The following is a 57,671-nucleotide window of genomic DNA, read 5'->3' as shown; positions in this document are numbered from 1 at the left end:
GATGGCTTGGGATTAGCTGAAAAACTCGACGATTTGAAACCGGGTTTCTTGATCAAGCTTTTGATAGGAACCGAGAGATAACGTCAGAAACCCGGCTTCTTAATCTAACTAGGAATTTGAACCCCCAAACATTGCACCAAGAATAGCCGCACCGATAGCTACAATTCCCATTGTTCTTGTTGTTCCCATCGTCGTATCTCCTAACACATTGCCTTGGGTATCAATTGCCATATATTGTTCCCCATTAGCGCCTCGATAGCAGATAATAAATCCATCTTCAGCCTCTTGATAACCGACATACTCAGCAAAGGGGTGATACTGGGCAACGATTTCGACAAACATCCGGTGCATAACGATTTCAGAAGCAGCCATCTTAAAACTCCTCATATTTTGGCTTGATGACTACTAATCGTTATGAGAATTCAAAGTTATGCGGAGCAGGTGTCAGGTGTCAGGTGTCGGGTGTCAGCTAGAATACTTGACTTGTAAAGAGCATAGTCGTTATTAAAGTCAAACACTGTTCAGGGGACTGCTAGCAATCGAAAGTCATATTAGGACATTTCTGATACCTGTGAGCCTTAATGATCAAGCCTTCTACACCCGAAACCCGAAACCCGAAACCCGTTATCAAATCATAAAATTATCCGNAAAAAAAATCTCATCTTGGGAGATGAGAAATATAGACTACTTTGAAAGTATTAAGCTACTTTTTAGTTCAATATTTACTTTGAAGTAATTTGCATTACTAAAAGTTAACTGAGTAAATATTGCTAGTTAAACACGGTTAACCTTGGTTACGGCTGCTGATTTCCCTGTACGTTCATTAATGATTGTAATCCAGTTGTCATCTTCATCGATAATCACCGTAACCGTATCTCCAACTTCAGAGCCAATACGACCTGTATAGTAAACATCATATACGTTGCCAGTAGCAGAACTCTTGATGTAGATTGAGTCACTCCAAATTTTCGTAACAGTAAAGGCTTGCCGAGATTGAGCAATAACATAGGCAGGTGTATTCTGGAACGAAAGTTCTGTTGTCTGAGAAGGAGAGATCCCAACAGAATTAGCTAGTGCTGATAACGGAACCAATGAAGTAGAAAGGGTAGCTGCTAAAAAAGTAGAAACTGTTGCCAATTTGAGATAAAACATGGAAGTCTATACTCCTTGTTGGAGTGTTATGATTGTTTCTACTTCTTTATCGGGAAAGGTTGTGCCGATTATGCAAAAGAGGATAGTGGGTAAAAAAGTCCCACAAGTTTCATTGTTTGATCTCAACCCTCTGTTATTTGAATAAATTGTTTTATAGATATCAATGCAGAAAGGCGATCGCTTATAACTTAGAATTAGTATTAACATCACAAACTTTTAATTTCTGTTTTTCTTCAGGATGAGTTATGAAATATTCTTTTAACCAATCACATCCTGCTGCTAATAAACCATTTAAGTCTTTTTCTAGGCTCCAAATAAAAACTTTTCTGCCTCCTGTAGCTATATATTTACCATCAGGGGAAAACACGAGCTGACCTTGACCTTCTTCTGGAATTGTATATTTAGCAATCTGTTTTCCCTCTATACTCCAGATACTTAATTCATTAGGACTACCTAGAACAGCTATTTGCTGACTATTTGGGCTAAATTTACCTGTGTTTCCCGTGATAAATTGATCAAAATCAAGAGTAAATTTTTCACAATTAATAGTTTTTTCCTCTGTTATATAAACCAGATGTTCTCTCTCTGTCAGGACTTTTAGTTTTACAGGATTACCTGATCCCTTTTGAACGAGAAACTTATAAGCTTGATTTAGGGTAATATCAAAGACTTTATGACCATCTATTTCTAAAATAATATCACCAGGTTTTAATCCTGCTTTAATCGCTGTAGAGTTTTGGAAAACATCAAGAATTTCTAACCCCGTATTCTTATGATTTTTGTCAAGTAAAACGCCTTTTTTTGAAGGACTCAATAAAATGCCTAACGAAAAACAATCACCGTCTCCAAATTTTAGGATAACTAATTTATCCATGACCGCACCTTAGATGCTTGTTGTGATTTCAGATTACAAAATCTGCTGCAAGTGAGGCATCCCCTGAAGCAACTTTAACACTAAAGCGATCGCCTAATCTATGATTTTATATAGCCGTCGGAGCCGAGGTTAAGGCATTAATTTTCTTAAACCAAATCAGCCAACAAATCCGTCACTTCCCCCTGCTGATTTTTCCGATTATCGTCATAAATCATCAACGTATTCAAATCTGAATGACGGCTCAATTTCTGCACCTTCCGCACATCTCCATTCGTTGCTTCCAATGCTGCTGTTATCCCCGAATGACGAATCCGGTGAGGCGATAACGGTTTATTAATCCCCGCTTCTCTGGCAATTTGACTAACAATTTTATAAACCCCCGTTCCCGTCAGCCGATGTCCATAACTCGCTCTATCTAACGCAATAAACAACGGTTTAGAGCGTTTTAATTCTCGTCTCGCCACCAACCAATCTTGAAGTGCTTCCACCGTTGGCTTTGATAACGTTACCGTTTCCTTTTGCGTTCCCTTACCTTTCCCCAAAATCTTGAGTGTCTTCCCCTCCAAATCCAAATCCTCAAGATTAGCTTGACATACCTCTTCCCGCCGCAAGACATTATCCCACAGCAACCGTAACAAAGCATAATCCCGCTTTCCCTTAACTGTACGACGATTGGGAATTTGCAACATCCTCTTAAACGCCACCGGGGGAATTCCCGTCGTATCCCGATAAGTCTTGACCTTCTCTCCCTTTAATTCGGCTAGCGTCCAACTACATTGTCCAATCCGATAAGCGAATGCTACTAACGCTTTAATCGCGGCTAAACGTCGATTTATTGTGGCTTCTGATAATTTTTTGGATAACAATTGCTGCTTATAACCTAATACCAAACTTAAGGCTTGTTCCTTTGATAGCTGTAAAAACTCAATCACTAACTGGGCGGTTGGTTCTTGATGAGCAATAGTCCAAAAGAAATCCTTCAAATCCCGATTATAAGCTTTCCGAGTATTCTCCGAACGCTTCGTAGCTAACAAATCCTCCATCACATTGCGTTCAGCTAATGTCCCAACAACAGCAACTGGAACAATTTCAACAGCAGAATGAGACGGGAGGGTGTTCATAGGGATTATAGAGTGCGGAGTGCGGAGTGCGATTTAGATAGAGTTGAGGAACATTAGAATAGAATCTAGGTTTGATTTTATCTCAAATAACCCTAAACAAAGATTATGATTCAAGCTATACCTAAAACTGTAACGTTTGATGAATTTATTGCTTGGTATCCAGAAGGGTCGGGATGTCACTATGAATTACATAACGGAGAAATTGTCGAAATGCCTAAACCCACAGGCACACATTCGCGGGTAGCTGGTTTTCTGATTGCTGAATTGAACTTGGAAATTAGACGATTAAAACTTCCTTATTTTATCCCTAAAGAAAGCGTGATTAAATCGGCGCGTGATGAGTCTGGATATGAACCTGATGTGATTGTCATCGATGGACGACGAGTTGCAGAGAATCCCCGATGGGAAAAAGAATCAATTATTACTCAAGGAAGTTCTGTTCCTTTGATTATTGAAGTAGTTTCAAATAATTGGAGTGATGATTATGCTTTGAAATTAGAAGAATATGAAATTTTAGGTATTGCTGAATATTGGATTGTCGATTATTTAGGATTAGGAAGAAGAAGATTTATCGGGAATCCTAAACAACCGACGGTTTCTATTTACCAGCTTGTTGAAGGCGAGTATCAAGTCAGTCAATTTCGAGAAAATCAACGCATTGAATCATTCACTTTTCCAGAGTTAAGTTTAACCGCTTCTGAGATTTTCCAAGCTGGTCTTTATTGAAGTGCGATCGCTACGCTAGAAACGTTTTTTCCACTGATAAGCCTCATCTAAATCTAATTCAGCTTCCTCTAAAATTTTAATTTTCTATGTCATCTTTAATGATTCTTCGCTTAACTACTTCCCAAGATTCACCTTCATTTTCAATATTTTGATAAGAGGCTAAACGCCGATCTAATTCCTGTTTCTGAGATGGAGTTAAAGGAATTTGATCAGCATCCATAACAACACTTTCCCAAATATCCTCTATTAATTGAAGCTTTTCGGGAATAGTTAGGGGTAAAATTTGTTCAGATAATAGACTCTTCATAAATCAAACAATGTAACTTGACAATCTTTACTTTACTTAGCTTAACTTATTTTTACCATTTTGTGTCATTTTAATGATTGGAGATCGCTCTATTCCATATAGGTAAAACTATGAGTGAGTTGAAACGCTATTGGATTATTGTCCACTATGAAACCGAGTTGATGGCAGAAACGGAGTGGGATGCTTGTCATAATATTAGTCTGGGCAATAGGATTGTTGAAGAGGCGAGTATTGCTGCCCAAGAGATTTCCTCCAATGCCGATCTCAAAGCGTTGATTACTCAAACGAGGCTTACTGTTCGTAAAGAAGCGGCTCTGGCTATTATTCTGNTGTTCAACGAGGATTAAAACTAGCGATTTTTAATTCCTGTGATGGCTTGGGATTAGCTGAAAAACTCGACGATTTGAATATTCCCCAAATGATTGTTATGCGGGAATTAGTTCCCGATTTAGTTGCCCAAGCTTTTTTAAAATATTTCCTCCTGGCAATGACCAAAGGAGAATCCTTATATTGTGCAGTTCGAGAAGCACGGCAACGGTTACAGGATGAGTTTGAAGACAAGTTTCCCTGTGCAAGTTGGTTGCCTGTCATTTATCAGCATCCCGCCTATTTTCCTGAACTTTTCCAATATCCCCTTCAAAAGCAATTTTCTTTTTCAAAACAGGCAAAAGTCGCTTTACTTTTATTAACTTTAGGAGGGTTTAGTTGGTTTATGGTTAGACCGCCACTTGCTAAAACCTTACATAATCAATGGTGGGATTTTTATCAATCTGGTCAATTATCTCTAGTACAAATGACGCTCAAATTCGCTTTAATTTTAGAGCCTAATAATCGCGCTACCCGTTATACTTTAGGAAAGCTTTGTGAGTCGGTTCAAGACCTAGACTGTGCTCGAAAACACTTTCAATTTGCTGCCCAGGAAGGTTTGCCTGCTGCCTATAGTGATTTAGCTCGATTGATGATAGTTAAAGACTATGATTATAATCAAAGTGCTCATTTAAGTCAGTTAGGACTCAAATGGGTTGACGATGAGGATCAACAGGTGCGTTATTCCTTGTTGAAAAATCTAGGTTGGGCGCGGTGGAAACAGGGGCGCGATAGTGAAGCTTTAAACATTTTAGAAACGGCTAAGGAACTGAACCCTCAGCGCGCCGCCGCCTATTGTTTGATAGCCCAGGTTAAAGATGAACGGGGAGACAGGTTAGGAGCTTTGCCGTTTTGGAAAAGCTGTTTAAACTTAGCTCAACCGGAGTCTCCCGATGATGACTCTTGGATTGGATTAGCTCAAAAACGCTTAAGCACTACCCAAATTTCCCCTTAGTGAGGACATGGAATAATTCGACCGTCTGTATCTTTACATTGGGAGGTTTGAGAAGTATTATTCTTTTGAGAAGAGGTTTGAGCGATCGCTAAGGAATGTTGCATGAACAAGATGGATGTCAGCAACAAGACGGTTACGGGTTTCCATTGCATAAACTCGGCTCTCCTTTAGTTGAGGAAAAGCGAGTAGGCCCTACTGCTTTTGGATATCTATAAATCGTTATGCTGCTGGGTTTTTATGCGATTATCTGTTCTCAATGTATGAAAATTTGGTTCGATTTAGACTAATTTTTCGTTTTTTAAATTAACTAATATTCNATAGCTGTCCTCAATTTTAACTCTTTGGAAGATCTAAGTGCCTATTTGCAGACTCAAAACGATTAATCATGAATGAGATCATGTTGAGATAAGTGTACCCACTTCAGATATTATGATTGGTTTTCATCCCCCATTCAAACGTCAATTTCAAGTCAAATAATTTAAGTTATAATAGTTTTATTCGTAATTCATGAATAAAGAATATTGCTGACTAGCTCCCGAATGAAATCGGCTCAAAAACCTCAAGATATTGTCATCTTGCTCAAAGTTCACTGTTTAGATTCGATGTGGACTTATGATGACTTGGCAAAAAGTTTTATGAGTATCAAGCAAGATTTTCAGGGAGCATATTCCTCAAAACCTGCCAATGGCTCATCAAAATCATCGGACATAATCACCTTACCCGGAGAGCGAAAAATTTTGGGTTCTCACGCAATTTTGGTGATGGGTGTTAAGGCAGAAGGCAGGAGGCAGAGGGCAGAAGTAAAAAGGATAAAGAAGCTAAGAAAGAAAATTGTAATCAAGGGATGTGCGATGTTAAGCAAGGAACCAGGGTGCGGATGCAACTAATCACCCGTAAGTTCTTTTGTCTAGAATCAAATTGCCCACAAAGAATATTCTGTGAACGTATTGGCAGAGTAGTGGCTGCTTATGCTAGACAAACAATTCGACTTAACGATACGCTGCGTCTAAGACGATTACGTAAACAAAGGAAGAATTTGACACTTCAACAGCAACGAAAATTTCTCCAAGCCAAAACAACTTTTAAACTCCCCAATGCTCGACTTGTAGCACAGTGGTTATTAAAACCATTAGAACAATTAAATCTAGAACAGCAAACGTTTATCAAGTATGTGTGTGATGAGTGTCCAGAATGCCGCACACTACAAAACCTAGCCAAATCATTCCAAGAATTGATTAAACAACGCCAACCAGCAAATGTTTTAGATGAGTGGCTAGCACAAGCTCTTGGGAGTCAGATTATGGAAATGAAAAACTTTGCAGTTGGTATTCAGCAAGATTACTCGGCAGTCTCTGCTGCTCTCAAGTACGAATGGAGTAATGGTCAAGTTGAGGGACAAATTAATAAGTTGAAGCTAATTAAACGCCAAATGTATGGTCGAGCCAACTTAGATTTACTAAAAGCTCGTATGCTCTATGCAGTTTAAAACTCAGGTTGTCTATTTCTCTGCTGTTTTAATTCCTTCGGTTCCCTAGTTTTTCTTGAGGGGAATCTGGAACTTTAAGTTTATTTAAGGAAGCAACTAATATACTTTGCATTTCCTCAACTTCATTTAATAGGGGAGTAAAAAGGTTTTTGTCAGCTAAATCTACCTCTTTAGCAATAATTAATTGCGTATCGAGTTCTCGTAAAGAACCTAATGCAATGTGTAAAAACTGTATGTATTCTTGCTTTGAGCGTCTTCCATAGCCTTCAGCTATATTGGATGCAACAGATACGGAAGAACGTCTGATTTGGCTAGTTAAGCCATACAATTCTGATTGAGGAAATAAGTCAGTAAATTTGTAGCAGTGAATTGCTAGCTGAACTGCTCTTTTCCAAATAAATTGCTCTCTATAACTCATGATGAAGTTTGAAGGTCGAAGTTTGAAGTCTCTTGATTATACTCCTATACTCTTTCCAACTTCTGCCCTCTGCCTTCCGCCTTCTGCCTTCTGCACCATCACTCCACACTCCGCACCTCGCACTCTTGACGTACTCTTTGTAGATGAAAAACTCGGCTTAAGATAAAGTGTATTATCTTAACCTAACTTCATTAAAAGATTACGCCACAAGCAACACAGCTTTCCTCTGTTGCTTAAGGCTGTTTTCACACTCTTTGAGAAATTAAGAGCCAGAAAGCCGAGGTAACGTTAAAACTTTTTCCAAATATTCCAGATACAGCAGTTGTCGAGGCGTAAATTCTAAACGCTGTTGTAACACATCCAGCAACGCAATTTCCAGTTCATCTAAGTCCAAACTTCGGAGTTGTAATACCTTTGAAGCGACCTGTAATAATTCATCACTAGGCTGATCAATTTCTACTAAATCTCGGCTGTAAAATTGCAGCATTTCACTCCCCAAGTTCAGCACAATCAACCCAGAGGTTCCTGTGCCTTCCACTCTTCCCCAATATCCATTCCAGCGCTGGTCAGAGGGAGCAAAGGTTAAGTTCGGGTCAATGTTAACAACGGCGTAGTCCCCGGCAACAAATAAGCGGGGGTCGTCGAGACTGGCTTCTTCGGCGAGCAGTAAGGCAGCTTCTTTGGGAGTCCGAGCCGCACCTGTGGCAATTAAATCTAAGATTTGTTTTTGTTGTTTTCGAGGCAGTTTCAGTAAGGAATAAGCCGCTTGAATACTGACGGTGTTGAGAATTGAACGCCAAACTTCTGCCCATTCTTCGTTTCCGGCTTTTGTTTCTGTATCAATTTGAGCGACAACTTTAGCGGCTTTAGTGTAAGTGACACCGGAACCCAAACCAACCTTAGCGGCAACTAAATCACGGGTGGTTCCCTTGCGACCTTCTGAAAATATATCCATAAGGTCTCCGGGTTCTTCAATCTTGATTCCGGCTTCCTGGCGTTGTTTGGCGCGAGCCGATTCGATTTCTTTCCAGGAGTTGGCTTCTCGAACTTTTTGTTCTCGGGTTTTGGGTCGGGCGAGATTTTCACTCAGGAGGGCTTCGAGTTCTGACAGTCGGTTGGGAAAAGCCCGAATTTCAACGGGAATGGTGTTCCACTTTAATTGTAGGGCAGCTTGCCAGCGTCGATGACCACTGACAATTATGTGTTTGGGGGTGATGAGAATGGGGTTAATCCAATTGGACAATTGAATTTGTTCGACCAATTCCTCGATGTTCATCCGACCATAAATTTTCAGGTAGCGGGCATGGGGTTTGAGGGTTTTGGGGTCTACGGTTGTGACAGTGGAGTGGGTATCGGGTAGAGCGGGCAAGCGGGGTAGTTCGTTGACAGTTTAATGATTTTGATATTAAGTATACTCGCCATTTTAAGCGATCGCTTCACTGAACGAAATGAATCAAACCGAACCTGGTGTTTCATAAGGTGCAAGAATTTGAGACCTACTGGAATCAGCAGTTTTCCAATTCGATTAAAATAATCATCAAGTAACTGTATACAAATAGTGTCTATCCTTTTCAATAAACTTCTGACATGAAAGTTCAATCTGTCCAGTTAAAATATTTCAAAAAATTTCGGGAGCGGTCATTCGATTTCACCGATCCAGAAACTGGATTAGCACGAGATATTATAGTTATAATAGGGATGAATGGTGCTGGAAAAACAAGTCTTTTACAAGCAATTGCTGCTACTCTGGGAGTAGCCACTGGGCGATTACAGAAACTTCCCGATTTAGAATGGCCAGGATTTAACTATGAATTGCTTGGGCATAATTGGGGAAGGTTTGAACCAGAAGTAACTCTAAAAGTACAATTTCCTAGCCCAGAAATCGAAGCAGTGCGAGAGTTTCACCATGAATTACAAAAGATAGGGCGGAATTTACCAGTTTCTCCTGCTAACGAAAATCTTATATTTCTAAGATGGCAAGGTGAGCGAGTTCAAGCAAACACGGCGGCTGAATTGTTTCAATTCAAAGGGCGAGAATATGCAAAGCAATTACTTCGTTCAGAAGGCTTTCAGGTGTTTGAACGAGTTGGCACAGTTTTTTGGTACACAGAGCAAAGAACTTCAACTAGCCTAACTACTGAAAACCTGGATGGAAAAATTGAAATCACAGATGATATTTTACGCGATCGCCTATCAAAGTGGCGGATATTTCATCAAGATGTGAAAGATAAAAATCTGCAATTGCGTCCTGGGCAGAAAGACTTATATGCAGAAATTGAACGAGCTTATAAAGCCGTTTTTCCAGAACGTAGCTTTGAAGGTTCAATTCCACGAGAGGGTATCGATGATATTCTCAGCGAACCTTGGTTTTATCTCTACGATGGTAAAAATCAGTATGAAATTTCTGAGATGTCTGGGGGTGAGCGTGCTACCTTTCCCATCTTAATGGACTTTGCCAATTGGAATATTCATAATTCGGTTATTTTGATTGATGAAATTGAGTTACATTTACATCCACCAATGCAGCAAGCATTGTTAAGAGCTTTACCTAAATTAGGGAAAAATAATCAATTTATTATTACCACTCACTCTGATTATGTAGAGCAGTTAATACCTGAAGCATCCATTGTCCGCATTGAGGTGTAATTGTGAGTGTTGTTAGCGGCGGAAAAATAATTTTTTGTGAAGGGAAGGCGACCAGCTTAGACTATCAGTTACTTAACAAAGTCGTTGATGGTATCCCGGGTGAAAAATGCACGATTATTCCTGCGGGTAGTAAATTTTCTTTTTCAAGTTTTGCTGAAGGCTATTTCTCTAGAAATCAAGCAGTAAATCAGAAATACATTGTTTTTCGTGATCGCGATTTTGATGTTCAACCAACTCTTAACTGTCAATTACTCCAACTCGGTAATAGATCTATTAATTTAACTTATCGCGCTTGTGTAGAAAACTATCTTTTAGATCCTAATTTAATTCACACCTATTGGGTAGAAAAGTACAAGGAGAAGCAGGAAAATCCTAAACTTTCTAAGTGGGGACATCGAGATTCACCAGGAATTGATCTCATTTCCGAATGGATTGAAAGTAGCGCCAAGAACCTGCAAGCTTACCAAGCTGTACGCTGGGCATTGGGTGACTTGGTTAACATGAGTGCAGCACGACAACAACTCAAAACGACATGGACAGGCAATAGTGGTATACTACCCGCTTCATTGGATTTACAAGATTGTCAAAATGAAGCTTTAGGGTTAATTAACGAATTTAGACAAGCTGTTGAAACAGCGACAACAGAAAAATTTGAAGAGAGCCTTGCCATGTATCAAAATCAGTTTGAACAAGAGAATTTCTGGACACAGAAACAGTATTTAATATGGTTTCATGGAAAAGATATTCAAAAGCGAATGGAAATGCAGAAGCAATTGCAGCAACAAAAACATCACTATATTTCTCTAACCGATTTTTTTCATTGGTGAACTAATAATTTTGACATTACGCAATATCCCGATATTATGGAATTACGATCAAGAATCGAACAGTTATAGTTTGAATTTTATTGCACCAAGATTAATTACAGCTAACAATCAAAAGAACCAAGAATCATGTTAGGTTTACTAATTCAAAACGGATTAATTTTTGATGGTTTAAGTTCTGCATCAATGCGGGAAGATATTGGTATAAAAAAAGAGTAAGATTGTGGCGATCGCATCTTCTCTTACCCCAAGGCTAGCAGATATTTTTCAGAGAGTGGAAACGCTTTCCCATAAATTAATAGAAAAATGGTTAAAATAATCGGTTCTTCTAAGCTAGTTATGATAATTTAATAATAGAGAAAGAGCAAATAAGGAAAATCACCCAATCTGTTCATGGCTTCAAATCGTTATCCTGAAAATTGGAAGGAACTGGCATTGGCAGTTAAAGAAGCAGCGAATTGGCAATGTCAAAAATGTGGTTTATTCTGTATTAAGCCGGGAGAACCGTTATCAGATGCTATGAAATCTCGACGCCGAGCTTATACACTGCAAGTCCATCACTGGAATCATAACCCGGCTGATAATCGTTTAGAAAATTTGGTTCCGTTATGTACAAGTTGCCATTTGGCGTGCCATCGTCGCAGTCGAGGAAATATTTCTCCAGGGCAGTTATCCCTTAACTTAAAATTATCCTAATTCCGAATTGAACACTGAAGTTTTGGCTAAATTTCTTCAAGTCCGGCTTCAATTAAAGCTCGGTTTAAATCCTCAATTAACCCTAGAGATTCACCCTGATTATTGAGGTAAACTTTATCTAAAGAGTCTCCTTGTACTTTTAATATACCCAATACATCTCGCCATTGCTTTTCGGAAGAGTTAGACTTTCGCCACTGCAACTTATTAAGGATTAGATCTTCAGGTGAGGTGAGAAAAACTGTTGCTCCAGTAGGAATTTGATATTGTTGTCGTCGTTCCAACTTCAGACGCTCAAATTCTGAATCTGAGGCTATGATTAAATCAGCCCTAGAAATGGTTTCAATATGAGTAATTGACAAGGTTTGCATTTGACCAGAAACCACATCATCTACACCGGAAACATAAAAGCCCGCTTGTTCTAATTCTAAAATTAATGAACTTAAATATTGAGGAATAATTGAGATGACAATATCTAAATCTCGTGTTGTTCTGACTTCCCCGTAAGCAATGGCAGCAACTCCGCCTGTAATATAATAGGGAATATTAAGGGATTCAAAAATTGGGTGGAGAATTTCAGCCAGACTAATAGAATCTTGAACCCAAGTCATTTCATCTCCGGTGGGAATATAATGTTGTGGACAATCTTCACCTAACCAAGCTTGGGCGAGTTTTTGAGCAAATTCTGGTTCTTTTAAATCAAAAAAGCGTTGGCGGAAGCAGTTAATAGCAAAGCGACGAGCATTTTGGTTCATCAAGCTTCCCATCAACAGTCGCTGTTCGGGCGTTCGTTGTTTTAAAAGCCAGAATTCTAATAAATCGGCTTCGGGTGTTGTATCAGAAGATTGAGGTCGATAGCCCGGTTTGACTGTAAATTTAGGAAGAATTTGAGCCATAAGATTAAATTTTGTGGGTGGGAAACATAGTGGAAAATTTTCCACCATGTTCCGATCTGTACTATTCTTAACCCCAACTCAAGGCAGTTTTCACGTCCACTTCAATCGGAACTTGCTGCAAATATTGTTGTCCTGCCTCAATCATTACGGTTTTAAGAAGGCGAGTTGTTTTTTTAAGAGTTTGTTGAGGACATTCTAAGAGAATTTCATCATGGACTACACCAATTAACTTAGCTTCTGTATTCGGTAAAACTTCAAACAAACGAGCGATCGCCACTTTCAATAAATCGGCTGAAGTACCTTGAACCGGATGATTGAGCAACTCACACAGACGGGGTTTAGAAGCCCATCGTCTTCGACGTCCGCCAATGGTGCGAATCTCTCTTCGTCCTTGAGCATACACCGTTTTCCTCACTTGTTCATGCCAATGCTTAACCCCTTGATACGCTGTAAAAAACCTTTTCCTAAACAGTTTAGCTTCCTCCAACGTCAACAAAACATCATATTTTTCCTCAGCATAAGCTTGCAATTTAGCCGCCCCCATGCCATAAATTAAGCCAAAATTCACAGATTTAGCAATTTGCCGATCTTCAGGCGTAATCTGTTCTAACAATTTCCCTGTAATTAAAGAAGCCGTTAAAGCGTGTAAATCCTCCCCTTTAGAATAAGCATTTAACATCCGGCGATCGCTCGATATTTCAGCCACAATTCTGAGTTCAATTTGGCTATAATCTGCTTTAATAATTTGATAGCCTGGTTCTGAAATAAAGCAGGTTCGCATTCCTTGAGCAGTACAATTTCTGGGAATGTTTTGTAGATTCGGTTGTTGACAACTAAAGCGACCTGAACGCGCTCCGCACTGCCGATAACTGGGGTGAATTCTCCCGGTTTTGGGGTGAATATGTTTAGGCAAAGCTTCTACAAAGTTAGAACATAAAGATGCTAACTTTCGATAGTTGAGGAGAAATTGCAGAATTGGATATTCACGAGCTTTAGGAATTAATTCATTTTTACGAGTTGATTGAACCGGAATATTAAGCGCGCGAAGAGCTTGTAAAACTTGGGAAGTAGAACGAGGATTCAGCGTTTCTGTTAATTCGGGGAATAGAGACAATTGGGGGCTAGGGGGTGGCTTTAAACCCGCATTGATTAATTGAGTTAATACTCTCTGTTCTTGAGCTTTTAACTCAGAACCTACTTGCTGCCATGCTATTGCATCAAGCCGCATTCCATTCAGTTCCATTTGGGCAACGGCGGGCAACGCATCAAACTCGATTTGAGCCGTTTCTAATAATCCTGCTTTTTCAAGTTTAGAATGCAGTCGAGTTTTCAGTTTCAGTAAGACAGCCGCATCTAATGCTGCATATTCTAACTGAGCCGTTGAAAGTTTACCTGCAAAATTACTAAACTGTAAACTTTTATCAAGTTTAATCTTTAAAAATTCCCAAGCTAAAGATTGAAGATCATGGTCTTTCTTAAGTCCTGAACGTAACACTTGACTGGCTAACATTACATCAAAAAAAGGCCCTGACGGACGGAGATTTGCCATTTCTAGCATTTGCCAATCAAACTTAGCATTTTGGAAAATTTTCAGCGCACGGCTATTGAGGAGTTTTTTTAAAAGTTGACATCCCCTCGTTCCCATAGCAGTTAAATCAATAATTACAATAGGATATTGAGGGACAGCAATTTGAATCAAACAAATCCGATCTATGAAGGGATCTAGTCCGGTTGTTTCAGTATCAATAGCCAGAACAGAAGCGTTCATTAAAGGAAATAGAGTCTTTTTAAGCTGATCATGATTAGTAATAAAATTGTATTTCATAAGCAGGAGGTGGATAAGAAAAGGGTAAAAAAATTAGAATTCAGAAGCTTTATCAATTACAATGAGGTAAGTCTCAACTGTAACCGGACGAAGAGTACCCCAAAAAATTTCTAAAGGGAGTTTGATTACGTTGGCTTTCGTTTGTTTAAGAAATCCTCGGAAAGTTTGCGCTCGTTCATCGTTTTTGATATTCATTGAATTACTGACAACGCTAACCAACCGACCAGAAGATGCTAAAAACAGGTGATAAGCGCGTTGAATCATCGCTAAATCAATTCCCCGAACTTTATTAGTAGAAAAGGGAGGATTCATTAGAATCCGATTGTATTGGCGTTGAGGTTGAGATGTTAAGAAATCACACCCCACTAAATTAAATCCTTTTTGAAAAAGAATCTGACGCAATAGAAAGTCAATTTCAATCACATCTACAATTGCACCCGCTTGAACCATTGCTTCAGCTAAAACCCCATCTCCCGCCGTCGGTTCTAAACCATATAATCCTGGGGTAATCTGTGCTTCTTTCAGCATGATTTCAATCAGTTGAGGGGAAGATGGGAACCAAGAGTAAGGCGGAGTTTCTTTAACTTTCTGATACAGAATTGTCTCCACTAAAGATATATTTTCCATTGTTCAATGATTTAAACAAGCTATGCAAAATTTTATTGAAACTATTAAATTTCAATTTCAGCAATATCTGTTATTACCAATTTTGAAATTCAAGACTCGATAAATCCTGACTTTTATGCCAATTTCGTAATAACTTAAATTTTGTTGTTTCTTTGCGACACTGATGAATCTGGCGAAATATCCGTTGTCGCCAACGATTAACTTCTTTATCTACAGCTAAAACAAGATGGTAATAATTCACAAGTCAACTCCTAATATGGTTTTACGTTGTGAATCCGCCGATAGGCGGGATTTTAATTCCTCCTATTGGCTGAAAGATCTGATCAATATGGGTCGTTAAAGTAAGTTATAAATTTCATTCACCCTATCGATTCCTGTTATGAACAACTCCAACAATACCGATCCAAATGAATTGGGTTATAGCAATTCAGGCTACGGCGGCTATAACAATAATCAGCAATCAAAGCCTTATGGTGTACCTGATCAGTTTGCAGATGGCTATCAAGAAAACGTTTTTGAGGGAGATTTGAACTTAGCAGATACCCCTTGGACAGAAACAGCATCTAATCCTAACCCTCAATTTAATAGCGGGAGCAAAAATTCCTTGGGTTATTCATCAAATTTTGAGGGAAATGACCTGGAATTGTAAAGCAAAACAATATCAAGAGTGACTAATCACATCAAAATAATCCGATCTATCAATGAGCAGAAGATTATTATTAAAATCGGGGCTATTCTTGGCAACTTTCAGTTTAACGTTATTCCTTTCAACGGGTTTTAATCAATCCGAATTAACTGCAACCCAAATTAATATTGATGCAGCCGAACTACCGACTCGAATTTTAGAAATCCCTAGTGTTGATCAACAAGGAAACTCCACTTCCACTCATGCTCTTGTCCCTGATTGGACACAAATTTCTTTTTCCCAAATGCCCCCTATTAGTCAATCCGGTTCTAATCAAACCAAAGGGCAAGAAACTGAACTTAATCGAACCTGGACAACAGGACAAACACCCGATCAATTTCTAACATTAGGAGATATCAGCCTAGCATTAAAACCAGAGCTTTTGTCAGTGGGTTTTATTGCACAGCAAACAGGACTAAATTTAGAGCAGGTTGCTTTAAGCGCTTTCCCCCTAATCGGTCAACAAACTTTAAACCAACTCATTGAAGCAATTCCCCTTTTAGCTCAATTCAAAGTTGAAGAAATTGCACCAGTAGCAGACCTATTCACCACCCAAGCTGCTAATCTTAATTGGAGGAATCAAACGTTAACTCAGGTACTCAGTAGCAACCCCCAACTTGGAGAATTGAAACTCGGACAAATTGATTTGTCTTCCTATTCAATGTCTTCTCTTCCTAACTTAGAAAGTACCCAACTCGGTGCGTTGTCAGGATGGCAAACCACTCCCATTCAAGATGTACCAGGACTGAACACCTTACCCCTGTCTGATTTTCCCAATTCTGTGACTGAATTTGGTGATTTAGTCCTGCGAATTGATACTATTTATGGCCCCGCAGAAGGACGAAGAACCAACACCATTTCGGGTTCTGATGTTCAAGGGTTTTCTGTTAATTGTCAAGGGAGTCAATGCGCTTACATCGAACTGGATGATTTAGAAAATATCGGTCGCAGTGCGCGGGGTTCTTTGGAAGGGAAACAATGGATTAGTGGGAAATACCAAGAAGTTGAAGGCGGTTGGGGTTGTCTTCAGGGAATCAACGGAGGTAAGGAACCCACAGGTAGATTACCTTTTGGTAGTGCTTTTAAAGTTGTTGTGATGGAACCCGACGAACAAACCGACACCGTATCAACTGCTTTATTCTTTCGGTTCTGTTCTCCCTGTGGTTGTTCTCCCTATTTTATTGGCCCTGTTCCCTTCTTCACCTATCGAGTCAATTCTCCCATTTTTGTTGGAGTGTTAGAACCCTCACCGTCTGGATTTTCCTCAATCCCAACACAAGCAGATGTTTCAACAGAATCTTCTGTTATGTCCCAAAAGAATTCGCTTTCTCCACCTTCTCGTCAGACTCAATCAAAGTTAACTTATGGGCAGGTGCAAGGCGTTAATATTGAAGTTTTATCTGAAGCGATCACAAGTTTAGAAAGCAGCAATTTAGACTTAGCCATTGGCCCTTATGTTTGTGCAGATAACAATCGCAATTGCGGTATGGCTTTAGGCAAATATCAATTCATGAGTTACAACGAATACGCAAGCGGTGTGATTGCTTCAAAACCTGGAGGAGAAATATTTTTAGCCCAACTTGCTAAGGGATATCAACCGACAGAAACAGAACTATTTCAATATTTTCCTCCTGCGGATCAAGAGGCGGCATTTGTCCAAAGTCTCATTGATAAACTTAACACCACCGTTGCAGAAATTGACCCAACAACAGGGCAATTGTTTGAGGGTGAACGCTTAATTGAACGAGTTGCTCAAAAACACTTTGGTGGTGATTCTTCTCAGGTTGATGGTCAAGCCACAGATGCTTTTGGTCGGTTGACCTTAAAAAGTTATGGTCTTGATGTCTTAGGACGTTATCGAGTTAATGGTGGAACCGTTATTAGCACTAATACCCGCTTGAATAGCCAGTGATTAATTCGTTAAGGAGGCTAAAGAAATGTTACTGAAAAACAGACAAAAACCCAAAATTATTGTTTCTAATCATTCGATTAATTCTCGATATCGAGCATTAAAGCTTGTGTATCGACCTCAAAATATAGAACCTAAACCGCCTCGTTCTTTTTTATGGGTAGGAAGATGGTTTCGGTTTGGAGTGGCGTTATTTCTGTTTTTATCAATGCTATTAGGAACAAGCGGTTGTAGTTCAAACTCGACATCAGCATCTTGGTTAAAAGCCACTGAAATTGTTCCAGTTGATTTAGTCAAAAGAGTGATTACTGAAAATTCTCAACTCAATCCTGAAGAAGTTTTATCCAGTGTAAACGCTTTTACGGTAAAAGGAAAAGCAGGTCAGTTAATTGTTTTTAGCTTCAATCATCAAGGAGTATGTGGAAAAGCCAAGTGTTTATATGTTGGTTATTTAATTTCTAAAAATACTACCCCTGTTCCTGTATTAGCAACCTATCTTAACCCTAACTTACCTCCCCAAACTCCATTATTTAAGATCATGCGAGATCCTTCCCTCTCCTCGGATTTACCTTGCTTACAGATACAGCAATCGATGGGAAAGAGTATGCGACAGAGTAAATGGTGTTTTAATAATCATCAATACCAAATTGTACAAACTTCTGTGATTGAATCTACGGCTCAACAAAAGTAAAGAAAAAAATTCCCTCGTCCTAATGGAGAAAGGGAATTTTATATTAGATAATTGAAGTTAGCTTTATTCATCCTGATCTAGATCAAGATCTTCATCAAATTCATCCAAATCTAAATCTTCATCAAACTCATCATCTTCTTCAACAACAGATGCAATAATCTTACGAGGAGGTTTAGAGGAAGCGATTGCTTTTTTCCCAAGTTCTTCTTCAGCAAAAGAGGGAGGAAGAACTTGAATTTGAGGTTCAGATGTTCCAGGTAATGCAGGTGTTTCTGTAAACCCTAAAATGGTATCATGCAGCCCCCAAATTGACTTTTTCTGCTGAGTTTTTCCTAAATAGAGGGAAGGAAAATTGTTAACGGTTGGCTTAATATAGCTAACAGTTTTACAGCAGTAGCTTTTATTAGAACCTTCACCTTCCTTAACTCCCTTGAATTGTACATCAAGAATACCCAGACTGCGCCATTTATCGTTTTTGCTACTAAACGGAATATGCAAGTAGTCAGAAAAGGCTTTCTCCAGTAAGCGATAAAATTCTTCTCGAACCGCCTTAAAACTCCACAATGCAACATTCTTAAACCTAACAACAATCGGATTATTGTGTAAAGGACGGTTCATTTCATCTAAAAAGACGAGCGCGTGTTCACTCACAACATCCATTGTCTTTTTGTTCAGTTGACTTTTGTATTCTTCATACAAGCCAACAACACTACCTCCTAAATCAGGAATATCGTTTTTATAACGAATGTATTCAGGAATAAATGCTAATACACAAAAGCGACATTTAGACAGTAATAAACCCGTTACGTCTTCTGTTAAACTAATGGTTGTCATTTCCTCATCGGTTGGGAAAACTAACCAATTCGCTTTTTCTAATTGATCTTCGGGAATCAAAATACCCGCAACTTGTTCATTAACAACAATCCCATAGGGAAGAATGGGTCGTCTAACAAAATTGTAACGGGATTCTAAAAGTTCTGAGTCAATTTCAAAATTAAGGTTTTCGGGCTGTAAAGAAGTTTGATCTTCAGCCATTTTTAGATTCGTAGAGCTTTTAGCTCTAACTTTACCATTCGTCTTAACCATTTAAAAACAGAGATAAATTTTCCGCCCTTACAAGGCGGTAGCCTCCCCTTAACAGTTATCAGTTATCAGTTATCTGTTAACAGTTATCAGTTAACAGTTAACAGTTGGGAGTTATCAAGCGATTATTTTAATTCATTCTTGAGGTGTAATTCTAATTCCAATTTAATCTGTCCTGGGTTTGAATGGTGAATTGATCTTCATTCGGTAGATTAAAGATAATTTATTTAAGTTGCACTATGAATAATTTTAATCCGATTTTGGCTCAGACTTCTCAAAAAACAGAACAACCCCTTCCTTTATTTTCACTAGATTTTAAAGGATTGTTTCAAGAGTATAATAACCCAGAAGGATATTTAACCCTAGGGATGTTTATTGTTCTACTGGTAGCCTCTCGATTTATAGGCGGAAGTCGAGGAAAAATCACCACCGGAAAACAATGTGGAACCCTGGAAAAAGTAGGTGCAACTCGGTTAGCACTTCAACAAATTAAAGAGAATAAACATAATAAAGTAACGTTGTGGTGTGGGAGTCCTCGCTATTGGTGGCGGGGATTAAAATTAAGAGGTTTTGTAGCAACTTTTCAAACTGCTTTAGGAGCTAGTCCAACGGTTTGGTTACCCCATGCAGAACGCTCAATTTTAGTGATAGGAGCGCCGGGATCTGGTAAAACATTTTCAACGATTGATCGAGCAATTGAAAGTGCAATGGTGCAAGGATTTCCGATTCTTCTTTATGATAAAAAAGGAGATCAACTTAAACTTCATGCTCCTTTAGCCGCGCGTTACGGTTATAAAGTTTGGGTGTTTGCACCTGGGGAAGCTTATTCCGGTGTAATTAATCCCCTCGATTTTATGAAATCTCCTCAAGATTCTGTAATGGCGGGAGAAATTGGTCAAGTTATTAATCGTAATGCAAGTTCTAATCAAGGAAAAAGTGATGAATTTTTCTCAAAAGCGGGAGATTTATTAGCGAAAGCTTTACTACAATTAGTGAAAGGTTCAAAGTATCCTGATATGGCAATGCTGTATGCAATTTTGAGGTTGCCGAATTTAGTCAAAAGGCTTGATTATGCGATTCAATCTCGGCAAATTGATGAGTGGGTAGCCACGAGTTTTAATCAGTTTTTGAGTGCGAAAGATGCGGAAAAAACCATCTCAGGAATTCTAACAACCGCCGCCGGAACGTTTAGTAATTTTATTCAAGCTGATTTACTGCGAGCTTTTTTGGGGAAATCGGATATTCCGACTCGGCTTGAAGGTCGTCAAATGATCATTTTTAAACTTGATGATGAGCGACGCTCTGTTGTTGGGCCTTTGTTGGCGGCGGCTATTCACTTGTTAGTAGTTTCTAATTTAAGTCGTCCCCGAAAAGATCCGTTGATTATTTCATTGGATGAATTTCCATCGATTCGATTAGAACGGATGCCACAATGGATTAATGAATATCGTTCTAATGGAGCTTGTTTTCTGTTAGGAATTCAAAGTTTGGAACAACTTTATGAAGGATATGGGGAGAAAATGGGAGCAGCGATCGCCTCTGCTTGCAGTACCCACATTCTATTTAACCCTGGGAATACGGACACGGCAAAAAAATATTCAGAGCGTTATGGTGATCAAGAAGTTTTGATCAAAAGTAAGTCTACCAGTCGTTCTTTTGGCGGTCAATCTGCCAGTAATCGCTCAATTAGTTGGAACGAATCTCTACAAAAAATGCCTTTATTTTCCATTGACGAAATTTTGCGATTTCCCCAAGGACGATGTGTGATTACTAATCCCGGTTACAGTTCCGGTGGCGAAGGGTCGATTCCTTACGCACTGACTATTCCTATTCCTAAAGCGGATTTGAAGCGCAAAGATGAAAGTGAGGCGTTGTGGGATGAACAAGTTAGACCTCGTTTGGAAAGCCGGGTTAAATTGACTGATCTGGAGGGACTTACCGCCGCATTATACGAGCGCATTGAGGAGGCTGAACGGATGTTACCGTTACCTGATCCGGGGGGAAATGTTCCCCCGCAATCGCCAGACACATTGGAGGTAAACCGCAATTACGGCTCAGATCCTTTAGATGCGATCGCTCATCAGACAGGACGTTCTAAACGAGTGTTTTCCGCTGGGGGGATTGGGAAACGCGAAGAGTGATCCTTCACCAATGGAAAATTTTCCATTAAGGTTGGGGATTAGTTAAGAGCAAGTTGACTAAGTTGTTTGAGAATCTGAAGAACCTGGTGCAAATCATTACCCGGATTGCGGAGTTCAAAAACTTTAGAATTTGCGTATTTCCAGTTGTCCTCTTTAACTAATTTAATCAAGGTAAAACTTCCCCCAGTTGAAAATAAGCCATAGCAAGTTTTTTTTGCTATGTCTTATTTATTTTGTTGCCTATTTATTTTTAAACAGAAATTTATAAATTCTTGAAAACTAAGTAAGTGATCTGAATTGGTCTCAATTCTCGCTCTGAGTTGTTTAAGGTAATATTCTTCTTGTACTTCCTTGGGTCTATATTTCTTATAAGACAGATTAGGAACGCCCATATCACTTTCATAATAATAGTTATTCTGGATTACCGCATCAAAACTATTTACTTCTGTCAAATCGGGAAGAAGTACAGATAACCACTTCTTATAAACAATCGGTTCTGTCTTCCCTTCAAATACAAAATAGAGGTTCATATTACGACTGTTGTTCGAGAATTCTAGTTAATTGAATAAATGCGTCTTGTTTAGATTTACCCAGATGATAATCTGAAGCATTACAAATGCTAATGTGTCCGCCCTGCCGGGTCACTATTTTCCAATATTCATACGGAATATTATTGATAATGTAAGGGTGATGACTGGTGGCAATAAATTGTAAGGTTTTATTTTCGTGGATAAGGTCATCAGTCAATATGTCAATACAATTTATCCCTAAACTATTCTCAAATTCATCAATCAATATTACCGACCCTTCATTGGCAAGAAAAATTTCACTAATATGAATAATTGTGCGTAACATACCAGAAGACATCCTATCTTCTCTAATCCATTTGTGGACAGCTTTTTGTTTGATATAAATAACAGGAACATTGTCAGAGATTTTTTTTAGTACATCATCTGTTTCAAGTGGTTCAATCTTTATATTTTCCACTTGTGGAAAAATTTCAATAAATGTCAATTTAATCTTATCAAAAATATCTAATTTATTTTCATAAGTCAGATACAGTTTAGTCCTAATATCTTCATCACTATTTACTATACTCTCTAAAGTTTTATACTTGCTTTTAAGAGAATGCAAAGATTTTTCCTGAATTCTAAGGGGGAAACCACCGTGTCTTGTGTGGTCACGATATTCTATTTTATTTAAGGCATCAAAGGCTTTCTTAATAATAGGTTCTTCTTTAAAAATATATATTATTGATTGATGGGAAGAAAGTTTGGGCATGGGGCTATTTCTAAACTTTATTTCTTCTTGGTTTCGCTCACTTAAAATCTCATCTTTTGAACTTAGTTTCTCATAAATTAATGATGGCTTTTCTTTATCATCTTGGTTTTCTTTTTCAGCATCATCAAAATTGAGTTGATTTTTTTCAACAGTAGCAAAGCTACCTTCCCAAACAAATTCAGTCCCATCTACGGTAGAAAATATGATTTCCCATTCAAACCCATTTATAGCTTTTCCATTTGCAATATGTCTTAAATCGATAATGGCACGTAGAATTTGGGTTTTGCCTGCACCTGATATACCTACTAAAAGGATTAAATTTGATGAAAACTTGATTTCATTAAAATCCCAACCCAAAAAGTTATTCTTTACTTGCAATGAAATAATCTTCATAAATTTTAAAATTTTTGCCTAGATCTCTAAGTAACTTTAAACAAACCTATATTAAGCGAAAATTGCTGATGTTTGCCAACTTACCTAATCAGGTAATTTTTTACCTGGAAAACACAACTATATCTAAAACGCTTGTTCAATAGCTCGATGTGCTAATTCAATTTGTTCGACTGCATCAAGATAAGTTAAAGTGGCTGCATCCCAAGACAACCGTTTTTGCATTCGGTTTAAGATCATTTTTCCAAACTCATGCACAGTATCAAAGCGTTGCAATCTGAGAATTCGCTCTGCAACTTGGCAAAAATCTGGTTGAGGATTTTCAATCACTTCAACATCAGATAAAAGCAGCGATAAAATCTCGCTTCCCATATCAACCTTGACGGTCATTCCTACGGCTGTAATTCGACCCCAAAATCCATTCCATTTCCGTTGAGGAATTCTCTCTTTCGGTACTAAAGGAATTTTAATGATCACCCAAGTTCCAATGGCGGGAGTGCATTCTTGTTGAGTTGTTTTAATATCATCTGGTTTGTCGGTTAGGGATTGATTTTCTGCGGAAGTTGGGGATTGTGAATCGGGTTCTGCTTTCATATCAATGAAGTTAAAAATTGTCTGCGCTTTGAGCAAAATTTTAGCTTGTTTGGGGGTTTTTGCTGCACCGGTGGCGATCGCATCAAGAATCATTTTCCGTTTCTCCTCTGGTATCTTCGCCAACTGATACCCCGCATCAATACTTTGCTGATTCATCATCTCCAGCCAAACCTCTGCCAGTTTAGGTTCATCGATGTGGAGGAGATCCGCCGCTTGAATCGCTACACGCCCTTTTCTGTAAGTTCTGCCACAGCCTAACCCCACAATCGCTGCCACAATATTCTCAGTCAGTTGCATTTGTTTTCCATTCAAATTCAAATTAAACCTCGCCAATGGAAAATTTTCCATTGAAGAATGTTGAGGGTTTTGGGATGAAACTGTAATTTCTGAGTCGGAAGTGCGTGGCGTAGTTTGAAAAGCGTAACAATTTCTGAGTTTGCGGGCGAGGGGTTCTACAATCATACCTTCTCGAATTTTCTGCACCGTTGTCTGTTGGCGCTGACGGTTTTCTGCAATCAAGATAAATAATTCCTCGTCTTCGCTTTCAAAGTGACAGACTTGAACCGGAGCTTTTTCCCACCCCAACGCCAGCAAGGTTCGCCAACGCCGATGACCGCTAATAATCGTTCCATCGGTTTTGATCAGCAAAGGACGAACATAACCTTTAAGGGCGATCGCCTCCATCAAATCCGTCAGATTCTCGTTGCGACCGTAAATCGCCTCATTGCGGGGATGGGGTTTGAGGTGATTAAGCGGAACGTACTCAATCACATCAAAGCTTTTCAGCGACTGCGTTTGGCTTGTATTCATGATATCGCCCTGACGTTTATTTGGGGATTGAGCTTGCTGCCAGTCTCTCCTTAAGATAGCATAATAATCATACGTTTCATAAAGATCATACTTTTAGGCGAATTAGGGTGATCGTTACGGGTAGAGACGCGCCTGGGCGGAGCCATGCCGATAGGCTATTGGCGCGTCTGTACAGGAGATGTCGCGAAAATGCCTCAGAAAGTGCAATATAGTAACAGAGGTGCGATTCGTTTAACCTAAAATAAGCTGAAAAGCTTATGGGGAGGTTAACCCAGTTATAAAGACTGGTGATAACTGATTACATTTATGGGTGAACTGCCGTGCAGTAAGTCCCATCCCTCAAGTGCTGAGGTGAAAGCATAACCCCTAGTTTGACTGGGTAGCAACCATCAGGCTAAAGCGGGGTTAAAAGGTAGAACTGCTGGAAGCCAAATCCGGTAACTATCGAGCAAGAAGTCAATGCGTAGCGAAAGCAAAGATGTGTCCGAACCATCGTTACTATAAATGGTGTAATGGCTAAATCAAAATAACCCGTTGAAAAATACGGTAAAAGACTGATTAGCACCAAGCCAAAAGGCAAGGGACGCGGGCATAAGCGGTTTTCTGTCCGACTTATAAGCACAGCCCAATAAACCCGGTGGATAGCATCACGCTAAAGACTTCAAACAAATGTGTAATCGGAACGAAGTAATCCCCATATATCTCTGGAGAGGTCGTGCGTCCAGTAAGTAGCTAACGAACGATATATAGGGAAGGGATGGTGTCAAAAGCGAATGCCCTTGGTAATGCAAGGGATATGCTGACAGACGCTCGGTAATTCCAAAGAAATAGAACAAGTAGCAATATATATGTCTAAAACGCTGAATAAAAATCAGACGGTGGAATGGAACGAAATCAATTGGCGTAAAGCTGAAAGATTGACGTTCAAGTTGCAAAAGCGCATATTTCGAGCGAGTGAACGAGGTGATGTTAAAGCAGTTCGTAAACTTCATTCATACCCTGATTAATTCTTGGTCGGCAAAATGTATTGCGGTTCGTCGGGTAACACAAGATAACCAAGGCAAAAATACGGCTGGAGTGGATGGAATTAAATCTCTGACCCCGAAGCAACGTATGAACCTTGTAGGACGATTAAAGTTAACCAATAAGGTAAAACCAACTCGCAGAGTTAACATTCCCAAACCTGGTACAACCGAAACCCGTCCATTAGGGATACCCACAATTAACGACCGCGCATTACAAGCGTTAGTAAAACTAGCGTTAGAACCAGAATGGGAGGCTAAATTTGAGCCAAACAGTTATGGTTTCAGACCAGGACGTTCCTGCCACGATGCAATCGGAGCAATATTTGCCAATATCAAGCAAAAAGCCAAATACGTGCTAGATGCTGATATTACTAAATGCTTCGACCGCATAAACCACAAAGCGTTAATCTCCAAAATAAACACATACCCTACATTAAACCGCCTACTCAAAAGATGGCTCAAAGCAGGATATATGGACGGAAAAGAACTTTTTCCTACTAATGAGGGTACACCACAAGGCGGGGTAATTTCACCCTTACTTGCAAATATTGCCCTACATGGTATGGAAGAAAGAGTCATGCAATATGCAGAAACTCTAAAAGGGAAAAAATTGGCTAACCGTCAATCTCTTAGTTTAATCCGTTACGCTGACGACTTTGTAATAATCCATGAGGATTTAAAAGTTGTCAAGAAATGTCAAGAGATAATCGTTAAATGGTTAAGTGACATGGGATTGGAATTAAAACCAAGTAAGACAAAATTAACCCATACCTTCAATGAAATTGATGGAAATGTTGGGTTTGAGTTCCTAGGATTTCATATACAACAACACAAAGTAGGTAACTACTTAAGTGCCAAGAATCCCCAGGGAAAAATACTGGGTGTTAAAACATTAATTACACCCTCAAAAGCCAAAATCAAGACTCATCTTGTCAAAATAGCTGAAGTAATAAAAACTCATAAGAACGCCCCACAAGCTGCTTTAATTAGTAAGCTGAATCCAATGATTAGAGGGTGGTCAAATTATTATTCAACAGTGGTTAGTAAAGAAACCTTCTCAAAGGTTGACCATCTAACCTATGATAAGCTAAGAGCCTGGGCAAGAAGGAGGGGAAAAGGGAGCATCAATAAAGACAAATACTGGAGAACAGTAGATGACAAAAATTGGTGTTTCAGTACAGAAGATGGATTAAAATTACTCACCCATAACAATACGCCAATCGTCAGGCATACAAAGATTAAGGGTGAAGCTAGTCCGTTTAATGGAGATTGGACTTACTGGAGCAAACGTAGAGGCGAATATCCTGAGACTCCTAACAGAGTCTCCAAATTAATCAAAAAACAAAAGGGTATTTGTACTCACTGTGGTTTGTATTTCACAAGTACAGACATTGTAGAAGTTGGGACACAATTAAACCAACATCATTAGGTGGAAAAGACACCTATGATAATTTACAACTTCTACACAAACATTGTCACGACACAAAAACGGCTCAAGATGGCTCCTTAACTAAAAACAAGGTTAATCCCTTAGAACAAGTTGAGAATTACGACATCAATCCGTTTTGAATCGTACCAATAACAAAAGTGGAAATATCAAGGAGCCGTGTGAGGCGAAAGTTTCATGCACGGTTCTGAAGGAGAGGTAGGAGTGGTAACGCTCCTATCGACTCTAACGATTCGCAAGGAGGATGCAATGGCAAGAAAACGAATTACCTTATCTTTAGATGAAGATTTGCTGGAACGAATCAAACAAGCGGCGCAAAAAGATGACCGCAAAATCAGTAATGAGGTGGAGAGAATCTTAATCAAGCACTATCCCCCAGAGCAGAATTTTGCTCAATCCGTTACCAGTTAATCACCAGCCAATTAACTAAAAAGTAATATGAAATTTGATAGTAATAACAATTCGATATTAATAAAAAACAAAGCTTTCCCATTCTGGGGGTAATATTGACTAAATGGGGTTCTCTTATCAATAATTTAAGTACCACAAATCAAGGGGATAAGAGAACTGAATTTTGTATAATATTGTTGTCCCAGAGAGCAATTTTAGAATCAGATTCCTGAGTAAGTTTGTCATCACCGCAAACCAGAACAAGTAAAACCAGCCCAATACATCGGATGAGAAAAAGGGTATTCTTCAGAACAAAGAGAGTTGAGCCTTTTTATCGCCCTGTAGATTTTCATCGCAATTTCATCACGCTTTCCGTTTTCTTGGTTAAATTTCAGATTCAGCATTTCTGATAGATTTTGTTTGTAGCGAGTCTTGAATTTTTCTCCAGTAAGAGTCCGCAGTTCTTGTTGTGCTATTTGTAAAGCAGCAGGGCGACTCATTCCTTGTTTTCGATATTGATAATAAAGAATGCAAAATATCGCGGTTGCTAATTCATCTACTGACCAAAGGGTACTAACAACACTTCTAGCACCCGCACATAAAAACCCAAACCCAATAGTTAAGATATCATCCGTAATCTCTGGATTTCCTAAATTCGTTTCGCAGCAAGAGAGAAACACTTCTAAAAGGTCGGGAACTCGCCAGCTTGGGGTTAATAATTCCCCTAATGTTAGTGTCTCACCATTTGCTAAGAGCAAGATTGAGCCTAACGGTTGTTCCAGGTTGGATGCAGCATGATGGCTGGAATGCAAAACTTGAACTTGCTCCTGTTTCACTAATTGACGATAGTTATCTTTCGTAGCTTGGCGACTTCCTTTTAAGCGCAACTGAGGGGGAATGTCATACAATTTTGCAATTTCTTCACATTCAAAACTAGCACAGGGTAAGTCATCAGTCGCATCTTCTACTGTACCATACTTTAGAGAAGTTTCTACAGAAGGACGTTTTTTGCAAAAGTCTAAAACTTGACAACTAGGAGCATAGCGAATAAGAAATTTATCACCTAAATATTTATTTTCTCCAATGGGGAAAGCAGAAAAAGGCATCATGTGTAGGTAGATATGGGGGACTAATATCAGTTCTTCAATTCCCTTTAAATGATCATTAATTAGTTTAGTGAGTTGTAGGTGTTGAGCGAGTTCTGTTAAAAAATTTCTAATATTATTTTCCCAAGTTAGATTGTCATTTTTATAAACAGATAACCAGTGTTCGACAATCCATTTTTGCAAGTTTTGTATGCTTTGTCCGGTACAGGTGTGTAAGTTAATCTCGTTTTGTCGTAGCACAAAAATATGGGTGTCGCTGCTAGTTGTGTAGAAACTGAGGAGAGCAGTTTTAGGATTATCGATCAGTCGTCGCATATCAGTCAGGTTAAGAGGACTGACTTGAATCTGTCCAGCCAGCACTGGGTCTAGTTTTCGGAGTTTTTGCCAGACCTTTTGTTTCTCAGTTTCCAAAGCCGCTATGGTTTCTTTTTCTGCTTCTATAACAGCAGGATTGCTTGATTTAGTTCCCAGTTCAAGCATTTCCTCAGTGTTGCTTAAATTGTTTCTATGACGTATGTAGATATATTCAAGTTGTTGTTGTAGAGATTCATATTCCTCTAAATACTGATGAATTTCCCAAAGAATTTCTTCACCAGAATCAAAATCATTACTTGCCATTAAATCTACAAGCTGTTTTGCTCGGGAACGCTCGGCGTATTGCAGCGCTTTACCAAGTTGTCTATCATTGATACAAGCTTGCACCATTTTTTCGTATATGCCTTCAGTGGTGAAACTAGCCACCAGTTCTTGACGTTGTAATTCGGAACTTATGTAAGTACGAACCTGTTCAAGACCATCAATAGCAGCAGCATAACCTTGAATTGCTTCTGGCCATAATCTAGCATTAAAAGCCGTATTGCCCAAGTCTCGCCCAATTTTTAAGTTTTCCCAGGGAAAAGCAGTAGAATTAATATTCTCTAAGGCATCTTGGAAAGTTTTTATGGCTTTCGCAACTTGTCCGTTCTGTTCGTAAACTTGTCCTAAATTACCTTGAAGCGTAAGCCATTGGTGTGGAAAAGCTTTGCGGGTAAAAACCTGAGAAGCATTGTCATAAAATAAAAGTGCTTGTTTCAGATTTTCTCTTCGTTCGCCAAGAATGCGCTCTTTGTAAGCACTTCCTATGTTCATTTGTGTAATTGCCCATCGTTCTGGAAAAGCTTCGCGAGTAAAAACTTGTGCAGCATTTTCATAGCAAGTGATATCTTGAGCTTGGTTTTCAGACTGCTCTCCTGATTTATGCTGAGAGTAAAGTCTTCCAAGATTAATTTGGGTGACAGCCCATTGTTCTGGGAAGGCTTTACGAGTAAAAACCTGCAAAGCATTTTCGTAGTAAATGATAGATTTTTCTCTGGTTTTGGCTGAGTTATTGGGAGAGGGAAATTGGCAGGCACTTGCCAAGCTTATTTGGGTTTCTGCCCATCGCTCTGGGTAAGATTTGCGGTTAAAAATTTGTAGGGCATTTTCGTAGCAGGCGATAGCTTGTTCTAACTCTTCCACTTGACCTGCAAGAACCCGCTTTTGATAAACATTCCCCAAGTTATGTTGAATTATTGCCCATTGTTCTGGAAAAGCTTCACGGGAAGCAATCTGCAAAGCATTTTTGTGATGTACAATGGCCTGTTCCAGATTTTTCAGTCGATCTCCACAGATGCGCTCATAGTAAGCAACTGCTAAACCGTTTTGGGCGTTTACCCAATCTTCAGGAAACGCTTCGGAAGTAAGTATAAGCAAAGCACTTTTATAGCAGGTAATTGCCTGTTCTAAATTCTGTGATCGATCCCCGCAGATACGATAATTGTAGGCATCTCCCAAGGTTATTTGAGTTATCGCCCAACTTTGTGGGGATATTTTTCTGGTATGAACGTGCAAGGCACTTTCACAGTAGGTAATAGCTCGTTCTAAATTTTCAATACGTTTTCCTAAAATACGGTCTATGTAAGCACAGCCTAAATTATGTTGAATATTAGCCCAATCTTGGGGAAATTCTTCACGAGTAATAACCTGTAAAGCATTTTCAAAACAGATAATTGATTGCTCTATGTTTTCATCCCGTTGTCCATCGAGTTTCTTTAGATAGACATTTCCTAGAATATTTTGAGTGCGTGCCCAAAGATCCGGAAATTTTGTCTGAGTATCAATCTGTAAGACTTGATGACAGCAGGCAATGGCAAATTCTAAATTTTTAGAGCGAATACCATGAAGGCGTTGCTGATAAATTGCTGCCAAAGTATTTTGACTCAAAATCCACAATTTTTGAAGGACTTCATGATTACACACCTGTAAGGATTTTTTGACGCAGATAATAGCTTTTTCTTGATTTTCAGCCCGATCACCTTGCAAACGTTCTAAATAAGCAAGAGCTAGATCATGTTGAGTTGTTGCCCATTCTTCAGGAAATAGTTCATCAGTATAAATTTGCAAAGCATTTTTATAACAAACAATCGCTTGCTCGATATGATTAGGTCGATCTTCGCTAATGCGATTGCTAATTTCATTTCCTAATCTAAGTTGAACCCCTGCCCAGTCTTCCGGAAACTCTTCCCGGGTATAGACTCGCAAAGCGTTTTGGAAACAAGAGATCGCTAGTTCAGTTTTCTCTGAAGACTTCCTTAAAATACGGTGTCTGTAGGCAATACCTAGACCATATTGAGTCATAGCCCACTGTTCGGGAAATGCTTCATAAGTATAAACTTGCAAAGCATTTTTATAATGGGTAATTGCTTGCTTAATATTTTTTGCTTTATTTCCGTGATTACGATAGAAGTAAGCCTCTCCTAAAGTGGCTTGTGTTAAAGCCCATTGTTCCGAAAAAGCTTCAGGAGTAAGAACTGATAAACAGTTTTCATAATAGTGGATAGCTTGCTCGATATTTTCAGCTTTGTTCCCCTTAAGTCTAATAGAGTACAACTCTGCCAAAAAACCTTGACTAGACATCCAAAGCAAAGGAAATTCTTCAGGTGTGTACACTTTGAGAGTGGCAGTGAAGCATCTTATGGCTTGCTCTTGGTTGTCCAGTTGTTCTCCTCTGATGCGCTGACGATAGGCTTTACCTAGACCTAATTGAGTCGCTGCCCATACATCTGGAAAATTTTCACTGGTGCATACCTCCAAAGCCTCAGAACAATGATGTATTGCTAATTCCAAATTTTCGGATCGGTCTCCTCTAATGCGGTTAAAGTAAACAAAACCTAAACTTTTTTTAAGACTAGCCCATTCTCTAGGAAATTTTTCACGATGAATAATCGGCAAAGCTTTCTCACAGTAAATTAAGGATTTTTCAATATTATTAGAGCGATCACCTGGGAGAAAATTTACATAAAATGAAGCCAAATAATTTTGAATTTTTGCCCAATTTACTAAGGCTTCGTTTGATACTTTTCCCCTATCTAGCAGTTCGGTTGCGATTTGTTCCATCATTTGTACTAAGCCAGAGTCAATTAAATCTCGGTTGACACTCACAATCTCCATTGTTTTGTTAGTAGGAGAGTTTAATAAGGTTTGGATGAAATCGAAATAGGCTTTTTGCCTCTTTGAATTCATAACTGATCTCCTGTACAAATTGGCTTTTTTTAAGTTGATCTTCACTGTAATATTTTGTTTTTACTAAATCTTATTCAGCATTACCCCAAATTTCAGCTAATTTTTTCGCTAACTCTCTTGCCAAACTCAATAATTGGCTATATTCCGAACCCCCATTTGCAGAACGAAAATTCTTGTTCTGTGCCGTTGGCGTACTTCCTGCTAAAATATCTGCCAATTCATAGGGCAATGTTGTTGCAGGATTGTTTTGATAAGCTGTATTAAATTGTTCGACAATTTCTGATATTGGGCTATTTTCCAGTCTTTCTCGTACTCGCACTGCAACTGGATCGTCACTATCTAAAAATGTAGTTAATGCTGTTATGGGGTCATTATTGGAAGCAGAAGCAACTATTTCTTCATAACTATCAATAGCTATCAACTTAACATCTAATACAGGAAATCCAGCTAATTCCTTCATTTCTCCTGATTTGAACAGGGCTTCTATCCGTTTAAATCCTTCTAAATCTCCTTCAAAACCGATAATTATAGAGCCTTCAGTAGTGTAGACATACTTATGATTATTACTTTGAGCCAGTTGAAAAACTCTTGACTGAAATTCTTCTATTTTTTCTGGAGTTAATTCGTTAAGATTGCCTCCTAATCTAAATTGATATTCTACAGTAACTTGACCATCTATGTTTCTAATCAAAGCTGTAATTTCGTATTCTTCATTTTGAACTACCTTTCCATTGAGATCGCAGCTATTGTCATCATTAACATAAACTGAGAGATCTACAACTTCTTCTAAATTGGCATATATTTTTTGGTTTAATTCATCTAGTGTGATTCCGAAACCCTTAGCTATTTTACTCAGAATATCTACACCCGGATTGCGGGTTTCACCATTGACTATTCTGCTAAGCTGTCCTTTCTCCATCCCTGCTTTTTTAGCCAAAGAGCAAAGTGTAAGTTTCTTTTCAGAACGTAGTTCTTCATATTTAGCTTTAATCATGTCTTTAATTTTTATCTGGGTTTTCATAGCTTACTCCATTTAGATAGGGGTTGTTAAAAGGTTGCTTACAACCGTTGTAAATATACAACAATGCTCGCAACTCCTTTACACATATTTTTGAATTTGTTAGCTTATTAGTGGGTATAGAAAACATACCCACGAACCTTGAAAAATAAATAGAAAAAGTTGAGGTAACGAGCAAGGAAATAAACTCCTTGAGGGTGGTCTAATAGTGGACTATTACCTAATCTACTACAACAAAAGTAGAAAAGTCCGCCTCGACCAGCTTTGTTACCTTGACTGACTCAAGGCGAACGTTCAATTTACCTTAAGCCATTATATGTCAGAACAAAGCACGGTCAAAGGATTCAACACAAGCGCCAGTGAGAAAGTTGCTATGGATTTGGCATCTGCCAAAGCGCTTGAAGCTAAAATCAGTGTCCGTCAAAAAGACTTGATTTTTGTCCTATTTGGCGCAGGTGGAAACTTAGCCAGCTTGAAACTCTTCCTGGCACTTTTCCAATCGTTCAAAGAGGAAAAGTTACCTGCTAACTTTACCATCTTAGCGGTAGATTTGAACCCAGAAATGACGTCTGGTTCTTTTCGGGGGTGGGTGCGACAAGATCTACTGGATAAAGGGCCAGAATCAGAAGAAATGGCAGCGTTTCTTGAGCATATTGTCTATTTCCCCTTTAATGTTCTAACGGGAAATTATCAATCGCTCAAAGATAAAATTTCTGGCTTAGAAACTGAACGAAAAGTATCGCCTAACCGAAAGATTATCTATTTTTTGAGTTTGTTGCCGAATTTATTTGAGCCAACAATTCAAGGATTAGGTCAAGCGGGTTTATTAGCCGATGAAAATGCCCGGTTAGCTGTAGAAAAGCCCTTTGGCAGTTCACTAGAATCTGCCCAGAAATTAAACGCTATCATCTTGCAATATTGCCAAGAGTCTCAGATTTACCGCATGGATCATTGGCTGGGCAAGGAAACAGTTCAGAACCTTTTAAACTTCCGGTTTGCTAATGGAATTTTTGAACATCTCTGGAGTCGCCAATTTATCGATTACATCGAAATTACGGCGGCTGAAACTGTTCTTGTTCCCGATGGCCGGGGGTATGTTGGGGCATTGAAAGATATGGTGGTTAACCACCTGTTTCAATTGATATGCCTGTTATTAATGGAGCCACCAAACTCTTTAAGTGCTGATGATATCCGTGATGAAAAAGTAAAGCTTTTACGAGTGTTAAAAGCCGATCCAAAATTTACTATTCGCGGTTATTATGAAGGGTATGATCGCACGGAAGAAACCTACATTGCTCTCAAGCTGATGGTTGATAACTATCGGTGGCAAGGCATCCCAATTTATGTGCGGCCATGGAAAGGAGCAAAAAATAAAGAGACAGAAATTTCTGCTCATTTCAAAGGAGTTCCTTCCACGTTGTTCACAGCAATTCCTAATACTTTGGTTTTGCGATTACAACCAGATGAAGCAATTTCTCTAACGTGGAATGTCAAGGTTCCAGGTGAACCAAATAACCGTCAAAAATCTCTCGATTTCTTGTATAATAGCAAAGGAGGATTTGAAGAAACAATTCCCGAAGCTTATCAGACTTTAATTGAGAGTATGATAGAGGGCGATCGCACTTTATTTGTCCGCGCGGACGAAGTTGAGGCACAATGGGCTGTCGTGATGCCAATTTTAAATCACTGGGAGACTTTAACCATTAATAATGGTCATCTCTCCGAAAGCGATATTGTGCATACTTACCCAGTAGGAAGTGATGGGCCAACAGCCGCCAATCAGATTTTAGAGCCGAATCATAAGTGGCGATCGCTATAGATTTTTGACGCACAATCTAGGTAGAAAGTCGTTTTTTTACCCAGACTTTACCACAACAAGATAAGGCTTTCTGTAGTAGATTTGTTATTCAAAATTTCAACTCAATAACTACAGAAAGCTTATGTTGGATATATGACACAATGAAAATACTTGGAACCGTATATCAGTCAAACACCGAAACGATTAAAACAATTTAGCTGCTGTTTTAACAGGTTGGCTTGCAAACAGTTGGGTAATTGCCAGAATAGAAGACAGCAGCGAGTTTCGTTTTCCCTGTTTTAAAGCTATTTCCAAATCCAGTAACAAAGATACAGCTTTTACTAAAGATTGCAAAGGAATCGTTTGTACCTCTTGTTTAAGAAAATAGACTCGTTTGAAATTAGAAATTTGGCAAATCTTGGCAATTTCAGCATCAGATTTAACTCCCTTAACAATTGTTGCTTTAACCCAAAGCCAAGTTCTAAATTGGGTAATGAGGGTGGCACAAATCGCAGCAGGAAACGTTTCTTTTGTCAAGAGTTTTTGGAGTAAATCAACCGCTTTTTTGGCATTATTTTCTCGAATCGCTTTAGCTAATTGGAGGCTATTTTGGGTAATGGAAGGGATAAGAGAACGAACTTGTTTTAAACTCAGCTTTGCACCGTTACTGTAGAGAGCTAGAAGTTGCAGTTCAGATTCAATTCGGGCTGAATCATTGCCAATAGCGTCAGCTAAATATTCTCTACTATTTTGATCCAATGATAAACCAATGCGAAGGCTTTGGGTACGGATATATTGGGCGATGAGATCACTTCGCCAAGGCACAATCAAATTGAATTCAAACAGTTGGCTTTGGGAGAGCAGAAATTTTGAGACTTTTAATCGTTTGTCAAGGCTGGAAGCTACAAAAATCAAATGAGTTGATTGAGGGACTCTTGGGAGAAATTGAAGAGTATCCATCACCGCTTCATCAAACTGTTTAAAGTTGCAGTCCTCCACGATGACTAATTTAGCTTTAACTGAACCCAAAGCCGGAGTTAAAGCACAATAAATGGCTTCATCTACAGCAGAAGCATGAAAGCGATGATAGTTGAAACTAAGCCAAGCAGGGTCAAGGCTTTTTTTGAAAGCCGAGAGTTTTTTGGAAATTGCATACCGATCATCACCGACTAACAAGCTAATCATTGATTTCCCTCCTGAATTAAGACTTGATAGTTAATTCCTGTTGCTGCCAAAAATAGTTTTTGTACCTTCCGAATATTGCGGTTAAATTTGTTAAGATATGGGGGAGGTACAGCTAAGATGGCTTTTTGCTCGGTTAGTTCCGCCAGGAAAGCAACCGACAGGAAAACTCGATTCTTTTCAGATGCTTTTGATAGCACGGTTTCCCAAATGGTGTTTTTTAGATCAAGGGGTTTTGAGGAGGAAACAGAGGTTGAATTTCGCTTGTGAGTTTGATGATTACGGGGTTTAGTTTTAGGAGATTTAGGAATTAATCCCAGTAAACAAACTTCTAGCCATAAACTCGGTTGTACACTTTTATTAAGCTGCCATTCTGAAGCACTTAACTGTTCAAAACCTTGATGAATTGAAGATTGACTCCAAGTTTTTGCGATCGCCTTGAGTTTGGGATAAGAAACCCCACTGGTGAGTAAGGATGAACAGTCAGGGACGTTGGCGACTAGCAGCAAATCTCGATAACAACTCAGCAAGGAAGTTAGCAGAGTCAGGGGTGTTTTTCCACTATCAAGAAGTTCACGAGACAGTTGTAGCAGCTTCAGGGTGTCTCCAGTGTTAATGCGGTGCAGTATTGTTACCAAGTCGGACTCTGAAACGCGACCCGATAGTGCTAGAACTTGAGAATGGGTAATTTCTTCTCCCAATAAGCTTAACTGACCCAGTAATTGCAAGGCGTCGCGCAGTCCACCCCCACAGGCGCGAGCGATCGCAATTTTAGCCGAGGAGGTGATAGGGATAGCTTCTTTTTCAGCAATCATGGTTAAGTGCTGAACTATAGCATCAACAGAAAGCGGCTGAAACCGAAATACTTGACATCGGCTGACAATAGTAGGTAGCACTTTATGTGCTTCTGTTGTGCAGAGAATGAAGACAACATGAGCGGGTGGTTCTTCAAGACATTTGAGCAGAGCATTAAAAGCTTGGGAACTGAGACAATGAACTTCGTCTAAAACAAAAATTCGGTAACGACCGATAGCGGGAGCAAAATGGACTCGTTCAATCAAATTCCGAGCATCTTCAACTCCATTGTGGGAAGCTGCATCAATTTCCATGACGTCTAAACTGCTTCCTTTTTCAATAGAACGACAGGACTGACATTGACCGCAAGGAGTAACAGTGGGTTGGTCGGTAGCGGTGCAATTTAAGGACTTCGCTAAAATTCGTGCTGTTGAGGTTTTTCCAGTCCCTCGTTCTCCTGTAAACAAATAAGCAGGAGCAATTTTATTCCCTTGAATTGCGTTAGAAAGGGTTCTTTGAATGTACTCCTGTCCGGTTAATTGGGATAGGATACGGGGACGATATTTTTGAGGAAATGGAGTATACATAATGACAAGAAGAGTTAAGATTTGACAACAGGCATTAACAAGTATTGGCTATCGATTAAAAGATGGGGTTGTTCTCGATTACCAAAAGGTTTTAAGATAGCTGGATGATCACTATCAATGAGGTGGATTGAAATTTCAGAACTAGCGATCGCTTTAATCCCTTCCAACAAATACTTAATATTGAAAGAAATGGAAAAAGAATGACTAAAGTTGAGAATTGCTGTCATTTCTTCCCTTCCATTTCCAAACTCCCTTAATAAGGATAAGGAAACTTGCTGGTTTTCAGGGCTAAAGTCAATGTTGATGATTTTTTCCTTTTTATCCGCCAAGACCGATAGCCGTTCCAGTGCTTTCACAAAAGGCAATTTTTCTAGGTAAACTTGATGTTTGAAGTCGTGGTTTAATAGATCTTGGTAGGCGGGATATTCCCCTTCTAAACAACGAGTGATCAGCCGTTGTACGCCCCAAGAAAATTCTACATAACCCGTGGTCAGATTATAAGACAGTTGTACAGATTCCGCAGAAGTCCGACTCGATAAAATCCGCTCTAGTTCCAATAGAGATTTAGCGGGAAGAGTAAATTGCAAAGGTTCTGTATTCTCCGTTTCTTTCTTTTTCTTGAACCCTTGAATAGAGGTTTCTACCACAGCTAATCGATGACCGTCCGTTGCCACCAATTCTAAGGTATTAGAGTTAATTTTTAGATGCACTCCGGTTAAGATTTGCTTCGTTTCATCGGTCGCTGTTGCAAATAATGCTCCTTTAATACCACTTTTTAGAGCTTCCGCAGCCATAGCCAGATTTTGGCAAGAATTGACTTCAGGAATTGAGGGGAATTCATCACTTGATAAACCTCGAACTTGGTAGCGTCCACTGGCGGAAACTAAAGTTAAAATCGGATTTTGTTCGGGTTTAGTTGTACTTAAATGGTAATCTTGGTTATCTTCAGTATTCAAAGAGATTGAGTTACTTAATTGGAGATCACCCGAAGAAAATTTACGAACAATTTCACTTAAAAGTTCGGCGGGAATTGTCGTTTCCCCTGGAGTGTTAACCTTAGCTTCAAAGGAAGTTTGAATGGCTAAACTTAGATTAAATACGCTTAAGTAAACACGCTGAGTTTTAGCGCAAGCTACTAACAGAACATTACCTAATATGGGATGGGTTGGTTTAGCAGGAACAGCATGGCTAACCAGTTCGAGGTGAGTTGCTAAATCATTTTGTGTGCAAAGCAGTTGCAGAGTAACATCTGAAGTTGAGGAAGAGGGGGAAGTTTTAGAGGTGTTAACAACTTGGCTTTTTTCTTCTGTTAAAATTTTAGGGGTTTGAGAAGGAACAGTTTGAAGGTCAGAAGGTTTGTTCTTTTTAATTCGGTTTTGAGTTGCCGAACGTCGGGTTTTAGTTGGCATTTTTCCCACTAATATATAGATCAAAACCTAGCAGCGATAGCTGCTAAAAAACTGGGAAATTATGAAATTAGTATTATTTTTTTTTATAACCCTGCTTGTTGTAAAGCTAACTCTAAAAGAGATTGGACTTGGAGAATTTCTGCCCATTGATTAAGATAGTTGAAGTCCAGACGTTCTCCTTGCACTTTTAAAACTCCCAAGACATCTCTCCACTGCTTTTGAGATTCTGTAGCAGACAGTAAATACCAATATAACTTTTGTAGAATTATATCTTCGGCTGAATAAATGTAAATACCTTTTTCTGATTCATCAATTTTATAAAGTTGGCGACGATTCATTTTAGAACGAGAAAAAGCATCATCTCCAATCACAAAAATATCTATTTTTTCCAATGAGGTTAAATGAATAACATTGAAAGAGCGTTTTTCAGTCACCGCTTCGACAACTGCCGATTCACTAATATAAAACTCCTGTTCCATTACTCGAATGAGTTGCTGTGCTTTTGATAGCGAAATGCTGATAACTAAATCTAAATCTTGGGTTGAGCGGCTTTCTCCTAGAAGGGAACTGGCTACAGACCCACCCACTAAATAGGGAATATTTAAAGTTTCAAATAAGGTTGCCATTTGAATAGCTAGTTCCAAAGGATCTTCAATCCTAAATTTTTCTTCAAATTCTGTTGCTTTTAATTTTAAAATTGTTAGCCATTCTGATCCTAAATGCCTTCTGATGAATTCTTGATAAATCTGGGATGAAGAAGCATTAGGATAATGATTTTTAATGGCTATTATCGTTAGTTTGCGAGTAGCTTGATTGAAGTGTCGAAATCTTTGGGTTCTCTGTTGGGGTGTCAGTTGTCGAAGCAGTTGAAACATCAGCACATCTGCATCAATGCTGGTGTCTTCTGACTGAGAGCGGTATCCAGGTGTAACTACCGAGACAGGAATTTGTGGCATTAGTGATCTGGGTTAGAGTGAAATTTAATAAACCATTGCCAGAGGAGAAAACGTTATTGATTCAGAAACATTTTAGAATACCGTTAATTGAGTTTGAGCTAGATTTAAGAAGAAAAAAGCGCAAGTCGTCTATGCCTAGCAATTCCTCACCTTTATTCACAATAGAGCCAGAAAACAGTCTTCGGGAGAAACTGATCCGCTCAATCTGGCTGCACAGGGACAAATACTGTTATTTATTTGAACCCGATGGCTCTTATCGACTCTTAAGCACAGATCGCCGAGGTCAGTACACCATCTTAGCCGATGGTCGTTCGGTTTTACTAGCTTGGGCAACCGATCCCTTTACTGAAACCCTACTTGTACAAGAAGATGGCAGTTTGTTCATGAGTGGGAGTCCGTTTGTAGAAATGGGGACACGCTCCGAAGTACCTTCACAAACCGCCAATTCCCTACCGCAGTCTGATGCGATGATTCCTAGCTTAATCCCAGAAGAACCATCGCAATCGGATGTCATTCCCTACTGGCTCCCAGAAGATTTCCGCGTCTTTACCAGCGATAGTGGCATCGTTGGCATTGCTTCAGGTGGGGGGCAGGAAGTTGAGCCGCGAATTTTACCGACCGTCAATCAGTACAAGGGTGCAGACGGTGGATATGTGGCGTTTTATTCGCGAGATCCAGCTAATGCTGTGTATTCAGTCGGGGGAGGGATTTATGTGGTGGGACAAATTCGGCTTAAGGGTAGATATATCGGTCGAATTTTTCATCCTGAAGGCTACTTAAATCAAGACATCAGTGCGGTGTCAGAATTCAAAGCGTTATGTCGTAAAACGTTTGGCGTTGAAGGATGGGCTGGAGGGGACACCGGAGGCTGGTTTGGTAAGTTTGATTCTAGCCCCGAAACACTACAAACAATAGGAGATCGTCCTAACTCAAAGATTGACACAGCCCCAGTTGTGCATCGACCCTGGAAGTGGGTGGTTACTGAATGGGTTGACTCTCTCCCCGATTTTATTAGAGCTTTATTGCCTTGGATGGTGGGTTTGATAATATTGCTGAGTCCAACCCTTTTGATTCTCTGGGGTGCTGTGGCGCGATTTGGGTTGACTTGGAGGCTACTGTTGATTCCAGTCGGTAGCATCGTTGGGTTTGTGCTGATGGCGATTATTGGGATGTATTGGTGCAACTACAACTTCGAGCTTGATGATCGTCGAACCGGCCCACCTGAAGCGGGGTCGTTTGCAGGGTTAGGTCGATTAATTATCATCTTTATTGTAATGGTTTTATTGGGCTGGATTGGCTCAGGACTTGGTGCTTGGTTGGTTGCGAGCTATTGGTTAGGTGGCTTCTAATTAACGAATAATGAAAACTCGATTTTTAGCTCGGCTACAACTGACATAATAAAGTTGGTTACACGCTAAGACACTGTTGCGATATTCTCTTAAAAAGTCAAGTTTTTGGTTAGGAAGATGTTGAGCTAAATACAAAAACTTAGTCGCAACTTTTTTAGAGATGTCATGGCTATCAATTCCGACTTCTCGGAAAGTAGAGCCTTGAGCGTTATGAACCGTTAAAGCCCAACAATTTCGCAGATCTGCAAAGATTTCACAATGATTATACCAAGCTTTCCAAAGGCTAGGATTAGTTTTAGCGTTTCGTAATAATTTGATATTATCTTTGTGAAACTTTTGAGCATCGTCTTCATGAAGCAGATAGATTTGTCGCAGATCCTCGGAAGCATAAAAACTGCCATTATTCTCGATTTTAACCTTCAGTTTCCAGGCTTTATAACCCGAATAGCGATCTTCTACCGCTTCCATCACTTCTACTTCTGTTGAGGTAGGAAGAATAACGGTTTTTCCATCTGGAGCAATCACAGGAGCTTTACTAATGAGTCTTTCTCCCACCAAAAATCTAGGTGCATTTTTTCCGTAGAGTTTTGCTCTAATTTTATGGTTCCAGTAAGCAACTCGTTTGTTAGTGTAGCAGAGAATTCGGAAGCAATCTGGATCTGAAGGAAAAGTTGCAGAGAATTTCTTCAGTGCGTATTTGAGAAACCTTTCTTCTCGAACCATGAAAGCTCCATTTTTGCGCTCTAAGTCAAATTTGGAGAAGGGTTTGAAAACGGTTTTACTTTTAACAGCAGTTCGACAAGCGGTTACAAATTCTAGGAGAGGGCTATCTTTCATTTGACGAACAACTTCGGTTAAAACAACTTTATTTTCTACATTAAAAGATGGTGATCTTCGTTCATGATTATCCTCGTTAACTGGGGATAATTGAGCGGGATCTCCCATAACGATGAGTTGGCGATTTTTACCAATCAGTAAAGTATTCTGGATTCGGTGTTGAATAATATTCCACAATTCGGTTGTCACCATGCTGCATTCATCCAGAAAAATTGTATCGTATAAATGCAGTAATGAAGGTAAAACTTGTTTGAGGATTTTATGTTGTCCTTGTTTAACAGGAGCTAATCCTAAGAGTTGATGAATCGTCATAAAATCTACTCCTCTAACTTTTTTCTCAGTTGCCATGCGTTGCAAAACTCCTACAGCTTTATTGGTGGGAGCGGTAAATGTAACTCGTTTTCCTGCATTGACAAGCTGTTGAGCAATTAAATTAATAATTGTTGATTTTCCTGTACCTGCATATCCGAATAATCCAAAGATTTGTTGACGACTGTTGAGAAATTGCTCAATTTGTTTTAAGGCTTGCTCTTGTTGAGAGGTTAATTGAAAAGAGGGTTGAACCCAATTTTGTGTCATAATGTTTAAGTTTTGGTTAACTACTAAATCGGTTCAGCGTTAGCTGTAATTAATTTATTAATTTAATAGATTTTTATTTATTAGTAAAAAACTTGAACTCTAATTCAAAATCACTTCAATATAAAAAATAACTCTAAGAGCCTGAATAGAACACTTTAAATTTATTCTGCTCCAGATAACCACTTATCTAAAACTCCTGCCTTTTGAACAGGTGAATGTGAACTTTCACGCCATTGGTTCAATAACCCATGCAAACATTGTCTGGTCTTATAATCTGCTCTTGTAGCTTCTAATAAACTATTCGCAACCAATTTTGAAACTGGATCTTCTTCTGAGGCCAACAATCGTAAACAAATAGCGATACTTCTTACATACCAATATTCCATTTTGGGATTACATAACTCAATTAATGGTTGCTTTAGATCTTCTAGCTTTTTACTTCCATTCGGATGTAATAGGAAAGCTATCACTCCAGCATATCTTATGGCTTGAGGTTGGCTTAAATCATAAATCATCTCCCTCAAATACATAGAATTGTCTACCAATAGGGCAATTTGTTTACTTAAAAAATCGAGGATTTCATGATCTTCTATGTCATGATAGTATCGCCTATGGTTATTGAATAAGGCATTCACTAGATGAGGTAATAAAGATACTTCTGATGGTAGATTGAGTTTGAATCCATAAAAAGCAAAGGGCGGTAACTGATCGGCAACTGTTCCTGTAGAGGCTCTTAACAAAGCATTTCGCAGCTCACTTTCATGTTCACGACATTCTTTCAAAAGATGTCCCCATAGCGAGGGGTAATTCCGCAATACCTCTGGATTTTTTATAGCCCTATCAACAATTATATTTAATAGTTCTTTACTATCTTCACTATTTTCTGTATGCCTAGCGATTCTTTCATCCAAAAGATAAATGGCTATATCTAAATAATCATCTACTAACTCTTTACACAAATCGCTGATAATTCTTTGCTTTCTTGAATGTTTATTGGAAATAACAACTCGTTGCTCATTGAAACACAGACGTTGTATTTCCTCATCAGTTGCAGAGTTGATTTGTTCAATTTGCTCATTTATTGAACTTTCTATATTTATCGGAGGGCGCATCCCAAGTTGAGAAATTAATCTTGAATTTAAGTAAGCATTGTCTCCTTGGAAGAGCTTGGCAATTTCTATCAGTTCTGAACGGCTTTTATATTTAAAAAATCGGACAACTAAGTAACATACTTGTAATACGCCCTTAATTTTATTAATGTCTTGGGATAACTCAATTTCTTTAATATCGCTTACCCAAGCAGGTTGTGCTTGAAAAATTTCAACAAGACCATAATCTTTAACTATATTATTTTTATCTGATCGTAAAAATTGTCTATTCCGCTTCAATAAAATTTTAAAAAGTTCATGCTCTACTTTTGAAAAGTCTAATTTTTCAGCAATTTTGAATGCTTTATCATCATTAAACTCTAAAATCTTTAACAATAAAATCAATGCGTCTTCTGTCAGATACAACCATTTTGTGCTAATTAATACTTTTATAAATATTTCTAAAAACCAATTTTTTATAGTAAAAGATTGCCTCTCTCCTATAATATCTCTTCTTGCTGAATTCGATATTATAACATATGATAAATAATTAGATGGTGATGCGAGAAGAAAGTTAACTACTTCCTGTTTCTTGGTATGATCATCTGGCAAAATTTGTGACAAAACAATCGCAGCACCTATACTTTCAGTCGGATTATTATCTTGTAATAGTGAAATTAAGAAGTTATATAACCATGACTGTGAATCTGGGCGATTAACCTGAATCAGTCCTCGCAATAAATCTGTCTCTGTAAATCCAGCTAATGGTTCGAGACATTTCCGAAACTGTTGACGAATGCGCTTATCTTCATCTAGAACGCCTTCTTGAAGTAGCCGCGCAGCGAGAATAGCTCCACGTCCCAATCGTCGCCCCAGTAATCGAAGGCTTTCCTGATCTCCTTCATTCAAGCTTTCTAATACCTGAACTGTAACTGCTAATTCTGTCGGACGATTATTCTCGACAAGAGCACTCAGCAGAAAATGCATAACCTCACGCCAGTGAGCATCTCCAGCAATCATCTCTATACGTTGGCGTAACTTCTCCGCACTTACTGATTCATAAAGAAACTCCGCAGCAAAAAATTCTTGTAATGGACGAATATCAAAACGTACATGATTACCATCATCTGGAGTGCTGACAAGAACTAATCTATCCGTCGTTGCCTCCATTAAAACTTTAATAGTTTCATCTACTTCCGTCTCTACCATTTGCTTAACTGCACCTGTGACAAGTTTTTCAAATTCATCTCGCTCCAGCTTTGTTTGAGCACCTTTGCTCAATTCAGCCCTAGCGTGTAAAACAAATCCAAGGCGGTTGTGAACTGTTTTGAGTAGCTGATCTTGCTCACGCAGAAGTTTAGCCAACCTCTTATCAGGTAGATTCCTATTTGCTTCCCTTCTTTTTATTACTTGGTAGAAATTGGCAAATAATTTCCACTTTCTTTCAGGTGGTCTTTCTCCATCCCTAACAACTACTGCCATTATATGTGCTTGCAAAGGCGTAGTCATCAACTGACGAACTGCGGGAGAATCAATGGCAGATTCCAATATTTGAAAACACTTTTTTGCTTCACTGGGAGAACGTTCTAACTCAAGAACAGGCTTAGCACATGCTAGTGCCTGATCAGGAGAAAGATTAATTAATTCAATGGTGGAATTGTCCAAGTCTGCAAATTGGTCTGAGTATCCCTGCGGTCGAGAGGTACAAATAGTTAGAAGATCGGCGTTAGCTTCACAAGAGATTTTATCGACAAAACGGCATACTTCTAACGCAACTGCATCCTTAACATCTTGAGGAACTTCATCAAGTCCATCAAATACAATTACCCAACTATGGCTTGCTAGGATTCGCTTAAGTGTTCCTGTAGTAACCTGTTGTTCAACTCCAACACTGATCCATTCAGCCAAGTAGGTCAAAACTCCGCGAGAAGTGCTTTTGTCTTTTTGTCCAAACCACTGAGCAAATTCTTTTAACTCTATAGAAATTGGAATTCGAGGCTTTCCCGTCCAAAAGCCATGCTTTTCAGCCACTTTTTGAATTTCTTTGGCTAAATTTTTGTATTTGCTCGCCAGACGAGATAGCACACTGTCCTTTTGTAAGATAAGTGCAGCTCGCTGAATCTGACAGAAATATTGACCAATAGTTGATTTTCCCTGGCCGGGGCCACCTTTTATAAACCAAACTCTAGCTCGTGATGGATGCCTGTACCAGAGTTGCCATTCTTCTGTATCGAGTTGTTCCTCATCAAAACGATGACATTTTGCCGAAGTACATACAAGCATCTGCATGACTAAATCCTTAAGAGCGTGTTCCTTTGATCTAAAAGGAAGATCAATAAAAAGGTCATGGATACCCGGTCGCTCTATCGTTGACCCTGGTGGTGCAGCCTGTTCTAACTTAGTGTGTTGCTGGTCATCAAATGGGGATAAAACTAAGAAGCGTAGGATGGTTTTTACCTCAGCCTGTGCATCTTTGATTTGATTGTAAATTTCTGTAAGAATTTTCCCTGGCGTAAGAAAGTGTCGATAGTAGTCACTAATTTCTGAATGTAATGCCAAAAAATCAAGGATTTTCCGGCCTCCCCAAATATGAAAGCGATTTTCTAATTTGGGGCAGGCTTCGGTAACTAACTTTCTTGCTTGGTCAAATGACCCGGTTTCAGGGACTCCAGAGGGGTCAATATTAGTAGCAATAATCCAGTTGTCTGCCCATTGTCTTTTAGAATCAGGATCTTCAAATTCTTTGATTTCTTCTTTAATTTTCTCTAGCAGCCACTTTTGAGGATCTTTAGACAGGTGAGGCTTATGAAATTTTGATTGGATGTACCAACATCCAGACCAACGCTCTGTTTCGCTTGGATAAGGTGCTTCACCCTCAAAGTATCCGTCTCTTCCACCATCGGAACCAGGAGCAAACCCTGTACTTCCAGGCCCAAGAACGCGCAGCGTAATTAGATTTACAAGATGCTCGAATGTGTTTGAATCTAGCTGGGTGAGGTCGTAGCTGTCGGGCATGGCTGTTATTGGGATTAAAATAAGAGTTTTATTAGTCAGTAATTGATAGTATACTGCCAGTTCTTATGTATATGCCTTAGCAGTAGTTGGAGGAGTTTTGAATTTCCTCATAAATCATAAATCGGGAGAACTTAGGCTGTAATCATCAGTTGCGGGTTGATTCGTCTGAGAAATTAGCTCACTCAAAGATGAATTATGTTCAAACCCAGAGTCGGAATTCCCTCAAAACTGCAAATTTCCTGATGAATCGGAATTTTCTTCCAACAGATTGTCGGAAATTCCGACATCGTTCCGACAAGTTTCCGACAGCCTTTCATCGTCTAAAATTCCTTGCTTATAAAGATCTGGAGAGCTTTCATCATCAGAATTCCGACAATTCCGACAATTTTGATCCGAAACGTGATCTACCCCCTGATCAAATAACCTTTCCCCTGGATCGGAAAGACTGCTTTCGGCTACTGGAATAACTTTAGGAGTTTCCTCATCCCCCAATTGGCTAGAGTTATTTTCAAGCTGGGTTGAAAAAAATGTTTTTGGGTCGGAATTGTCGGAATTTTTGACGAGTGACGGTTGGATTGAACTCCGATTCAGTTTTTCATTCACTTGAGGGGTGTCGGAATAGCCGTCGGAATGATTCGGAATTCCGACATTTGCTTGAGAAATCGGAATTGCTCTAATTCGTAAGTCTTTGCCTTTCCCAGATAAAACTGCATATCCATTCTCAGTCAGGGTGGCAAAATCCTGTCGGATTTCCGCAAGGGTGGGTTTCGGTTTGCAACGCTTAAACACAGTATTTTGAACTTGTACCGCCGAGACTTCTGTTCCTTTTCTTAAAGCATAGGCGTGAATTAAGGACAATCGGCCAGGGAGAGAATCGGATTGATGGTTATTCGTTTGAATAATACGGAACTGTCCGATACTAAACTTTGCCGCTAAAATAGCTCGTTCTAAAGTTTCGATACCCACCCGCAAAGGGTCAGATTTTTGCTCATATTTTAATTCCATGCAGTGCAACAGCAGTGCTAATCTCAAGGTTTGACTGAGCATTTTGCCCAAATAGGCAAACAATGCCGGATTCTCAAATTCCACCCCCTGTTGATTGCGCCGAACTTCCTCCCACCATCGCTGCCACCGTCGCCGTGCTTGGGGAGTAAAAGATAATAAAAAAGGCAGTTGTTCCTCGTGAGAATCATCGGAAGGAGTTGAGAACAGATCCCCATCCTCTTGCATTTCAACTGCTTCATCCCTGCCGATTAAAAATTCATTTTCCTCATTTCTACCTTTACGAAATTCTCGTAATCGCTGATGTAATACCCGCAGATGCTCATATAAATCTTGTAATTCTTGATTAATTGCAACGACTGAATCTGACCAAACTGCAAAGTTATCTGGACTGGCAGGAACCGCAATTAAAAAGCGACTAATTAGACCATCTCCATCATCAGGATCACTAAACAAGGTTTTAATTTTTGAAAGTTGAGTTGCACCTGTTAAATTTAAACACAAATCTTTGAGTTCAAAAGAATCTTCTTCATTAGAACGCTCAAATTCGAGATCTGATGGAGAATTCCAAGTTTGTAATAAAATTTGACGGGTATCTCCCCCTTTATCTTTATATTGATCTAATTTTAACAATCGCACTAATTCATCAAAAACCCAAACACAGCCACTCCTCGAAGCTAATTCACTCAATCGTCTTAAAGCTCCTTCTGGAGTTCCAGCTTCAATTAACTTTTTGGGTGGTGGCGGTGGCATGGTGGCTTTAAATACCGTAGGATTGAGTTGACTATTTTTGAGTTCTTCCTTCTCTTCTGATGACTTTTGTTGCCATGCTTCTTCTAACCCCTGTAACTCGGTTTTGAGTTTTTTATATTCTGTTTTACTTTGCTTATAGCGATGTTTAATGGGATCAAAAATAGAGCGCATCGTCTGACTTTTTCCACCTGATGCCAAGGCAATAACCATTGTCCAAAAAATAGGGTATTCTATCCAACTATCGGCTACCGTTGCACCTTGTTTACCAACAATGCCAATATGTCCGCCCATTTCACTACCACAAGCTGTTAAGAGATATTGATAAAGATAAGCCGGATCAAGACGGTCAGAATCGGCTTTTGTTAATAAGGCTTGGGCGAGAGGAGCGGGTAAAATTTGGGTAATATCAAGTTTTTGTTCACGGTAATTGAGGAGTTTATTCAGTTCACGGGCATCTTCTGTACTTCTTTCTTGATTACCAATATAAGTTTCAATTTCAACGGCTAACTGTTTAACGCCCCTGAGCGGATAGCCTTTCGTTGATGAGAGTTCAACAAAAGCAGCACTTTGTTGAGGAGGGTTATTGTCACTTGTTAAAATAGTCGTAACTTGATCATATAAAGACGGGGTGTTATTTAAAGTGCAATCGCCTGAACGATTAGAAAGATCGGACATACTATTATTGTTGTTATGCCCATTTTTAGTACGGATTATTTGAGGTGAATTTAGATGAAAAGTATGACTCCCATTAAACAGCGATTGCCCTCGAAATGGTGAACTCCAGCCATCTTGTTTTGCCATCAATGCTAGAGTCCCAATTCCTACTCCACTTTTGTTAAAAGATTTCCATTTCTTATCACATTCTCCAGGTTTATATTTAGAAGATTGGCGACTCCAACTTTCCCACTCAGGGAGTAAAGACTCATCAATGGATTTAAGTATCATACCAACGCTACACCAGTCCTCGTAATGATCAGCCCGACTTGGGGATAATGCGGCTAGATAAGACAAAGCCCAATCTGCATCAGTCCATTGCAGTTGAGAGTTGTTTGAAGTTGGGGGATAATAGATGTTAACTTCATTGTGAAGGGGATATGGCTTTGCTGCGGTAGCAGGTTCTGTCTCCTCTTGAAGCATTGCTTCTATGAGCCACAAAGGAGCGATGGCAATTGCAATTTCATCAGGAGCGCAACCGCTCACCCAAACATACTCTCCCGTTGTGGGGTGAACACTCGGAGTTGACACTCCCACCCCTGCGCTACGCTAAAGGGGTGGGATTCTCGTATCTAGTCCAGTCAAGCAGAGACAGTTGAATATACTCTTGTTTGACTGTATTCACCGAGTTCAGGGGTGTGCCAAGCACCCCATCAGTTAAACCGGATGAATCCATTACAGAAGCATCTCTCTGTAGGTCTAACTGACAAGAAAAACCGTCCCATTGAGCTAGGTTTTTCGCAGCATTCAAATCAGAGTTATGGTAGTGACCATTAGGGCAATTGAAATCATGTCGATTTCTTTTACCAATAAAACCACAGGTTGAACAGGATTTGGAAGTGTATGGCGCAGGTCTTTTAATTAATTTCAATCCTTTAAGAGCCAACTTATAATTAAGTTTCTGTTCCAAAGAATAATAAGACCAATTATGTCGAGATTCACCGGAATCAGAACGAGATTTTTGGCTCTGTTTCATTGTGCTTCGACATCCTTCTAAATCCTCAATAACAACATCAGCATTATGGTATTCGGCAAAACGAACAATTCGACGGCTGATTGTATGATTGATTGCATCCATCCATCGTCGTTCTTTTTTGTCCCATTTCTTTAATGCTCGAAACTTTTTAGCTTCTTGAAGTTGTTTTCTTCGTTGTTGAAAATAACGTCTCCGATGCTTAACGCTTTGACCATTAAAGAACTTACCAAAACCCTGTTTAGGTGCAACTACCGCTAAATTATTCTGTCCTCGGTCACATCCTAATCTTTTCTCCGTCTTAACTTCTGGAACATCCTCAGTAATTGACAGATAGGCATACCACTTATTTCGATGTTTAATTAATTTAAAAGAACCCCCTTGAATTGTTCCCTCTAACAATCCGTCTAAAACAGGTTGCCAATGGGGAGATGCAACTTCAATGGGAATTCTTTTTTCACCTTTAAGGGTTGGAAAACTAATTGAATAAGTATTCCCTTTTAGGGTTAACTTCCAGTTTTGGTTGTTAACTTCCACAGGAAGAACTTTATATTGTTTGGTTTTACGACCTGTGGGTGATGTGGTATGTCGGATTACTTGGTTAACAAGGGCAGATTTTAACTCGGACATAATTTTAGCTGTTGTCATTTTACGCCGTTCTTTAATCGGCAATGACAACAGCTTGTTGGCAACCCGTGTGTTTTCTGCCGTCATTTGCTCAAACACCTGAGCTTTACAACGGTTGAGATCCACGAATTTCAATTTAATCGTCCGAGTTATTTTTGTCATGTCATCCATGATAACATAAGGTTGATGAATCGTGTGTATCGACAATGACAGAAAATCAATATAGAAGAAAAAACACATCAGTTAGTCTGATCAACTATCATTTTGTCTTTTGCCCAAAAAGGAGGAAAAGGGTGTTGGTTAACGGAGTGAGCAGAAGATTAGAGGAAATTATCTACCAAAAAGCAAAAGAGCTAGAATGTGATGTCCTAGCTCTGGAGATAATGCCTGATCATGTGCATTTATTTATTAGTTGTCACCCTTTGATTGCTCCACATCAAATTATGTTCAGAATCAAAGGGGCATCATCAAGAATATTAAGAAAAGAATTTCCTCATTTACTTAAACTACCTTCTTTGTGGAGTCGAAGCTATTATTGTGGGACGGCTGGTTCTGTTTCTAGTGAAACTATCAAAAAGTATATTGCTAACCAAAACTCTCACTAGCCTTCACTCCGCCTAAAGGCGGGTATTCTACATCCCACGCTTGAAAGACGTGGGCTTTGAATACGGTTATTGTAAAGGAAAAACTCAGAATGGGGATTCTTAGGTTGTTTTTCTGATTAACTGTTGGCTTTAAATTTGATCCAAGCCTCACTGATAATTTTATTCAGAGTCTCAGTGAGGCAAAATTCCCTAAACAAGTAGAATGCTAAAGCAGCTTATTTGAACTAGGTTCAGCGTTACTGATTAGAAAATTCTTCACTTACTAATCTTATAATTGATAAAAACTTTTATCAAGTTAAGAATTGTTAAGGCTCAGGTCAATAGATTTACTTCTGCTGGCACATTCCCTTATCGAAAATTCTGGGTTTAAAACCCCTAAGTTCCACTTAGGCTTTTTATTCAATTTTGGTGTATACTGAAGAATAAGATTTTAAGCGCAGATAATGAAGCTAAGATATCGATATAGAATCTACCCAACAGACCAACAAAAGAGATTGATGTCTCAATTGTTCGGATGCTGTCGGGTAGTTTTTAACGATGCCTTAGCGTACTGTCAAGAACAATACCGTGCAGGCAACAAAAAGCCAAATAGTAATGAACTTTCTAAAAGACTGACAGAACTCAAGAAAACCGAGGAGAAAATCTGGTTGGGAGAAGTTTCTTCTATTCCCTTGCAACAGTCTTTAAGAGATTTAGAACAAGCTTACTCTAACTTTTTTAAATCCTGTAAAGGACAAAGAAAAGGCAAGAAAGTTAAACCTCCCAAGTTTAAAAAGCGTAAATCTAAGCAATCCGCTAGATTTATGGATAATGGTTTTAAACTCTACCCTAATTCCGATTACATTTACATCGCTAAAATCGGCGATATTAAAGTAGTTTGGAGTAGAGAATTACCCGCAACACCTTCTAGTGCTACCTTAATTAAAGATAGTGCTGATAGGTATTTTGTGAGTTTTGTCGTTGAGTTTAATCCTCAACCCTTACCTGAAAATCAAAATTCCGTAGGAATTGATTTAGGAATCACTGATTTTGCGACATTAAGCCACGGTGAAAAAATTAAATCTCCTAAACCCTTAAAGAAACAACTAAAGCGTTTAAGGAGATTACAGCGTAATTTATCAAGAAAACAGAAAGGTAGCAAAAGAAGGGAAGTTGCTAGAAAGAAACTAGCTAANTTGATAGGGGTCAACTTCTTCTAATGGGGGATTTGAAGGGCGAGATGCTACGGTCGGTGCGGGGGCAGGTACAGGACGAGGGGCAGGTGCAGGCCGTACAGGGGGAGGAACAACTTGTACTGTTCTGGGTCTGGGTGGTGGTGTCGCTTGAACAGGTCTTACAGGTTGGGGGGTTGCAGAATTAGATGCAGGTGTAGGTTTGGGTTTAGAAGGTGGTGCTGCATTTGAAGTAGGCGGTTTTTTAGGTGTTGGAGATTGAGGGTTTAGGGTTCGTTGCTGATCTTGAAAAGCTAATTGACTTTTCAGTTCGCCTGATTCATTTTTAGGGGAAAATGTTGTCACTTCGGGTTTTGAGGTTTTTGGTTGTTGAGCAACGGGTTTAGGAGCAAAAAAGACAAACCATAAAAAGCCAAAAACGCCTAAAACAAAACCTGTAGCAGTCAAAACAGAAAACATCCGAACGGTGGGTTTTTGAGAAAGCTCTCGACTTTCTACTTGTTCATCATCCTGTTTAATTCTGTATTCAGAAGCTAACAATTCTAAAGCATCTTGATCATAGCCCGCTAATAATCTTTCTTCATCAGGGCTAAGTTCATCCATTGTTCCTGAAAAGCTAGAGATTGATGTTTTAGAGGAATTTTTCTGCTTCAAATTAGACGTAGTTAATCCTTCTTCAATCGTATCAGGTTCAGAATTAAAATCAGGTTGATGTTGAAAACCATTATTACTCATGATTTTGACCTCACTTTATTGGGGATTGAATTCAGTGATTTTATTAATCTCTAACCCCGCAGAGCGGATTTCATAAACTTTTTGCTCAAATGCGGATGCTTGATCGCCTAATGGAGAAGTTTGAATCTCAACGGCTTTAATTCTAAAGGTTCGGTTGAACGGAATTCTTTCATCTTTTCCTAAACTTCGATCAACAATTAACCGAGTGGCAATCATATCAACTTCCCATTCTCCAGGGCGAATTTCTCTGGGTTCAGAAAGAAACGAAATAATAATCGTCGAGCGAACTTGACCCGAAAAAACGGTACTCGGAACCAAATCAGCAATTTTATCAAGAGAAGCCTTGCCAAATTCAGGTTCCATTAATAAAGAAGCAAAGTAGGTACTGGTTGGAACTCGTTTTGAATTGACTTTGATCCCTGAGTCAGTTTCATTTGTACCCGGAAGTTTACTATCCCAATTAAAGGTTAACTCAGCCCAAGTCTTGATGAAATTTTGGATAACTGATGGATAGCGAAACCGTTGATCTCGTTCAGAAACATAATAAGTTTGACCATTGATGAGTTGAACTTGAGTTGTTCTTAAACTAGCCAATGAATTCATGCGGGAGGCAATAAACAAATGTAGAATTAGCGTGACAAAGTTGATAGCTGTTAAAATCACAAAACACAAGGCAAGCCAATTTTTAGCTTCGGGAAGTAGCGCAGGTTGTGTTAATTTTTGAAGCTTCATATTATCTGAATCCTTTGTAAATAATCAGATTACTTGCGGCTCCGAGAGCATTGCTGAATAAATCGACCAATTGTTTAGCATGACCCGCAATGCCGTTGTATAACGCAATTCCTCCTCCTCCGGCGATGAGAAGAGCTAATGCAGGGGCAAAAATACTGATGAAGAACAGGAAAGCAACATCACTGGCCAGTTCTGCTCCTGAGTTCACCAGAACAACGGCAGCCAGTCCAACGATAATGTTGTAGCCAAGCTGGACACCAAATAAACTGAGAAAACCTGTTGTCCAGGCCCAAATCGGACGACCTTGCAGAGGCAGAAGAGACAACCCCATTGCGATGGGTGCAAATAAACCAGTCAGCAGTAAAGCCGCTTCAAGAACGTTGACGAAAGCCCACTGAATGCTGTATAGAATAAAACGAAGAATGGGTATGGCTTTTTCTCGAAACACAGAACCCGGGTCAGTGACGAAAGTAACGGCATCTTCAGCAGCACCGAATAAGGTACGATTCCAAAGCATTTGTCCAAAGGTTCGCAATGCTTGTAAAGGAACAGAACCCGCCGCTTGTCTTTCAGCTTCATCAACAATTTTTTGCGCCGCTTCGCGTTTAGAATTCCAACAGGTTACGAGTTCTTCACCGACTTGATTTCGACATTCACTATAGAGATTTTCAAGCTGCTGTTTACCAATACTACTGAGGGTAACGTTAGTAATTGCATCTCTAAAGGTGAGTTCTCCCAATTGAGCTTCCAAAACGCTTTGCACTTGTTGATAAGCAAAGCTGCGGCTAACGATGACGGTATTGGCTAGTAATCGACCATTAGCGCCCAGAAAGAGCATGATAACCAGAGGCCAAACAAACAATGAGGCAAGTTCTGACCAAGATTGTTTTTCGATTATATCCTTACCACTGGTGAGGGTAAGGAACAAAATACTGATGGCGGCTAAGGTAATTCCCAAGGATACTAAACCCACCCACAATCCTGAAGCAATAGGGTCAATTGTCCCAATCCAAACTTTGTCCCAGGATTCGGAAGTGGCCCTAGCTAAATTGATCGATTCACTAACAATATCTAATGCTGATCCTTCCCCACCACTAGCCGGGGATGTTATTTGTCCTAAAAGTTGCATCATGGGTTTGACCGGATAAGAAGAGTGCGACGTGCGGAGTGCAATAAGAGTGCGGAGTGCGGTGTGCTGGGTGCGGAGTACGGAGTGCGGGGTGCGGGGTGCAGGGTGCGAAGTGCGGGGTGCAATAAGAGTGCTGTGTGCAATAAAAGTGTGGGGTGCGGAGTATGGGTTTAATAAGAACAATTCAAGTAACAACACTTCGGACAGTTTGCGATCGCCTTCGGCTGGGCGGAGCATCGTCGCCAACAGTGGAATAAGGGTTTAAGACCTTTTGTTGACTCAGGTGAAGAGCGAAAATTAGACAGCAAACAACCCACTCTTGACGCACTCCGCACTCTCCACCCCGCACTCCGCACTCTTATCGCACCCCGCACTCTTACTGCACTCTATCTAATTCGTGTTGTCGTCGTGGGTTGTTTGTCCGAGATAACCACCTCCTGGCAACATGAGCATTCCCGCTTGGGAGCTTGCTTGATTGCCCGATGTAATGCTGCCTCGGCGATCGCTCGTATTGATAGCAGATATTTCCTGAGCCGCTTGGGATAGTAAGACGTTGTTAATTGCCCGATCTGTACGAGCTTGTTGAGCTTCTTGCAAAACTCGGGCATTAACTTGAGCGTTGAGTGCTGTTTGCTGAGACAGGTTTTGCAGAATATGTTGGCTCACATCGAGGCTTTGGGATTCTTCAGCGAGTTGAACATTCTGGGTTGTATCTTGCTCTGTAGCTTGTAAAACTGAGCGACTTTGAGCTTGAGCCTCTTCACTCAAGGTTGAACCATCTGCAATTCCTATCGCAGTATTGCGTTGAGCTTGTCTATCAAGTTCAGACATAATTGCAGTTGAACCTTGGCTATCGGATGAGCCTAATTTGTTCTCCAATTGATCTGAAAGTTGTGTTCCTTCATAACGGGAGGTTGGCGCGTTTAAAATTTCGCGACTAACTTGACTTAAATCGGGAATTTTAATCGCTCCCAAGGATGAAGACAGCAGTTCATTCAGTGTGCCAAATAAGTCGTTTTGTACAAAGCCACGCACATCACCAATAAACTGATCAACTTCCTTAATCACGTTTTCAATGGGTGCGAAGAAATCACCCGAAGTTGATGACGTTTGCACCACAGAAGTTTGAGTGGGTTTTGCAACAGGAGGAGCCGTTTGAGCCAAGGTGGGTTGGTTTGAGCTTATTAAACTTAAACTCAGCCCCAGCACAATTGCAGTTTTTACGGCTACTGGTTTTGTAATCAATAGAATTGGAGATTTCATAAACATTACCTACCGATAGGTGACAAGTGTTTTGGAAGGGGTAGTATCCGGTGTAGATGCAGATGGGGATGAAGCTTTTTCAGACTCACCCCGTCCGATGGAGTCGAAACCTTTTCCATCTTTGAGGGCTGCAACATAGTCTTGAGCGAATTGTTTTAAAGCTTGGAGTCGCCCTTTGAGGGTAGATGGGTACTGAGCAAAAAGGCGATCGCGAGCTTCTTTTTCCTGTAAGTTATTAGCAACAGAAGCCAGCATCATCTCCGCCGGATAAAATCGAGTTCGCCAAAACCGACCCCCTTTTTCAACTAACCAACAGGAATAGAGATCAGAAACTCTGGGTAAGAAAGCTTCTGTTGCATTTTGGCTGATGAGTCGGGGGTCATAACCGAGATACTTTTGAGCCGCGACAACGCCTGTATTCGTAATCCTTCCTGTAATTTTGTAGACCATATTTTGCATAATTTGAGCCCCTGCTGAACACTCACAAATTGCATCAAAATCTTGGCTTAATAGCACAACGGCTATGCCATCTTTTCGCCCTGTTGCACAAAGTTCGCCCACAACAGATGCAAATCCATCTTTCTTTAACAACACGCTCAATTCATCCCCTAAAAATAAACTTTTGGGATGAGAAAGCGCGTTCCGAATACAAGCGGTATGGGCATTAATCGCCATCAAATAAGCATCTTGTTCATTTGATAAACCCGATAGGGCGAAGAACTTAACCGCAGGTTCTGGGGAAAAGGTACTAGGCCTACCAATGGCTTTCCCTAAGCGGGATGTTAATAACGCATTACCTTGACTTAGGATTTGATTAATTGCCAATTTGTCAAGTTCTTCAAAGGATTTGAGATTCAGTCTTTCTTTGCTACAAAACCTCAATAAATCTTGGAAAGTTGGCATTTGTTGCCATTGAGAAGATTGCCAACCGTTTTCAAATGCTTGATTGTAACGAGCTACAATTTCTGGATCTTTGAGGTAGAAATCCAGCATTCGTAAGAGAATAGAATCAACTCGTTGGGCTAAGTGGGGATTATGGATTTTTCCCATTGCGATCGCCACTAATGCTTTACGAATAAATTCTTTCCAAGATTCCATCCGCCGTTCTCGTTCCGCTTTAGGAAATTTTCTTAAATCAGGAGGTTCCAATAAATTACTTGACCCTTCGCTGATATCATAATAAGCGCCTTGCTCCCCTAAAAGTTCAATAGCAGTTTTGAACGTGCTATTGCCTCCACTGCTAATATCCATCCCCACAACAGGAATATTATTCGCTAAAGCTTCTGTGGCAAATCGCCATCCTAAAACGCTTTTTCCAGAACCCGATTCTCCCAGAATTAAAGCA

47 protein-coding genes and 1 pseudogene (2 of these 48 running past the window's edge) are annotated in these 57,671 nt (G+C 39.5%); 18 read left to right on the top strand and 30 right to left on the bottom strand.

Annotated features, from left to right (window positions below):
• Nucleotides 1-81, top strand: the 3' portion of a protein-coding gene (locus tag PL9214_RS28190) for a hypothetical protein (RefSeq protein ID WP_072722611.1). Its footprint begins 819 nt before the window's first position; only the last 81 of its 900 coding nucleotides appear in the window; its start codon lies beyond the left edge, outside the window; it ends in the stop codon at nucleotides 79-81.
• A gap of 27 nt (nucleotides 82-108) precedes the next feature.
• Here PL9214_RS28190 and PL9214_RS28185 read toward each other — a convergent pair whose 3' ends face one another.
• The 4 genes from PL9214_RS28185 to PL9214_RS28170 form a co-directional block, all read right to left on the bottom strand.
• Nucleotides 109-372, bottom strand: a complete 264-nt coding sequence (locus tag PL9214_RS28185; protein WP_072722441.1) for a hypothetical protein — start codon at nucleotides 370-372, stop codon at nucleotides 109-111.
• Between the two features lie 402 nt (nucleotides 373-774).
• Nucleotides 775-1,152 carry a hypothetical protein gene (locus tag PL9214_RS28180; RefSeq protein WP_072717379.1) on the bottom strand — a complete coding sequence of 126 codons (378 nt, stop codon included), beginning with the start codon at nucleotides 1,150-1,152 and terminating at the stop codon, nucleotides 775-777.
• Nucleotides 1,153-1,333: 181 nt separating this feature from the next.
• Nucleotides 1,334-2,026, bottom strand: coding sequence for a PDZ domain-containing protein (locus PL9214_RS28175; RefSeq protein ID WP_072722610.1), 693 nt, complete (start codon nucleotides 2,024-2,026; stop codon nucleotides 1,334-1,336).
• A gap of 146 nt (nucleotides 2,027-2,172) precedes the next feature.
• Nucleotides 2,173-3,147: a tyrosine-type recombinase/integrase gene (locus PL9214_RS28170; RefSeq protein WP_083580231.1), complete on the bottom strand. Its 975-nt coding sequence runs from the start codon at nucleotides 3,145-3,147 to the stop codon at nucleotides 2,173-2,175.
• A 105-nt stretch (nucleotides 3,148-3,252) separates the two neighbouring features.
• Here PL9214_RS28170 and PL9214_RS28165 point away from each other — a divergent pair, with 105 nt between their 5' ends.
• On the top strand, nucleotides 3,253-3,873 hold the full coding sequence (locus PL9214_RS28165; protein WP_072722609.1) for a Uma2 family endonuclease: 621 nt from the start codon (nucleotides 3,253-3,255) through the stop codon (nucleotides 3,871-3,873).
• 76 nt (nucleotides 3,874-3,949) lie between these two features.
• Here PL9214_RS28165 and PL9214_RS28160 read toward each other — a convergent pair whose 3' ends face one another.
• Nucleotides 3,950-4,180, bottom strand: coding sequence for an addiction module protein (locus tag PL9214_RS28160; RefSeq protein WP_072722608.1), 231 nt, complete (start codon nucleotides 4,178-4,180; stop codon nucleotides 3,950-3,952).
• A gap of 376 nt (nucleotides 4,181-4,556) precedes the next feature.
• On the opposite strand from PL9214_RS28160, the gene PL9214_RS33140 reads away from it, so the two are divergent.
• Nucleotides 4,557-5,501: a tetratricopeptide repeat protein gene (locus PL9214_RS33140; RefSeq protein WP_369326008.1), complete on the top strand. Its 945-nt coding sequence runs from the start codon at nucleotides 4,557-4,559 to the stop codon at nucleotides 5,499-5,501.
• On the opposite strand, the gene PL9214_RS31680 is transcribed toward PL9214_RS33140, so the two are convergent.
• A complete protein-coding gene (locus tag PL9214_RS31680; protein ID WP_186440413.1) occupies nucleotides 5,498-5,653 on the bottom strand; it encodes a hypothetical protein in 156 nt (51 codons plus the stop codon). The two genes, PL9214_RS33140 and PL9214_RS31680, sit on opposite strands and share 4 nt — an antisense overlap.
• Before the next feature lie 387 nt (nucleotides 5,654-6,040).
• Here PL9214_RS31680 and PL9214_RS28145 point away from each other — a divergent pair, with 387 nt between their 5' ends.
• Nucleotides 6,041-6,388, top strand: coding sequence for a hypothetical protein (locus PL9214_RS28145; protein ID WP_072722606.1), 348 nt, complete (start codon nucleotides 6,041-6,043; stop codon nucleotides 6,386-6,388).
• Nucleotides 6,346-6,987: a transposase gene (locus tag PL9214_RS28140; protein WP_083580230.1), complete on the top strand. Its 642-nt coding sequence runs from the start codon at nucleotides 6,346-6,348 to the stop codon at nucleotides 6,985-6,987. Before PL9214_RS28145 ends, PL9214_RS28140 begins: the two co-directional genes overlap by 43 nt.
• A gap of 28 nt (nucleotides 6,988-7,015) precedes the next feature.
• On the opposite strand, the gene PL9214_RS28135 is transcribed toward PL9214_RS28140, so the two are convergent.
• Both PL9214_RS28135 and PL9214_RS28130 read right to left on the bottom strand, forming a co-directional pair.
• Nucleotides 7,016-7,405, bottom strand: a complete 390-nt coding sequence (locus PL9214_RS28135; RefSeq protein ID WP_072722604.1) for a four helix bundle protein — start codon at nucleotides 7,403-7,405, stop codon at nucleotides 7,016-7,018.
• 262 nt (nucleotides 7,406-7,667) lie between these two features.
• On the bottom strand, nucleotides 7,668-8,774 hold the full coding sequence (locus PL9214_RS28130) for a ParB N-terminal domain-containing protein (RefSeq protein ID WP_072722603.1): 1,107 nt from the start codon (nucleotides 8,772-8,774) through the stop codon (nucleotides 7,668-7,670).
• Nucleotides 8,775-8,992: 218 nt separating this feature from the next.
• Here PL9214_RS28130 and PL9214_RS28125 point away from each other — a divergent pair, with 218 nt between their 5' ends.
• The 3 genes from PL9214_RS28125 to PL9214_RS28115 all read left to right on the top strand — a co-directional run bounded on the left by PL9214_RS28125 (nucleotide 8,993) and on the right by PL9214_RS28115 (nucleotide 11,571).
• Nucleotides 8,993-10,051 (top strand): AAA family ATPase, encoded by a 1,059-nt coding sequence (locus PL9214_RS28125; RefSeq protein ID WP_072722602.1) that lies wholly within the window; start codon nucleotides 8,993-8,995, stop codon nucleotides 10,049-10,051.
• Nucleotides 10,052-10,053: 2 nt separating this feature from the next.
• Nucleotides 10,054-10,878: a DUF4435 domain-containing protein gene (locus PL9214_RS28120; protein ID WP_186440486.1), complete on the top strand. Its 825-nt coding sequence runs from the start codon at nucleotides 10,054-10,056 to the stop codon at nucleotides 10,876-10,878.
• A 390-nt stretch (nucleotides 10,879-11,268) separates the two neighbouring features.
• Complete coding sequence (locus PL9214_RS28115; RefSeq protein ID WP_072722601.1) at nucleotides 11,269-11,571, top strand: HNH endonuclease; 303 nt, start codon at nucleotides 11,269-11,271, stop codon at nucleotides 11,569-11,571.
• Between the two features lie 26 nt (nucleotides 11,572-11,597).
• Here PL9214_RS28115 and PL9214_RS28110 read toward each other — a convergent pair whose 3' ends face one another.
• The 4 genes from PL9214_RS28110 to PL9214_RS31675 all read right to left on the bottom strand — a co-directional run bounded on the left by PL9214_RS28110 (nucleotide 11,598) and on the right by PL9214_RS31675 (nucleotide 15,157).
• Nucleotides 11,598-12,464, bottom strand: coding sequence for a hypothetical protein (locus PL9214_RS28110; RefSeq protein WP_072722636.1), 867 nt, complete (start codon nucleotides 12,462-12,464; stop codon nucleotides 11,598-11,600).
• 67 nt (nucleotides 12,465-12,531) lie between these two features.
• Entirely contained in the window at nucleotides 12,532-14,289 is a 1,758-nt protein-coding gene (locus PL9214_RS28105; protein WP_072722600.1) for a DNA polymerase, read from the bottom strand.
• A gap of 33 nt (nucleotides 14,290-14,322) precedes the next feature.
• Nucleotides 14,323-14,916, bottom strand: a complete 594-nt coding sequence (locus tag PL9214_RS28100) for a methyltransferase (RefSeq protein WP_072722599.1) — start codon at nucleotides 14,914-14,916, stop codon at nucleotides 14,323-14,325.
• A gap of 73 nt (nucleotides 14,917-14,989) precedes the next feature.
• Entirely contained in the window at nucleotides 14,990-15,157 is a 168-nt protein-coding gene (locus tag PL9214_RS31675; protein WP_186440485.1) for a hypothetical protein, read from the bottom strand.
• 138 nt (nucleotides 15,158-15,295) lie between these two features.
• On the opposite strand from PL9214_RS31675, the gene PL9214_RS28095 reads away from it, so the two are divergent.
• The 3 genes from PL9214_RS28095 to PL9214_RS28085 are packed head-to-tail and all read left to right on the top strand — an operon-like array spanning nucleotide 15,296 to nucleotide 18,201.
• Entirely contained in the window at nucleotides 15,296-15,565 is a 270-nt protein-coding gene (locus PL9214_RS28095; protein ID WP_072722598.1) for a hypothetical protein, read from the top strand.
• Between the two features lie 52 nt (nucleotides 15,566-15,617).
• The gene (locus PL9214_RS28090) at nucleotides 15,618-17,513 is read left to right on the top strand and encodes a M23 family peptidase (RefSeq protein WP_186440484.1); all 1,896 of its coding nucleotides are present in this window, start codon (nucleotides 15,618-15,620) and stop codon (nucleotides 17,511-17,513) included.
• 25 nt (nucleotides 17,514-17,538) lie between these two features.
• A complete protein-coding gene (locus PL9214_RS28085; protein WP_072722597.1) occupies nucleotides 17,539-18,201 on the top strand; it encodes a hypothetical protein in 663 nt (220 codons plus the stop codon).
• Between the two features lie 63 nt (nucleotides 18,202-18,264).
• Here PL9214_RS28085 and PL9214_RS28080 read toward each other — a convergent pair whose 3' ends face one another.
• Entirely contained in the window at nucleotides 18,265-19,287 is a 1,023-nt protein-coding gene (locus PL9214_RS28080; RefSeq protein WP_072722596.1) for a DUF5895 domain-containing protein, read from the bottom strand.
• 236 nt (nucleotides 19,288-19,523) lie between these two features.
• On the opposite strand from PL9214_RS28080, the gene PL9214_RS28075 reads away from it, so the two are divergent.
• Nucleotides 19,524-21,425 carry a type IV secretory system conjugative DNA transfer family protein gene (locus PL9214_RS28075; protein ID WP_072722595.1) on the top strand — a complete coding sequence of 634 codons (1,902 nt, stop codon included), beginning with the start codon at nucleotides 19,524-19,526 and terminating at the stop codon, nucleotides 21,423-21,425.
• A 224-nt stretch (nucleotides 21,426-21,649) separates the two neighbouring features.
• Here the strand turns inward: PL9214_RS28075 and PL9214_RS28070 are convergent, their stop codons facing one another.
• From PL9214_RS28070 to PL9214_RS28060, 3 genes are all read right to left on the bottom strand, one after another.
• On the bottom strand, nucleotides 21,650-21,955 hold the full coding sequence (locus PL9214_RS28070) for a hypothetical protein (protein ID WP_072722594.1): 306 nt from the start codon (nucleotides 21,953-21,955) through the stop codon (nucleotides 21,650-21,652).
• 1 nt (nucleotide 21,956) lies between these two features.
• Nucleotides 21,957-23,099 carry an AAA family ATPase gene (locus PL9214_RS28065; RefSeq protein WP_072722593.1) on the bottom strand — a complete coding sequence of 381 codons (1,143 nt, stop codon included), beginning with the start codon at nucleotides 23,097-23,099 and terminating at the stop codon, nucleotides 21,957-21,959.
• Between the two features lie 123 nt (nucleotides 23,100-23,222).
• On the bottom strand, nucleotides 23,223-24,500 hold the full coding sequence (locus tag PL9214_RS28060; protein WP_072722592.1) for a ParB/RepB/Spo0J family partition protein: 1,278 nt from the start codon (nucleotides 24,498-24,500) through the stop codon (nucleotides 23,223-23,225).
• 848 nt (nucleotides 24,501-25,348) lie between these two features.
• On the opposite strand from PL9214_RS28060, the pseudogene ltrA reads away from it, so the two are divergent.
• Together ltrA and PL9214_RS30910 are read left to right on the top strand one after the other, a co-directional pair.
• A pseudogene (ltrA, locus tag PL9214_RS28055) lies at nucleotides 25,349-27,094 on the top strand (group II intron reverse transcriptase/maturase).
• A gap of 55 nt (nucleotides 27,095-27,149) precedes the next feature.
• Entirely contained in the window at nucleotides 27,150-27,383 is a 234-nt protein-coding gene (locus tag PL9214_RS30910) for a DUF6364 family protein (RefSeq protein ID WP_139295187.1), read from the top strand.
• A 224-nt stretch (nucleotides 27,384-27,607) separates the two neighbouring features.
• On the opposite strand, the gene PL9214_RS28050 is transcribed toward PL9214_RS30910, so the two are convergent.
• On the bottom strand, nucleotides 27,608-32,008 hold the full coding sequence (locus PL9214_RS28050; RefSeq protein WP_072722591.1) for a CHAT domain-containing protein: 4,401 nt from the start codon (nucleotides 32,006-32,008) through the stop codon (nucleotides 27,608-27,610).
• 70 nt (nucleotides 32,009-32,078) lie between these two features.
• Nucleotides 32,079-33,029 carry a helix-turn-helix domain-containing protein gene (locus PL9214_RS28045; RefSeq protein ID WP_072722590.1) on the bottom strand — a complete coding sequence of 317 codons (951 nt, stop codon included), beginning with the start codon at nucleotides 33,027-33,029 and terminating at the stop codon, nucleotides 32,079-32,081.
• A 370-nt stretch (nucleotides 33,030-33,399) separates the two neighbouring features.
• On the opposite strand from PL9214_RS28045, the gene zwf reads away from it, so the two are divergent.
• Nucleotides 33,400-34,845: a glucose-6-phosphate dehydrogenase gene (gene zwf / locus PL9214_RS28040; RefSeq protein WP_072722589.1), complete on the top strand. Its 1,446-nt coding sequence runs from the start codon at nucleotides 33,400-33,402 to the stop codon at nucleotides 34,843-34,845.
• Nucleotides 34,846-35,028: 183 nt separating this feature from the next.
• Here zwf and holA read toward each other — a convergent pair whose 3' ends face one another.
• The 4 genes from holA to PL9214_RS28020 all read right to left on the bottom strand — a co-directional run bounded on the left by holA (nucleotide 35,029) and on the right by PL9214_RS28020 (nucleotide 39,753).
• On the bottom strand, nucleotides 35,029-36,009 hold the full coding sequence (gene holA, locus PL9214_RS28035; protein ID WP_072722588.1) for a DNA polymerase III subunit delta: 981 nt from the start codon (nucleotides 36,007-36,009) through the stop codon (nucleotides 35,029-35,031).
• Nucleotides 36,006-37,388: a DNA polymerase III subunit gamma/tau gene (gene dnaX, locus PL9214_RS28030; protein WP_072722587.1), complete on the bottom strand. Its 1,383-nt coding sequence runs from the start codon at nucleotides 37,386-37,388 to the stop codon at nucleotides 36,006-36,008. Before dnaX ends, holA begins: the two co-directional genes overlap by 4 nt.
• A 14-nt stretch (nucleotides 37,389-37,402) precedes the next feature.
• Nucleotides 37,403-38,797, bottom strand: coding sequence for a DNA polymerase III subunit beta (dnaN, locus tag PL9214_RS28025; protein ID WP_083580228.1), 1,395 nt, complete (start codon nucleotides 38,795-38,797; stop codon nucleotides 37,403-37,405).
• An 83-nt stretch (nucleotides 38,798-38,880) separates the two neighbouring features.
• Nucleotides 38,881-39,753: a hypothetical protein gene (locus tag PL9214_RS28020; RefSeq protein ID WP_072722586.1), complete on the bottom strand. Its 873-nt coding sequence runs from the start codon at nucleotides 39,751-39,753 to the stop codon at nucleotides 38,881-38,883.
• Nucleotides 39,754-39,884: 131 nt separating this feature from the next.
• Here PL9214_RS28020 and PL9214_RS31670 point away from each other — a divergent pair, with 131 nt between their 5' ends.
• A complete protein-coding gene (locus tag PL9214_RS31670; protein ID WP_072722585.1) occupies nucleotides 39,885-41,102 on the top strand; it encodes a hypothetical protein in 1,218 nt (405 codons plus the stop codon).
• Here the strand turns inward: PL9214_RS31670 and PL9214_RS28010 are convergent, their stop codons facing one another.
• From PL9214_RS28010 to PL9214_RS27995, 4 genes are all read right to left on the bottom strand, one after another.
• A complete protein-coding gene (locus PL9214_RS28010; protein WP_072722584.1) occupies nucleotides 41,103-42,518 on the bottom strand; it encodes an ATP-dependent DNA helicase in 1,416 nt (471 codons plus the stop codon).
• A gap of 161 nt (nucleotides 42,519-42,679) precedes the next feature.
• Nucleotides 42,680-46,621, bottom strand: coding sequence for an NACHT domain-containing protein (locus tag PL9214_RS28005; RefSeq protein WP_072722583.1), 3,942 nt, complete (start codon nucleotides 46,619-46,621; stop codon nucleotides 42,680-42,682).
• Between the two features lie 222 nt (nucleotides 46,622-46,843).
• Nucleotides 46,844-49,621 (bottom strand): DUF3987 domain-containing protein, encoded by a 2,778-nt coding sequence (locus tag PL9214_RS28000; RefSeq protein WP_072722582.1) that lies wholly within the window; start codon nucleotides 49,619-49,621, stop codon nucleotides 46,844-46,846.
• A 13-nt stretch (nucleotides 49,622-49,634) separates the two neighbouring features.
• Complete coding sequence (locus PL9214_RS27995; protein WP_222425192.1) at nucleotides 49,635-50,861, bottom strand: RNA-guided endonuclease InsQ/TnpB family protein; 1,227 nt, start codon at nucleotides 50,859-50,861, stop codon at nucleotides 49,635-49,637.
• A gap of 35 nt (nucleotides 50,862-50,896) precedes the next feature.
• On the opposite strand from PL9214_RS27995, the gene tnpA reads away from it, so the two are divergent.
• The gene (gene tnpA / locus PL9214_RS27990; protein ID WP_072717176.1) at nucleotides 50,897-51,295 is read left to right on the top strand and encodes an IS200/IS605 family transposase; all 399 of its coding nucleotides are present in this window, start codon (nucleotides 50,897-50,899) and stop codon (nucleotides 51,293-51,295) included.
• 443 nt (nucleotides 51,296-51,738) lie between these two features.
• Nucleotides 51,739-52,494: an RNA-guided endonuclease InsQ/TnpB family protein gene (locus tag PL9214_RS27985; protein ID WP_072722581.1), complete on the top strand. Its 756-nt coding sequence runs from the start codon at nucleotides 51,739-51,741 to the stop codon at nucleotides 52,492-52,494.
• A gap of 723 nt (nucleotides 52,495-53,217) precedes the next feature.
• Here the strand turns inward: PL9214_RS27985 and PL9214_RS27975 are convergent.
• The 4 genes from PL9214_RS27975 to PL9214_RS27960 all read right to left on the bottom strand — a co-directional run.
• Entirely contained in the window at nucleotides 53,218-53,934 is a 717-nt protein-coding gene (locus tag PL9214_RS27975; RefSeq protein ID WP_072722579.1) for a hypothetical protein, read from the bottom strand.
• A 1-nt stretch (nucleotide 53,935) separates the two neighbouring features.
• Nucleotides 53,936-55,300, bottom strand: coding sequence for a hypothetical protein (locus PL9214_RS27970; RefSeq protein WP_245824388.1), 1,365 nt, complete (start codon nucleotides 55,298-55,300; stop codon nucleotides 53,936-53,938).
• A 153-nt stretch (nucleotides 55,301-55,453) separates the two neighbouring features.
• Nucleotides 55,454-56,326 carry a hypothetical protein gene (locus PL9214_RS27965; protein ID WP_072722577.1) on the bottom strand — a complete coding sequence of 291 codons (873 nt, stop codon included), beginning with the start codon at nucleotides 56,324-56,326 and terminating at the stop codon, nucleotides 55,454-55,456.
• 9 nt (nucleotides 56,327-56,335) lie between these two features.
• A protein-coding gene (locus tag PL9214_RS27960) for a putative type IV secretion/conjugal transfer ATPase (protein WP_072722576.1) crosses the window boundary here: on the bottom strand, nucleotides 56,336-57,671 show its end. Its footprint extends 1,895 nt past the window's final position; 1,336 of the gene's 3,231 nt are visible here — the last part of the coding sequence; its start codon lies beyond the right edge, outside the window; its stop codon occupies nucleotides 56,336-56,338.

Origin of the sequence: Planktothrix tepida PCC 9214, from assembly GCF_900009145.1 — a bacterium.
In the GTDB taxonomy this organism is placed as follows: Bacteria; Cyanobacteriota; Cyanobacteriia; order Cyanobacteriales; family Microcoleaceae; genus Planktothrix; species Planktothrix tepida.
This window is presented reverse-complemented; position numbering and strand designations above follow the sequence as displayed.

Coding starts and splice junctions, on each gene's coding strand:
- PL9214_RS28020 (WP_072722586.1), bottom strand. CDS start 39,753: ATGCCACAAATTCCTGTCTCGGTAGTTACACCTGGATACCGCTCTCAG.
- PL9214_RS28175 (WP_072722610.1), bottom strand. CDS start 2,026: ATGGATAAATTAGTTATCCTAAAATTTGGAGACGGTGATTGTTTTTCG.
- PL9214_RS28045 (WP_072722590.1), bottom strand. CDS start 33,029: ATGAAAACCCAGATAAAAATTAAAGACATGATTAAAGCTAAATATGAA.
- PL9214_RS28060 (WP_072722592.1), bottom strand. CDS start 24,500: ATGAATACAAGCCAAACGCAGTCGCTGAAAAGCTTTGATGTGATTGAG.
- PL9214_RS27965 (WP_072722577.1), bottom strand. CDS start 56,326: ATGAAATCTCCAATTCTATTGATTACAAAACCAGTAGCCGTAAAAACT.
- PL9214_RS31680 (WP_186440413.1), bottom strand. CDS start 5,653: ATGCAATGGAAACCCGTAACCGTCTTGTTGCTGACATCCATCTTGTTC.
- PL9214_RS28125 (WP_072722602.1), top strand. CDS start 8,993: ATGAAAGTTCAATCTGTCCAGTTAAAATATTTCAAAAAATTTCGGGAG.
- PL9214_RS30910 (WP_139295187.1), top strand. CDS start 27,150: ATGCACGGTTCTGAAGGAGAGGTAGGAGTGGTAACGCTCCTATCGACT.
- PL9214_RS28115 (WP_072722601.1), top strand. CDS start 11,269: ATGGCTTCAAATCGTTATCCTGAAAATTGGAAGGAACTGGCATTGGCA.
- tnpA (WP_072717176.1), top strand. CDS start 50,897: ATGACAGAAAATCAATATAGAAGAAAAAACACATCAGTTAGTCTGATC.
- PL9214_RS28080 (WP_072722596.1), bottom strand. CDS start 19,287: ATGGTTAAGACGAATGGTAAAGTTAGAGCTAAAAGCTCTACGAATCTA.
- PL9214_RS28165 (WP_072722609.1), top strand. CDS start 3,253: ATGATTCAAGCTATACCTAAAACTGTAACGTTTGATGAATTTATTGCT.
- PL9214_RS28075 (WP_072722595.1), top strand. CDS start 19,524: ATGAATAATTTTAATCCGATTTTGGCTCAGACTTCTCAAAAAACAGAA.
- PL9214_RS27995 (WP_222425192.1), bottom strand. CDS start 50,861: ATGGATGACATGACAAAAATAACTCGGACGATTAAATTGAAATTCGTG.
- PL9214_RS28050 (WP_072722591.1), bottom strand. CDS start 32,008: ATGAATTCAAAGAGGCAAAAAGCCTATTTCGATTTCATCCAAACCTTA.
- PL9214_RS28140 (WP_083580230.1), top strand. CDS start 6,346: ATGTGCGATGTTAAGCAAGGAACCAGGGTGCGGATGCAACTAATCACC.
- PL9214_RS28100 (WP_072722599.1), bottom strand. CDS start 14,916: ATGGAAAATATATCTTTAGTGGAGACAATTCTGTATCAGAAAGTTAAA.
- PL9214_RS28065 (WP_072722593.1), bottom strand. CDS start 23,099: ATGAAGATTATTTCATTGCAAGTAAAGAATAACTTTTTGGGTTGGGAT.
- PL9214_RS28105 (WP_072722600.1), bottom strand. CDS start 14,289: ATGAAATACAATTTTATTACTAATCATGATCAGCTTAAAAAGACTCTA.
- PL9214_RS28180 (WP_072717379.1), bottom strand. CDS start 1,152: ATGTTTTATCTCAAATTGGCAACAGTTTCTACTTTTTTAGCAGCTACC.
- dnaX (WP_072722587.1), bottom strand. CDS start 37,388: ATGTATACTCCATTTCCTCAAAAATATCGTCCCCGTATCCTATCCCAA.
- PL9214_RS28145 (WP_072722606.1), top strand. CDS start 6,041: ATGAAATCGGCTCAAAAACCTCAAGATATTGTCATCTTGCTCAAAGTT.
- zwf (WP_072722589.1), top strand. CDS start 33,400: ATGGATTTGGCATCTGCCAAAGCGCTTGAAGCTAAAATCAGTGTCCGT.
- PL9214_RS28090 (WP_186440484.1), top strand. CDS start 15,618: ATGAGCAGAAGATTATTATTAAAATCGGGGCTATTCTTGGCAACTTTC.
- PL9214_RS28095 (WP_072722598.1), top strand. CDS start 15,296: ATGAACAACTCCAACAATACCGATCCAAATGAATTGGGTTATAGCAAT.
- holA (WP_072722588.1), bottom strand. CDS start 36,009: ATGATTAGCTTGTTAGTCGGTGATGATCGGTATGCAATTTCCAAAAAA.
- PL9214_RS31670 (WP_072722585.1), top strand. CDS start 39,885: ATGCCTAGCAATTCCTCACCTTTATTCACAATAGAGCCAGAAAACAGT.
- PL9214_RS27975 (WP_072722579.1), bottom strand. CDS start 53,934: ATGAAGCTTCAAAAATTAACACAACCTGCGCTACTTCCCGAAGCTAAA.
- PL9214_RS28085 (WP_072722597.1), top strand. CDS start 17,539: ATGTTACTGAAAAACAGACAAAAACCCAAAATTATTGTTTCTAATCAT.
- PL9214_RS28110 (WP_072722636.1), bottom strand. CDS start 12,464: ATGGCTCAAATTCTTCCTAAATTTACAGTCAAACCGGGCTATCGACCT.
- PL9214_RS28170 (WP_083580231.1), bottom strand. CDS start 3,147: ATGAACACCCTCCCGTCTCATTCTGCTGTTGAAATTGTTCCAGTTGCT.
- dnaN (WP_083580228.1), bottom strand. CDS start 38,797: ATGCCAACTAAAACCCGACGTTCGGCAACTCAAAACCGAATTAAAAAG.
- PL9214_RS28185 (WP_072722441.1), bottom strand. CDS start 372: ATGGCTGCTTCTGAAATCGTTATGCACCGGATGTTTGTCGAAATCGTT.
- PL9214_RS28070 (WP_072722594.1), bottom strand. CDS start 21,955: ATGAACCTCTATTTTGTATTTGAAGGGAAGACAGAACCGATTGTTTAT.
- PL9214_RS28135 (WP_072722604.1), bottom strand. CDS start 7,405: ATGAGTTATAGAGAGCAATTTATTTGGAAAAGAGCAGTTCAGCTAGCA.
- PL9214_RS28005 (WP_072722583.1), bottom strand. CDS start 46,621: ATGCCCGACAGCTACGACCTCACCCAGCTAGATTCAAACACATTCGAG.
- PL9214_RS27970 (WP_245824388.1), bottom strand. CDS start 55,300: ATGCTCCGCCCAGCCGAAGGCGATCGCAAACTGTCCGAAGTGTTGTTA.
- PL9214_RS28160 (WP_072722608.1), bottom strand. CDS start 4,180: ATGAAGAGTCTATTATCTGAACAAATTTTACCCCTAACTATTCCCGAA.
- PL9214_RS28010 (WP_072722584.1), bottom strand. CDS start 42,518: ATGACACAAAATTGGGTTCAACCCTCTTTTCAATTAACCTCTCAACAA.